This is a genomic window from Cognatundibacterium squillarum (assembly GCF_014652435.1).
Lineage (GTDB): Bacteria > Pseudomonadota > Gammaproteobacteria > Burkholderiales > Burkholderiaceae_D > Undibacterium > Undibacterium squillarum.
The window spans coordinates 57,672-115,342 of the sequence record NZ_BMYU01000010.1 but is presented as its reverse complement, the minus strand read 5'-3'; the positions used below and the strand labels follow the sequence as shown (position 1 = coordinate 115,342).

Below are 57,671 nucleotides of genomic sequence, written 5' to 3'. Positions count from 1 at the left end.
CCAGCCAGCGCCTGTGAAACCGCAGGCGGCAGATACCCAGCAAATGGACGTGGTCTGGCTGGTCAGAAATATGCTGCGTCAGATGCCGCCGCACAAAATGCCGGGCTCCGGCGTATTACCGCATGACTGGCTGGATGGTGATCTGGTTGCCAACGGCTTGCGTGCAATCAGCCGTCTGAATCAGAATCTGCTACTGCATTACGGAACCCAGCAAGGATTTTTGCCGTTGCGTCAGCAATTACAACTGAAGCTGGCAGAGCTGGAAATCGCGGCAGCACCGGAACAAATCCTGACCACCAGCGGCGTGACACAGGCACTGGATCTGGTGGCGCGCGAGTTCACGCATCCGGGCGATACGATTTTTGTGGATGATCCGGCATGGTTTCTGATGTTCGGTTCGTTTGCGATTTTCGGCACCAAAGTCATCGGCATTCCGCGTCTGCATGATGGTCCGGATGTCAACAAACTGGCAGAACTGGCAGCAATTCACAAACCCAAGCTGTACATTACCAATTCGGTATTACACAACCCGACCTCCACTTCCCTGTCGGCGGCAAAAGCTTTTCAGATTCTGAAAACTGCGGAGCAATTTAATTTTCTGGTGGTGGAAGACGATGTTTACTGCGATCTGCATCCGGGTTCTGCAGTACAGTCAGCCACCCGGATTGCCACGCTGGATCAGTTAAACCGTGTGATCTATCTGGGCGGTTTTTCCAAAACACTGGCAGCGAATCTGCGCGTCGGCTTTATCGCAACTTCACCGGAACTGGCGATCCGTCTGGCCGACCGCAAAATGCTGTCCACACTGACCACCACCGAAATCAGTGAACGGGTGGTGTATAAAATTTTATCGGAAGGCCATTACCGCAAACACGTAGACCGTATCCGTGTAAGGCTGGACAGCGTGCGTGACGGCATTTGCAAGCGCATAGAATCGCTGGGTATGAAAGTTGACTACCGCACACCGGCCGGTATGTTTTTATGGACAGAAACCGGCACCGATACCAATAAGCTGACCGAGCAGGCACTGGAACAGGGCTATCTGCTGTCGCCGGGCAGCCTGTTTTCGCCGAATCAGCTGCCATCCACCCGTATGCGTATCAATATTGCATCGATGTCCGATCCCGGCGTCTGGGACTTTCTGGAAAGGGCAATGCGCTGAAGCCTGGTACTCGTATCAGAGGCGGTATTGTTATGCGACAAGCCGCCTTTGCCTGCATATCCTTATGCTTTTTAGGAAAATCAGGCGTTCTGTGCTACATTTCTGCCTGACCTTCACGGTATTCAAGCATCCTTTCTGATTTCAGCCCGCTATGCGCCACATGACATTCAAACCAGCTACACACAGCCGCCACGCGGCCGGTAGTCTGCTGTCTGTGTGTTGCTGTTGTTGCTGCTGATCTCTGCCTGCTGCCAGCGTAGCTTCCTACCCTCTTTCCGTTTTAACTCTTTACGCCTCTGACTATGGAATTACAGCTCTACGATAACTGGGAACGCAGCCTGCGTCCGTTCAGCCCGCTTAACAAAGACTGGGTTGGTCTGTACTGCTGCGGTCCTACCGTATATGACTATGCACACATCGGTAATCTGCGTACCTATCTGTTTGAAGACTTGCTGCGCCGTGCGCTGGAATGGAATGGCTACAACGTACGTCACGTGATTAACATCACCGACGTCGGCCATCTGGTGTCTGACGGCGATGACGGCGAAGACAAAATGGAAAAAGGCAGCCGCAAAGCCGGTGAATCTGCGTGGCAGATCGCAGAACGCTTTACCACTGCCTTCAAAAACGATTTCCGCGCACTGAACATTCTGGAACCGGCGATCTGGTGCAAAGCAACCGACCATATCGCAGAGCAAATCGATTTCATCAGCTGCATCGAGAAAAACGGCTTCACCTACCGCACCAGCGACGGCATTTACTTTGATACCAGCAAGCAGGATGACTACGGTTATCTGGCACGTATCAAACGTGATGCGATCAAAGCCGGCAGCCGCGTGGAGCTGGGCGAAAAACGCAATGCCACCGATTTCGCGCTGTGGAAATTCAGCCCTGAAGACGAACAGCGCCAGATGGAATGGGATAGCCCGTGGGGTCGCGGTTTCCCGGGCTGGCATATTGAATGCTCGGCGATGTCGGCAAAATACCTGACACCGTGGTTTGATATTCACTGCGGCGGTGAAGATCATATTTCGATTCACCACAGCAATGAAATCGCGCAAAACATGGCGTGCCACGGCACCCGTCTGGCGAATTTCTGGATGCATGGTTATTTCCTGCAAATCGATTCCGGCAAAATGTCGAAATCCACCGGCGATTTCCTGCGCCTGCAAACGCTGATCGATCAGCATATCGATCCGCTGGCTTACCGCTATCTGTGCCTGACCGCGCATTACCGCAGCCAGATGCAATTCAGCTTTGAAGCGCTGCAATCCGCACAAACCGCCCTGCAGCGTTTGCGTGATGTGTATTTCAGCTGGCCTGCCGGTGGCAGCGTCAGTGAAGAATGGAAAAACCGCTTCAGCGCCTTCATCAACGATGATCTGAATGCGCCGCGCGCACTGGCACTGAGCTGGGAAATGCTGAAATCGGATCTCAGCGATGCGGATAAGAAAGCCACACTGACTGCCTTCGATCAGATTTTCGGTCTGGGTCTGGCGCAGTGGGAACCGAAAGCACTGGAAATTCCGGCAGAAATTCAGCAACTGGCAGACCAGCGTCAGGCAGCCCGTGCTGCCAAAGACTGGGCAGAAGCTGACCGCCTGCGTGCTGCGTTACAAGAGCAAGGCTGGGTAGTGGAAGATAAAGCGGGCAGCATCAATATCCGCCGTATCTGACTCGGCTTTCAGCTACACGAACAACGCCGCTGTGCAGACAGCGGCGTTTTTTATTGCCTGTCGTTCATGGTTTCGTACGGACACTCTTGAAAAGCGTTTTGCTGTCCCCATCTCCTGCCCACAAAACTTCTTCTACATATCGTTTTCATTCGAGGGAAAAGCATGTCAGAAAAACAAACAATGGGCTTTCAGGCCGAAGTCAAACAATTGCTGCAACTGATGATTCACTCCTTGTATTCCAACAAGGAAATCTTTTTGCGCGAACTGATTTCGAACGCCTCCGATGCATCCGACAAACTGCGTTTTGAAGCAATCAATCAACCGGAACTGTACGAAAACGACAGCGAACTGCAGATTACCGTCGATTTCGACAAAGCCGCACGCACCATCACCATCACCGATAACGGTATCGGTATGAGCAAAGAGGAAGCAATTGCGCATCTGGGTACGATTGCAAAATCCGGCACCAAAGAATTCTTCGGCAAACTGTCCGGCGACCAGCAAAAAGATGCGGCGCTGATTGGTCAGTTCGGTGTAGGTTTCTACTCCGGCTTTATCGTCGCTGACCGCATTACCGTGGAATCCCGCCGTGCCGGTCTGAGCGCTGCCGAAGGCGTGCGCTGGGAATCCGAAGGCACCGGTGACTTCAGCGTGGAAACCATTGCCAAAGCCAGCCGTGGCACCAGCATCACCCTGCATCTGCGCGAAGGCGAAGATGATTTCCTGTCCGCATGGAAACTGAAATCCACCATCCGCACTTACTCTGACCACATTGCATTGCCGATCAAAATGCATAAAGAAGAGTGGGATGAAGAGAAAAAAGAACTGGTACGCAAAGACGAACTGGAAACCATCAACCAGGCCAGCGCACTGTGGGCACGCAGCAAATCTGATGTGACCAAAGAGCAGTACGAAGAATTCTACAAACACGTTTCTCACGACTACAACGCACCGCTGACCTACACCCACAACCGTGTGGAAGGCCGCAGCGAATACACTCAGCTGCTGTACATTCCGGCGGCTGCACCGTTTGATCTGTGGGACCGCAACAAACGCGGCGGCATCAAGCTGTACGTCAAACGCGTGTTCATCATGGACGACGCGGAACAACTGATGCCGGTTTATCTGCGTTTCGTGAAAGGCGTGATTGATTCCGCAGATCTGCCGCTGAATGTTTCGCGTGAAATTCTGCAGGAAAGCCGCGATATCAAAGCGATCCGCGAAGGTTCGACCAAACGTGTTCTGTCGATGCTGGAAGAACTGGCGAATGCAGAGGGTGATGACGCTGCAGAGAAACACGAAAAATACGCAACCTTCTGGAAAGAATTCGGTCAGGTACTGAAAGAAGGTATCGGCGAAGATCACGCCAACAAAGACCGTATCGCCAAACTGCTGCGCTTTGCATCCACGCACAATGACAGCGATGCGCAAAACGTATCACTGGCAGATTACATCGGCCGCATGAAAGAAGGTCAGGACAAGATTTACTATGTCACCGCTGAAAGCTTTGACACAGCGAAGAACAGTCCGCATCTGGAAATCTTCCGCAAAAAAGGCGTGGAAGTCCTGCTGCTGACCGACCGCGTGGACGAATGGATGCTGTCTTTCCTGTCGGAATTTGAAGGCAAGGAACTGGCATCGGTGGCAAAAGGTGGTCTGGATCTGGGCAAACTGGAAGACGAAACCGAGAAGAAACAGCACGAAGAAACCGAAACCGAGTTCAAAGATCTGGTTGAGAAAATGAAAACCACGCTGGCCGACAAAGCCAAAGAAGTACGCGTGACTTTCCGTCTGACCGATTCTCCTGCCTGTCTGGTAGCGGATGAGCATGATATGTCCGGCAATCTGGCGCGTATGCTGAAAGCCGCTGGTCAGGCTGCACCGGCGTCCAAACCGATTCTGGAAATCAACCCGCATCACCCGCTGGTGCAGCGTCTGAAATACGAAGAAGCGCGTTTCGGCGACTGGTCGCATATCCTGTTTGATCAGGCATTGCTGGCAGAAGGCGGTCATCTGGAAGACCCGAGCAGTTTCGTGCGTCGTCTGAATGAAATGCTGCTGAGCAAATAAAGCACGGATGCATCTGCGCTGCTGTCAGTGCAGCGCACAACAAAAGCCGGTTCTGTGAACCGGCTTTTTGCGTTTACACCCCTTAAAGTTCGCAGCAAAATGCCACGTTACGCCAGACCAGCGAAGTGCGCTCCGCCTGCGCACTGATCCGGCAATCCCGTCGTGCGATCACCCTCATTGTGCAGAACTCCGCATCGGTGATTTTCGAAGGCCCGGACTTTCTGCCGACGACCGCCGGATCGCTGTGCAGAAGTCCGCATTTGCACCTGAAAACGGCGCTTCCGGACTCTTTCCATGCTGTTTCAGCAGGCCGCTCAGCGCCCTGCCCTGCGTCAGTGTTCAGTTCAATATCCGAAGTAGCATCCGGCGAAACCGGCGGGTGCGTCAGCCTGATATCGGTGTTGTCGCCACAACAAAATATCAAACAAACGTTTGATTTATCTGTTAGGATATGCGCCATCATTTCCGGATCAGCCAGCTGCCAGTCCGGCGCCACTGCGTCACAGGCAGCATTTTCAAAGCGATATTCCGCTGGCTGATTTCCTTCCCTGAATACGCGATAAAGAAACAGCAGGCAACACAATGAATGATCCCCGAATACTGCGGGCAGATGGTGTACAAGCGCGGCAACGCTTACTGGAAACCGCGTTACGGATGTTTGCCGAAAAAGGTTACGCCAAAACTTCCGTGCGCGAGCTGGCGAAAGCCGCGCAAGTGAATGTGTCGGCGGTCAGCTATTACTTCGGTGATAAAGCAGCGCTGTACCGCGCGGTGTTTAATGACCCGCAATTTAATCCGAGTATTGATCCGGCGTTTCTGGAGCAGGAAGACTTAACGCTGGAACAAGGATTAAAAGCCGTGATTTTTACGCTGGCCGGTTCGCTGCGTGACGGCGAAAAAGCGCGGGATGCCATGACTTTGCATTGCCGCGAAATGCTGGAACCTACCGGCTTATGGAATGAAGAAATTGAAACGGCGATCAAGCCAGAACATCTGGCAATCGCCGCGTTTCTGTGTCGTCATCTGGGTGTCAGAAAACCGGATGACGATATACACAGGCTGACGTTTGCGATTGTCGGATTGCCGGTGTCTCTGGTGATCAGCACGGATCTGGTGCAGGTGATCCGGCCGCAATTGCTGAAAAACGATGCGGCGATTGATCTGTTTATGCAACGCATGGTCGACTATGCTGTGGCGATGGTGGAAGCAGAGCGACTGCGGCGCAAACAATGAATTTTCAGACTCTGATGAGGTGATTGTTGATGAAAAAATGGATACCGGGCATCTCGCTCAGTGCCTGTACGCTGTTATCAGGTTGCCTGATGACACCCGTACCGAAAGCACCGCAGATTGCGCCTGATACGGCATGGCACAGTAGCTTGCCGGAACAGACGGCAGCAGCCAACCTGACAAACTGGTGGGAAGCGCAGCAAGATCCCTTGCTGATGCAGTTATTAAAGTCAGGACTGCAACTGAGTCCGGATCTGGCGGCGGCAAGAAGCCGGCAGGAAAATGCGCAGTCCACCTGGGTGGCTGCCGGTGCGCTGTTTTTACCGACTGTGGATGCCTCAGTCAGCGCCAGCCGTGGCCGCTCACAAGCCGGCACGCCAGTGGCGCAAATGCGTCAGGCTGGTCTGCAAACCAGCTGGGAACTGGATTTCTTCGGTGCTAATCAGGCTGCGCGCCGTTACGCTGTCAGCCAGAAAACCAGTGCAGACGCCGCGATGCGCGCCACGTATCTGAGTGTCAGTGCGGATATTGCGCAACGCTACTATGAAGCCCGTTACTGCAACGAAGCCGCACAATTGCTGGCAACGGAAGCCGCCGCATGGCAAAGCAGCCGCAGCATCACAGAGCGCATGCAGCAAGCCGGTGCCGTTTCCGCTGTGATGAGCGCCGCCATGCAGGCCAGCGCTGCCGATGGTCAGCGCCGCGCCAGCCAGCAGAATGCTGCCTGCGCTTTGCAGGAGCAAGCCTTATCCGCACTGACCGGCATGCCGGTGCCGGAATTACATCAGGCCTTACAGCAAGCGGGCAAGCTCAGTGATTTACGCGCTTTCAGCGTGCAGGAAATTCCCGCCAGCGTGCTGGCACGGCGTCCGGATATCGTGATTGCCGAGCAGGATTTCAGCGGCAGTATCGCGCAGGCCGATGCTGCCCGCGCCCAGCGTTTGCCGCGCATCAGCCTCAGCGGCAATATCGCGCGCCAGCAAATTCTGACCGGTGATGAGCGCATCAGCGGTTCGGTATTCTCTGTTGGTCCGGTGCAAATCAGTGTGCCGGTCTTCAATGGCGGCCAACGCGATGCGCAAGTGAAGGCAGCCGATGCCCGTGTCGATGAAGCGCGTATCGCCTACGCCGCACGTATCCGTCAGGCATTGTCGGAAGTGAATCAGGCGCTGATTCAGCTGAACAGCAGTCTGGATACCCTGCAACAGCTTCAGGTGCGCCAGCAGGCCGCCAGCCTGACAATGCAGTCCACGCTTGACCGTCAGCGTCAGGGCATGGCCAGCCAGCTGGAAATCGAAGAAGCACGGCGGCAGCTGGCGCTGAGCCAGCTGGAACAGATACAAGCCAGACTGGAGCGCAACCGCGCATGGCTGGGACTGTACCGCGCCATCGGCGGCGGCATCAGCGATCCATCCGGCGACAGTCAACACCGCAGCGAACAGCTCTCCTCACAGACATCCTGAGACGAACGGAATACGTCCATCATGAAAAAAACATTTTCTCTTTTACCTGTGCCGGCAATGCTGGCAGTGCTGCTCAACTGCGCAGTACAACCTGTGCTGGCTGCAGACGCGTCTGCCAGCGCCAGCGCAAAAACAGCGGCCCGGCCGGTGCTGACAGTGACCACCGCAAAACCGCAGCAGCAAAGCGCTGCACTTAAAATCGCTGCCAACGGCAATGTACAGGCATGGCAGGAAGCGGTGATCGGCGCGGAAGCGAATGGCTTGCGCGTGGCTGAAATTCTGGTGAATGTCGGTGATCAGGTCAAAAAAGGTCAGCTGCTGGCGACCCTGAGTGCTTCTATGATTCAGGCCGAACTGGCGCAGGCACAGGCATCTCAGGCTGAAGCGCAGGCAGCATGGCAGGATGCGCATGCGAATGCCGACCGCGCCCGTGCACTCAGCAATTCCGGCGCCTACAGCCAGCAGCAGACGGAACAATTCCTGACACAGGAACTGGCTGCCAAAGCGCGCCTGCAGGCCGCAACTGCTGCTGTGCAGTTACAGCAAACCCGCCTGAACCAGACCCGTATCGTCGCACCGGATAACGGTGTGATCAGCGCACGCATGAGCAGCGTCGGTGCCGTGGTCGGTGCCGGTTCCGATTTATTCAAACTGGTACGTCAGGGACGGCTGGAGTGGCGCGCAGAGCTGACCGGACAAGAACTGACACGTGTACAGCCCGGCATGGAAGTGCAGATCAGCGCACCGTCCGGTGAACTGGTGAAAGCAAAAGTCCGCAGCGTGGCACCGACGGTCGATCTGCAAACCCGTAACGGTCTGGCTTATGTGGATATTCCGTCCGGCAACGCCGGTGGCCTGAAAGCCGGTATGTTTGCCCGCGGCGAACTGATACTGGGACAAAGCAACGCGCTCAGCGTGCCGCAACTGGCCGTGGTACTGCGCGATGGTTACAGCTATGTGTTCCGCCTGAATGCCGATCAGCGCGTGACGCTGATCAAAGTACAGACCGGACGCCGCTTCAAAACCACCGCCGGTGATCAGGTGGAAATCCTCAGCGGTCTGGCGGCGGATGCCACCGTCGTCACACAGGGCGCAGGTTTTCTGAATGACGGTGATCTGGTGAAAGTGGCTGCATCACCGGCACCGGCCACACCTGCCGCTGCTCCGGCAGCCCGCTGAAACAGGAGAGTCTTGTGAACTTTTCCGCGCTCTCTATACGTAATCCGATACCTGCGATTATGTTGTTTACGCTGCTGACGCTGGCAGGTTTGCTGGCGTTCAAAGGCAATATCGTGCAGGACTTTCCGGATATTGAATTACCAATCGTCACCATCTCTGCTTCCTTACCCGGCGCAGCACCGGCACAGCTGGAAACCGAAGTGTCGCGCAAAATTGAAGATGCCGCAGCCACACTGCAGGGTGTCAAAAACATTTACAGCACAGTGCTGGACGGCGTTTCCACGACCACGATTGAGTTCGTACTGGAAAAACCGATTTCTGATGCAGTGAATGAAGCCAGAGATGCGGTCAGCGCCATTCGTGCTGATCTGCCGTCTGAAATGCGTGATCCGGTCATCAGCAAAAATCCGACCGCTGGTCGTCCGGTGCTGATTTACAGCGTCAGCGCTGCTGCGCCTGCAAAACAAGGGGCGCAATTGCATCAGATGGATGCAGCCGAACTCAGCTGGTTCGTGGATAACACGGTAGCGCGTCGCTTACGCAGCATCACCGGCGTCGGTGCCGTCAAACGCAGCGGCGGTGTGTATCGTGAGATTCAGGTTGAACTGCTGCCGGAAGCGATGGCAGCGCTGAACGTCAGTGCCGCTGATGTGTCACGCCGTCTGAAAACCATACAGCTGGATGCCCCTGGCGGACGTGGTGATATCAGCGGCGCTGAACAAGCGGTACGTACGCTGGGCAGCCTGAAAACCGCCGAGGAAATCGCCGCAATGGATCTTTCCTTACCGGACGGACGTCAGGTCAGAATGGCGCAGATTGCCCGTGTCAGCGACAGCATCGCTGAACCGCGCTCGCTGGCAACACTGGACGGCAAACCGGTGGTTGGCTTCGAAATCCTGCGCAGTAAAGGTGCCAGCGAAACGGATGTGGCGAATGCTTCACGCAAACTGATTGCCGAATTACAGCAGGCGCATCCGAATGTGCAGTTTGAAACAGCGGTCAACAATGCTGATCCGGTACAGGAAAACTTTGAAGGTTCGATGGACCTGCTGTACGAAGGTGCGTTACTGGCGGTGCTGGTCGTCTGGTGGTTCCTGCGCGACTGGCGCGCCACGCTGGTTTCCGCAGCGGCGCTGCCACTGTCAGTGATTCCGACCTTTCTGGGTCTGAAGTATTTCGGATACACGCTGAACACGGTGTCACTGTTATCACTGGCACTGGTGGTCGGGGTACTGGTCGATGATGCGATTGTGGAAATCGAAAATATCGAGCGCCATCTGCACATGGGCAAGACACCGTTTCAGGCAGCCATGGAAGCTGCCGACGAAATCGGTATGGCGGTGATAGCCACGACATTTGCACTGGTTGCGGTATTCTTGCCGACGGCCTTTATGGGCGGTATTCCGGGACTGTTTTTCAAACAATTCGGCTGGACTGCGGTGATTGCGATTCTGGCCTCGCTGGTGGTGGCACGTTTGCTGACGCCAATGATGGCAGCCTACATCCTGAAGCCCAAAAAAGGGGATGCAAAACATCCGGATGGCGAGGATGGTGCGCCGGATGGTGCTGTGATGCGTGCTTATATGCGTGCGATGCAATGGTGCCTGCGTCATCGTCTTACCACCATACTGGCTGCGCTGGCTTTCTTTGTCGGTTCTATCAGTCTGGTGGGCTTGCTGCCGACCGGCTTTGTGCCACCGGCAGACCGCGCGCAGACGCAGGTCACGATTGAATTGCCGCCGGGCAGTACGCTGGCGCAGACTGCTGCAATTACCGAACAGGTGCGCAATGCTGTGATGGCAGAAAAAGAAGTGCGCAGCGTGTATGCGTCTGTCGGTGGCGGTTCCAGTGGCGACGCATTTGCACCGGGTGCAGCGGCCGAAGCACGTCGCGCAGTGATGACCATTACCACATCGCACCACAGTGAGCGCAAGATCGGCATTGCGGCGATTGACCAGTCGATACGTGACAAAATCAGCACGATTCCGGGTGCCCGCTTTACCGTCGGCCCGCCGGATACCGGCGTCAAAATGCAGCTGGTTTTGCAGAGTGAAGATCCGGTAGCATTGTCTGCTGCTGCAAAACAGCTGGAACGCGAACTGCGTACCCTGAAAGGCATCGGCAACGTCAGTTCAAATGCCAATCTGGTGCGTCCGGAAATCATTATCCAGCCGGATATGGCCAAAGCAGCTGACCTCGGTGTCACCGCCAGCGCGATTGCCGATACAGTGCGTATCGCCACCGCCGGTGACTACGATATGTCGCTGTCCAAGCTGAATCTGGCGCAGCGTCAGGTGCCTATCCGCGTGAAGCTGCCGGACAGTGTGCGTGCCGATCTGGCGCAGATTGAACGCTTGCAGGTACCGGGTAAAAACGGCAATGTGATGCTGGCTCAGGTTGCCAGCGTCAGCATGGATTCCGGCCCGGCTGAGATCAACCGTTTAAACCGCATGCGCAATGTCATTCTGGACGTGGAACTGGCAAGTCGTCAGCTCGGCGAACTGAATGAAGAAGCCCGTGCACTGCCGGCATTGCAGAATCTTCCGGCCGGTGTGCGCATGGTGGAGCTGGGCGATGCGCAGGAAATGCAGGCACTGTTTGCCAGCTTCGGCATTGCAATGCTGATCGGTGTGCTGTGTATTTACGGCGTGCTGGTGCTGCTGTTTAAAGACTTCCTGCAACCGGTGACGATTCTGGCGGCGCTGCCACTCAGTATCGGCGGTGCGTTCGTGGCGCTGCTGGCGACCCGTAACGCCCTGTCGATGCCATCGATGATTGGCCTGATCATGCTGATGGGGATTGTGACCAAGAACTCGATCCTGCTGGTGGATTACGCGATTCTGGCACGTGAACGCGGTATCGCCCGCTTTGAAGCGCTGGTTGATGCCTGCCATAAACGCAGCCGTCCGATTGTGATGACCACGATTGCGATGGGTGCAGGGATGATGCCGCTGGCACTGGGCATGGGTGCAGACCCGAGCTTCCGCGCACCGATGGCGATTGCGGTGATCGGTGGCCTGATCACCTCCACGCTGCTCAGTCTGCTGGTCGTGCCTGCCGTGTTCACCTACATCGACGACCTGCAGAAAGCGCTGGCGCGTCTGCTAGGCAAGCGCCGCAGCGAAAGCTGATCTTCTGCCAGCCAGTACGCTGACTGCCACAGTCCACCCCGATTCTGACGGGGCGGACTGTGCAGTTCTCCGCATTTCCCCTTTTTACCCCCCTGCCCGCTCAGCCAGCAAATTCGCGGACGACGCTCAAAAACCGCCTTTTTTCTGTGCTGAACACCGCATTTCGGGCAAAAACCGGCTTTTTCGGGCTTACGCACCACCTCACGGATCACATCCGGCCTCCCGCTTGTCATCAGTGCATTGGAAAAACACGGGTCATACACTAAGCTGAACAGGCTGATTCCGGGATTTTTTTGCCATGCAACTGGGTGCCATCGTTACGCCAATCTCCGATATGGGACGTTATCAGCCTGACAGCATTGCTGCCGGGACGGGGAAAGTGTCGTCTGCAAAATCTGCTGGTTCCGGAAATGATGGCGGTACGGTGAGCGGCACGACGGGCAGCGCACAAGCTAACGGCAGTCAGAACAGCGGATCGGCCTCGGTACAATTAAGCCAGGAAGCACTGGCGCTGGTCAGCAAACTGCAAACCATCGACAGCCATGTGCGGGCACACGAAATGGCACATCTGATTGCAGCGGATGGTTTAGCCACCGGCGGCCCCAGTTTTCAGTATCAGCGCGGGCCGGACGGGCAGAATTACGCGGTCGGTGGCGAAGTCGGGATTGATACTTCTGCCGGACGCACACCGCAGGAAACCCTGCGTCGTGCCGACATCATCGCAGCAGCAGCACTCGCGCCGTCAGATCCTTCCGGTCAGGATTATGCCGTCGCCGCCAAAGCGCGACAGATGGCCATCGAAGCGCAGATCGCCATACAGGCAGAGCAGGCGCAGAAACTCAGTGATGCCGCCAAAGCCTATAAAGATGACAAACCAACAGCGGATGCACCGGGTAATGCCGGTGATCAGATCAACAGCGATGCTGCGCGGATTGATACCTATGCCTGAAAATAAAACAGCCAGTCCGCAGACTGGCTGTGATCACTGTCTGAGCCTGCGCGCCGCAGCGCGTGGCATCAGGAAGGCAGCTTAGGAAAAACGCCGCTGCGCTGTTTGTTGCGGAACCAGTCATCCAGCATTTTCTCTTCATAAAACAGGCTGGTATTGCCGGTCGGGATATGCGAAGCCATCAGGAAATTCATATCCTTGATTTCTTCTTTGGTCGCTTCCGATAACACTTTGCCCGAGGCATCTTTCAGCACATAGTTAATCGTCATACGCGGCCAGTAGATATCTTTGACGATACGAATGTCGTTATTACCATGCATCATCGGACGCACATCACCGGCCAGATCCAGATCCAGCACCGTGATTTCCAGCTTCACGCCATCCGGCAACTTCTTGCCATAGCCTTCAAAAACTTTGCCCAGCTCTTTACAAACACGGTCGCGAAAACCATCGCGGCTTTCATTGGTCGGGCGGATATCGGTGTAGTCATCCGGTTTTTCCCAGCGCACGCTGACATCGCCAGCCCATGCCAGACTGGAAGCCATCATCGCCCCCAGCAACAGCCATTTCCGTTTATCCATCTGATTCTCCTTTCCAAAGACAACAGGCCGCTGTCAGAACAGCAGCCCTGAAACTGACACAGTGTCAAACTCAGTGTGTCACGCGGGTGGTGCGGCCGTTCGACAACAGACGCACACGTTCACCGGGACGGAACATTTCATCGGCTTCCTGCACAATCGCTTTCATTTCGCCGTTATCCAGACGCACGGTGATTTCCAGACCCTTGGTCTGATTCATATTACCTTCAATTTTCTGACCAACCAGACCACCGGCAATCGCACCGACGATACCGGCTGCCACTGCACCGTTACCACCACCGATATTCGAACCGGCAGCAATACCACCGAGCGCTGCACCAGCCGCCGTACCTACGCCGCTGCGGCCTTTTTCAATCGTCACTTCACGTACAGACTCCACCACACCCATACGCACACTCTGCTCATTCATGGTCTGTCCGGCACGATACACACTGCCGGAATTCGACTGGGTGGCGCAGGCGCTCAGTGCAGCAATACTCATTACAATAATCGTTGCTCGTTTCCACATGATGTTCTCCCTTCAAGGATAATGAGATTCAGACAGCACATCATCAGGTACACTGCCGAACGCCGGACGACCCATTCGCCGGGGATGTGCTATGTGACTGTAACGCTGATTTTGACCCGGGGTTGACGGCCAGGTTCATACCATCTGCATAAGTCGCGGCAGACAGGACGCAGCAGCCCGGCAGCCGGAACTGCCGTTGTCCGCGAACGCAGCAAAGATGTCCGGCCGACAATACCACCATACACCATGACGACGATTTCATCCGATCCGCGCTCACAGGGTTTTCCGCCAGTGATCAACGCGCAAACCCACACGCTGATACTGGGCAGTTTTCCCGGCGTCGCTTCACTGGAGGCGCAGCAATATTACGCGTTTCCCGCCAATCAGTTCTGGCGTTTGTTATCGGCTGTACTGGAAACGGATCTGGTTGACCTGCCCTACCCGGGACGCTTACAGCATTTGCTGTCTGCTGGTATCGGCCTGTGGGATCTTTACCGGGCATGTGAACGTGAAGGCAGCCTCGACAGTGCTATCCGCAAACCGGAATGCAATGACTTCGTCAGCCTGCGCCAGCAATTCCCGTATCTGCAGCGGGTCGCTTTTAACGGCAAAGTTGCAGCGCGTCTGCAACAGCAATTCAGCGCATGGGGACTGGAAACCATCAGCCTGCCGTCATCATCACCCGCCAATGCAAGCTGGTCGTTCGCACAAAAATTGGCGGTGTGGCAACAGCTGGCAAAACATCCGTCCCCGCGCTGAGCAGCTTTCACCACCCGCAGCGCACCGGAATACCATATCCGGTTTTACAACATCCTGACGGATGCCGTATCCTTGCGGGTAACGCGGCAGCCATGCGTAATACCAGTGCTGCCTGTCACCTGATAACCCGAATCCCGGCGGTCAGCGATGTCCGCCACCCTGCTATGCTGATCAAACGCAAATCCATCGAAGCTGAATCCAACCTGCGCGGCGGCCCGAAAGCCGCTGCCACCCGTCCTGTGCGCCGCAAGCCGCGCTTTGCCCCGATTACTTTGTCCGAATCGGACGGCATCCGCTATCTGCATTTCGGTACCGAATGGGTACAGGGCGCAATGCGCGTTCGCAAACCAGACTGGCTGGAGCTCGAATACTCACAACAAATGATGGCCTGGATGCTGTTCCAGGAAGCCCCTGCCCGCATCGCCCAGCTGGGTCTTGGCAGCGCAGCGATCACCAAATTCTGCTATCGCCAGTTTCCCGAAGCATCGGTGCAGGCGGTGGAACTGAATCCGGAAGTGATCAGTGTCGCGCGTGCCATGTTCAAACTGCCGCAGGATGATGAACGGCTGGAAGTGATGGAAATGGATGCGATGGATTTTGTTTCTGACCGTAAAAATCATAAGAAACTGGATATCCTGCAGGTAGACTTATACGATGCCACCGCACGCGGACCCGTACTGGACAGCCCGGAATTTTATAAAGCCTGTGCAGATTGTCTGAAGCTGCGCGGCATCATGACCGTCAACCTGTTCGGCGGCGGCCACCGCAGTTTTCTGATTAACCGCGTGGCGCTGGATGCAGCCTTTGAGCAAGTCATTTACCTGCCTGAAATTCATGATGGCAACGTGATTGCCATCGCCTTCAAAAAAGCACCGCGTCTGAACTGGAAAACTTTGCATGAAAGAGCGGCAGCGATTCGCGCCGCAACCAAGTTACCGGCTGAGAGCTGGGTCAGCGCCCTGCAGGAAGCCATTTCAGAGGAAGAATCCAACACACCATGAGTGCACAAACAGCGGAACGCAGCCTCGGCCTGCAACAGATATTTTCCTGGCTGGTCTCTGACGGTATTCTGAGCAAAGACGAAGCCCGTCAGAAATATCAGGAAGCTCAGGGCATCCTGAGGAGCGCCGTCAACATGCATCCGCTGACCGCTGCTGCACAGTGCAAGCTGATTTCCGGCAAACCGCCGCATACCCTGCTGACGCTGGACTGGCTGACCGAATGGGCGGCGCGTCATGTGCGTTTACCGTTTTACCGTATCGATCCGCTGAAAATTGATTTCACGACAGTCGCTGACATCATGTCCTCAAGTTACGCGACCCGTTTCAATATTCTGCCGGTAGAACTGCAGGGCGACGCGGTCGTGGTGGCAACGACCGATCCGTTTAACACCGAATGGCAGGGCGAAATTGCGCGTATCAGCCGCAAACAGGTCAGGCTGGTATTTGCCAATCCGCTGGAAATTGCGCAGTACATCACGCAGTTTTTCTCGCTGGCAAAATCGATTAAGAATGCGCGTAAAGCCAACACCCACGATCTGAACCTGCGTCAGAATCTGGAGCAACTGGTCGAACTGGGCAACCAGAAACAAGTCGATGCGAATGACCAGCACATCATCAATATCGTTGACTGGCTGTGGCAGTTCGCGTTTGAACAGCGCGCATCGGATATCCATCTGGAACCCAAACGCGATATGGCGGTGATACGTTTCCGTATCGACGGCGTACTGCATCAGGTGTATCAGGTGCCGGCTGTAGTCATGATTGCGATGATTGCGCGTATCAAGCTGCTGGGTCGTATCGACGTAATTGAAAAACGGCGGCCGCAGGATGGCCGTATCAAAACCCGTACCAATGACGGCCAGGAAGTGGAGTTACGCTTATCCACGCTACCGACGGCGTTCGGCGAAAAAATGGTGATGCGTATTTTCGATCCGGAAGTGGTGGTTAAAACGCTGCCGGAACTGGGTTTCCCGCCTGCCGATGCATTGCGCTGGCAACAACTGACCAACAAACCGCATGGCATTATTCTGGTCACCGGCCCGACCGGTTCCGGTAAAACCACCACGCTGTACACCACACTGAAGGCGCTGGCCACATCCGACGTTAACGTCTGTACGGTGGAAGATCCGATTGAAATGGTCGAAGCCAGTTTCAACCAGATGCAGGTACAGCATTCGATTGATCTGGATTTTTCTGACGGTATCCGTGCCCTGATGCGTCAGGATCCTGACATCATTATGGTCGGTGAGATCCGTGATCTGAAAACGGCGGAAATGGCGGTGCAGGCAGCACTGACCGGTCACCTTGTGCTGTCCACACTGCACACGAATGATGCGCCGTCCGCAATTATGCGTTTGCTGGATCTCGGCGTACCGCACTACCTGCTGGATGCCACCATCATCGGCATTATGGCGCAGCGTCTGGTACGTACCTTGTGTCCGCATTGCAAGAAACCGGACGGCGAGATGCCGGACCTGATCTGGCAAAGTCTTACCGAGCAATGGAATTTGCCAAAGCCAGCGCAAATTTACCGCCCCGTCGGTTGCCCTGAGTGTCGCCAAACCGGCTATCTGGGACGTACCGGGCTGTATGAATTGTTGACAGTGACACCAGCCTTCAGCAAACTGATCCATGCAGAAACCGATTTACCGGCATTACGGCGTCAGAGTGTCGCAGACGGGATGAAACCGCTGCGCATTGCCGGCGCAGAGAAAATTTCAGAAGGTTTAACCACCGCGGAAGAAGTCCTGAAAGCGACGTCCGCACTGAATTGAAAACGGGCCATGAACTACCGGCAACTGCTCTCATCAGGCGTATTCCGATTTTGTGCCGTGGCGCTCTGCTACTTTCTGGCGGGGCGCTTCTCCCTGTTGCTGTCCATGCCGCCCGGCTATGCCACTGCTTTCTATCCGGCCGCAGGTCTGGCGCTGGGTGCCATGCTCACTTACGGTCTGCATGCCATACCGGGCGTGTTTGTCGGAGCGCTCGCGTTCTGTCTCTCGGTTTCTTTTGAGCGTGCATTACCGTTCAACATGGCGACATTGTCCGTCGCGATGGTGCTGTCCATGGTTGCCGTACTGCAAGCCGGTCTCGCTGGCTGGCTGATACAGTCACGGCAAAAGCAGGCTGTCACGCTCGACAGCAACAAAGAGATCGCCGTTTTCTTTCTGTTCTCCGCCCTTGCAGCTGCCGCCGGCACCACTGCCGATATCGGTATATTGCGTGTGCTGGGGCAACTGACACGGATACAGGCCGATACCAACTGGCTGGTGTGGTGGGTTGGCGATTCGCTGGGCACGATGATCGCTGCGCCGGCGTGGCTGCTGTTTGCCGGGCAGCCTCATAAATTGTGGAGATCACGGCGCTATAAAGTGCTGATTCCGCTCGGTGCCTGCATCCTGATCGTGGTGATTGCTTTTGTGTTTATCCGTGACCGCGAGCGCGACAAACAGGCGCTGGAATTCCGTCTGGAAGCCCAGCGTATGAGCCAGAATGTGCAGAGTCGCCTGAATCATCATGCGATGGTACTGGATTATCTTGAACGCCTGTTCGCCAGCTCAAACCGCGTCAACCAGCATGAATTCGCTGTGTTTTCCGAACATGCACTGCGCGACTTTCCCGGCATCAGTTATCTGGCCTGGGTACCGTATGTCGCTCCCGGCGCTGCCAGTGCATTTGAACAAACACTGAACAAAGATGAGTTTCCCGGCTGGCGTATCCTGTCACCGGCTGCCAACGCTGATACAGCGGAACTGCAGCGCGGCAATGGCAGAGCCATGTATCCGGTTTTATATCTGACGCCGCTGAATCATCACCCCGACCTGCCAGGTCGCAATCTGGCATTGCAACCTTCCAGCCTGCATGCAATTGAAAGCGCGCGTGACAGTGGCGAAACCAAAACCACGCCGCCAGCCATCAGCGGTGCAGGAAAGCAGGCAGACAGCGTCAGCCTGTTCGCGCCGGTATACCAGAATGGCCGCAGTCTGATGAATACTGAAGAGCGCCGCGCGGCATTTACGGGTGTTGTTACTGCCTCATTCCGGCTTGCGGATATCCTGCATGAAACGCTGACGGAAACGGAAGAAAAAGAATTTCACCTGCGTTTTTTCGACAAGGATTTTCCTGACGGACAATCTGTATTTATGGATTACACCAGCGGATTAAAGGAAGCGCCGCTGTTTCAGTCCGCCATACTTTTCGGCAGCCATCAGTACGTGTTGCAGGCCCAGCCCTCTGCCGAATACTGGCGTACCCACATTTCATGGGTGACATGGGCAGCCATTATCGGGGGGCTGTCTTTCACTGCACTGTTTGGTGCCCATTTACTGATGACCAGCGCGCATACGCACAATGTCGAAAATCTGGTGCGTCAGCGTACCGCGCAGTTACATGACAGCGAAAACCGCCTGAGTACTATCCTCAATTATGCGGCGGAAGCCATTCTGACCTGTAATGCGAATGGCCTGATTCAGTCTGCCAATCCGTCCGCAGAAAATTTATTCGGGCTTGCGCCGGGCGGGATGCGCGGGCGTCAGCTACTGAGTTTTTTTCCGGATCAGAAAGCTCAAAACCTGTTGAGGCAGCAACTGTCACAGGTATTGCCAGCGGAATTGCAGTTACATCATGTGAATCCTGAGCGCATCGAAATTCAGTCGCAGCGCCAGGATGGCGAAATCCTGCCGCTGGAACTGGCGGTCACCAAAGTCCGGCTGGGTCAGCAAACCATGCTGATTATCATGCTGCATGATCTGAGCAAGACCAAGCGTGCGGAGCGCCTGAAAAGTGAGTTTGTCTCTGCAGTCTCGCATGAATTACGTACACCGCTGACATCCATCCGCGGTGTACTGGGCTTACTGGTTGGCGGGGTCGGAGAAGTCATCCCGCCCAAAACGCGCGGCTTGCTGAGTATGGCAAATGAAAATGCGATTCGGCTGACCAAACTGATCAATGACTTACTGGATTTCGACAAACTGGAATACGGCGGCATGCAGTTCGATATGCAGACGTATGCTGTTCGCACTCTGGTGGAAAAAGCCATCACTGCGAATCAGGGTTACGCCGAAAATTTCCGTGTACATCTGCATTTACTGCCGGACGACACGCCGGGCCTGTCCGTTGTGGTTGATGAGGGAAGGTTTATTCAGGTGCTGAGCAACTTAATTTCGAATGCGATTAAATTTTCATCTGAACATCAGGATGTCGAGATTGCGATTCTGCAACGCACTGACTGGGTACGGATCGAAGTCCGCGACCGTGGCATCGGTATTCCGGATGACTTTAAAGACCGCATCTTCCATAAATTTTCTCAGGCGGAAGCCACTGCCGCCCGCAAATATGCGGGCACCGGCCTCGGCTTATCGCTGAGTAAAACGCTGATTGAAAAAATGCACGGCGGCATCGGCTTCCAGAGCGAAATCGGTGTGGGCAGTGTGTTCTATCTGCTGTTACCGGCAGTACGCGCAGATGAAGCTGCAGCGGAGTAAAGTGGCTCCACATCTGAAACCAGCATCTGAACGGCATTGCTGAATTGCCTGGTACCGCTGCAATTCAGCAAGCATGCCTGTCAGCGCACGGCTGCAGAATGATCATCAATGCCCGCATGCCGTTCTGCCACCGCGGCAGCCAGCCCGGCTGCAACATCAGGATACTGAAAACGGAAACCGAGCTCATCCGTAATACGCTGATTCAGCAAGCGGCGTGACTCAGACATAAATGACAGCATGACCGGTGTCACCTGCTGCGCCAGTTCTGCGCGGGATACGCGCGGTGGTGGCATCAGACCAAAGGCATTTGCGACCTGTTCGAAATAATCTCCCATGCGGCAATCGCTGTTATCCACGGCGTGATACACACGCTGCGGACGCCCGTACCACAATGCCCTTAACACCAGACGCGCCAGATCATCCGCATGGATATGATTGGTGTACACATCTTCTTCCGGCAGCAGCGCCGGTGTACCGCGTTGTAAGCGTTCCAGCGGCAGGCGGTCTGCTGCATAAATGCCGGGGACACGCAAAATCGATAAGCGGCCATGACGCCGTTTCGCCCATCCGCGTAATGTACGTTCTGCATCGACACGGCGCACGGCGCGTGCATTTCGCGGCGCCACCGGACGGGTTTCATCAAATTTCGCGCCGGCACAATCACCGTACACACCGGTCGTACTGACGTAAACAAGGCGCACATTGTCAGGTAAAATGGCGCCCAGATGACGGGTACGGCGGTCTGTCTGACCGTCCGCCGGAGGCGGTGCCAGATGCACCACATACTCTGCCATGCCGCTCAGACGCGCCAGTGTATGGCGACAGTCCAGATCGGCCACCACAGGCATCGCACCTGCCGCCCGTAATTCGGCGCAGCGTTGCGGCTGACTGGTGACGGCAATCACCCGGAAACGCTGCCGCACCAGCGGCAGCAAACGCATACCGACATCTCCGCAACCAAGAATCAGTAAGCGGGGACGCCGCGTTTTATTAAATTGTTTTTTCATATTCACTACATTATGACTTTTCAGGTTAGTCTGACCCAGAGTGGTCGTCAGTTCAGCTGCGATGCCGATGAAACCGTTCTCAATGCAGCACTCCGTCAGGGCATAGGCTTGCCTTACGGCTGCAAAAACGGTGCCTGCGGTTCCTGCAAAGGCAAGCTGAGCAATGGTCAGGTTGAACACGGCCAGCATCAGCAACGCGCCCTCAGCGAAGCCGAAGCGGCGGAAGGTTTCACCCTGCTGTGCTGCGCAAAACCGGTATCGGATATCGCTGTCGATGTGCGCGAAATCGCTGCCAGCAGTGATTATCCCATCAAAAAACTGCCGACCCGCGTACACAAGCTGGAAAAACTGTCCGACGACGTGATGCTGGTCTCGCTGCAATTGCCTGCCACTGAAAAATTTGCTTACCGCGCCGGTCAGTATATTGAATTCCTGCTGCGTGATAACAAACGCCGCAGCTACAGCATGGCGAATGCCTCGCACAACGGTGAACACCTGACGCTGCATATCCGTCACATGCCGGGTGGTCTGTTCACTGATCAGGTGTTTTCCACCATGAAAGAGCGCGACATTCTGCGCTTTGAAGGCCCGCACGGCAGTTTCTTCCTGCGTGAAGACAGCGACAAACCAATCATCCTGCTGGCTTCCGGCACGGGTTTCGCACCGATCAAAGCGCTGATGGAACAACTGATTCATTTGAAATCTGAACGTCAGGTCGTGCTGTACTGGGGCGGTCGCCGTCCTTCGGATCTGTACATGAGCGCACTGTGCGAAGAATGGGCAGCCAGCCTGCCGAACTTCCGCTATGTACCGGTGATTTCCGATGCACAAGCCGAAGATCAGTGGCAAGGCCGTACCGGCTTCGTACATCAGGCTGTCATGGCAGATATCGCCGATATGTCCGGCTATCAGGTCTATGCCTGCGGTGCACCGGTGGTGGTGGAATCGGCTAAACGCGATTTCAGCGCGCAATGCCAGTTACCGGCAGATGAGTTCTATGCGGATTCATTCACTTCCGAAGCAGATCTGGCTGCGGGTTAATCCTGTCACAGCGACACACGCTGCGCTGTAAAGTAAGAAGAACGGGAAGCCACCGCTTCCCGTTTTTTATATCTGAGCACCCGTACACGGCGCAGTATGCTTAATCACATGCCAACACTGTGCCGCATCTGAAAAATTTTCAGCAAAATACCGCAAAAATTGCTTTGACGCAGTGCGAAAAAAGTCCTACCATCCGCACTATGAAAATGCTGCCTGACATGTCTTCACCGAATATCATCCGACGTCGCCGCTCACATCGTGAGCCTGGGCCGATGTGTCAGTGCACGCGCGCATTCTGAATGCGCAGCACAGTACCCAAAAGCCACAGGCCGCACCTGTGGCTTTTTTTACGCCCTTTCGTTTTTGTTTGTCCCTCACCCTAGCTTGCTTTGACCTCTGAAGGAGTCTGTAGAAATGGAATTCAGCCAGTACAACGTGAATGCCCTGATGTATATCACCCCACGCCCTGACATCGTATTTACCGAAGGCAGCGGTATGTGGCTGACCGATCACAAAGGCAAGCGCTATCTGGACTTTTTGCAAGGCTGGGCAGTTAACTGCCTGGGCCACAGCCCTGCCTGCATCCACGAAGCACTGGTTGCGCAGTCTAAAAAACTGCTGAACCCGTCACCGGCGTTTTACAACGAAGGCATGATTGCACTGGCTGACGCACTGACCAAAAACTCCTGCTTCGACCGCGTATTCTTCACCAACAGCGGTGCCGAAGCGAATGAAGGCGCGATCAAACTGGCGCGTAAATGGGGACAATTAAACAAAAACGGCGCGTTTGAAATCATCACCTTCGACCACGGCTTCCACGGCCGTACACTGGCGACGATGTCCGCTTCCGGCAAACCAGGCTGGGATACCCTGTTTGCGCCGCAAGTGACCGGCTTCCCGAAAGCAGATCTGAACGATATCGCTTCGGTTGAAAAACTGATCACCGACAAAACCGTTGCCGTGATGCTGGAACCGGTACAGGGTGAAGGCGGCGTGATCCCTGCGACACGTGAATTCATGCAGGCACTGCGTGAACTGACCACACGTCACAACATTCTGCTGATCGTGGATGAAGTGCAGACTGGCATGGGCCGTACCGGTGAACTGTTCGGCTATCAGTTATCCGGCATCACTCCGGACATCATGACACTGGCCAAAGGCATTGGCGGTGGCGTTCCGCTGGGTGCGTTGCTGTGCCGCGAAGCAGTCGCCTGCTTCGTGCCTGGCGATCAGGGCGGCACTTACAACGGTGCACCGCTGATGACGGCTGTAGGTCTGGCTGTGCTGAAAGAATTGCTGAAACCGGGCTTCATGGAACAAGTGCGTGAAAACGCGGCTTACCTGAGCGCAGAACTGATCAAACTGTCCGAAGAATTCGGTCTGGAAGGCGAACGCGGCGAAGGCTTGCTGCGCGCGCTGAAACTGGGCAGCAACATCGGTGCCGAAATCGTGGAGAAAGCACGCAATCTGGAACCTGCCGGCCTGCTGCTGAACTCCCCGCGCCCTGACCTGCTGCGCTTCATGCCTGCCCTGAACGTGACCCGCGAAGAGCTGGATCTGATGCTGAACGGACTGAGAGGCATCCTGCGCGAAATCAAAGGCTGATCACGCTGATTTGCCGCAAACCGGCGATGCAGTGCGGTATCCCTAAGCTACCCGCCCTGCCCGCCGCATTGAAAAAGCCATGCAATCCGGTCATTGCATGGCTTTTTTGTTTTCCTGTCCGGTCTTACAGATAGGACACCCGCTCCTGACAACGTCCGTCCGAATGCAGGTTCACCGCCTGCGCATTGTGCAAATATCGTCATTTACCATTTCCGGAGAGCCGGACTTTCTGCCGACGACCGCCGGATCGCTGTGCTGAACACCGCATTTGAGGCATTTTCGGGCCATTTTCAGTGCTCAGCGGACGCCATCCACGTTTGACACCCCGCGCTGACAGGGTGACTGGTTGTCGCCACAAACAGGCCGGTAAAAAAACAAAACCGCCCGCCGTTGCCGGTGAGCGGTTTGCCGGTGCGGACACGGGGGATGTCCGGCCGGAATTCCCGGGGGAAGGAATCAGGGTTTCAGTACAAAGTGCATCACGGAATACGGTGGCAGCGCAGTGCTGAATTTATTCGCGTTCAGCGTGGTTTGCACCTGACGTGCGCTGACGTTCGGGCTGCTGCTGTCCACGCCCCATGCCTGCACGTAGTTCAGTGCCACCGGATGGGTGATTTGCACGCTGGCATTCAGCGCGGTCGGCAAGCGGTTAATCGTGATCAGGTGAACGGTATTCGGATCCGCAGCGCTGACTGCAGCGTACACCGTGCCATTCGCATTATTGGTCGATACCGCACGTACCGAGATTTCCGGAAACACTGATTTATTGCCATCGTAGTTGCGGAACAGGCGGAAAGCCGATGCGATATAACCTTCTACGTCACCAAAATAGGTCGCCAGATACACGCCGTTTTTACCGAAAGCGCCCAGTGCATCAGCTTGTGCAATCGCACCGGTTGCATCGTACATGCCACCGAAGTCATATTCTGTGACCGCCAGTTTGGTGCCCGGATAAAAATCTGCAATCGCACGGTTCAGCTTCGGCAGCATTTGCAAGCCATTACCATCGGTAAAGCCGTAGCCCGGCTGGGTGATCCAGGTTGGCTCTACATATTGCGGGTCCCACAGACTGCGAGAGGCTTGAGAGCGTGTCGCCTGATCATACGAAGCCTGCGGATAGTAATGGAAAGAGAAAACGTCGAGCAAACGCTTACCGGCCGTGGTCGATGCCTGCTTCATGGTATCTAAATACACATTGGCAAACGTCATATTGTTATAGCGATAGCGGTCGCCGGTGCTTTTCGTGGTGTACGGTTCTTTGTTGTACTGCCCCCAGTCAGATGGCTGATGTGCTGCACTGCCATCCCACGCAGACCACAGACTGAACAAACCCAGGTAACCGCTGAGTGCAGGACCAAAGGTTTTGGCCGATGCATCCATACGTTTGACGGTTTGTGCCAGCGACACATTTTTCTGCAGTACTTCAGCAACCGTGGTCAGATCCGGATGCAGATTTTCATGCGTCCCTGCTCCCAGATACGTTGGCCACAGATGCCACAAATCCGGCTCATTATCCAGCTCGTAGCCTTTTACGCCTTTGGCAGCGGAGGCTTTACCGTATTTCTTAATCAGGAAATTCAGTTCTTCGTCGATATACACCACGTTATCATTCAGCGACGGATTCAGCGATAAAGCACCGGCAGCGGCAGGTTTGTCATTCACGATATTCAGCCAGCGCGCGGTGTCCACATTCGAAGCACCGGCAGTGGATTGCCACAGTTGCTGACCATTGCAATTGCCGGGCGGATTCAGGAACTGAATATCTTTCGGCAGTTTTCCGGCGGCTGGTAATTGCAGCAAAGAGAAGGTATTCAGCGCCAGCGACTGATCATGAAAACTGACCAGCCCTGCACCCGGTGTGTAATACGCCAGACCATTTTGCTGATTCGGCCAGCCAGCGCCGGTAGAGTAAGTCACACCAAAGTTTGAAGAATGGCAAAAGTCTGCACCGGAATTACTGACGCCGTTTTCCCAGTTATAGCTGGTCATATTGTTGCCACCGAGACGGCGCGAGGTCAGGTTCAGGCTTTCCAGACTGGCACGGCCACCATGTGCATCCCAGCCAGCGCGTCCGCTGCCGTCGGCATAGGCGTTAAAACCGTAAATCAGCGGACTGATATTTTTGCGTTCGGTCTGGGTATTCACGGTAAAGGTTACGTTTTGGGCCAGCGCCAGTGGAATTTGTGTCAGCAAGCCTGCGGTCAGCAGAACTTTTGCCAGTGTGGTCGGTCTCATACAGCTCTCCCTGAATTTAGAATATTTCTTCGTGGAAATTTTTATCGTCGGGAGTCGTTATAAACAGAGAGTTTCCCTGCATCAACTTTGCTTACACGCCAGTAACATTTTTTACGTTTGCAGGGAATCCACTGCCGGTTTGTTGCATTTTTCTGATCTTTTTATCAAGAAAATAAATTATGAAATTAACAATGAAGAAAATGGTGTTGTCACTCGCGCTGGGGGGCGTTCTGGGCAGCGCGTGGGCGGCACCGGCGTATTTGCGCTTTCCATCTGTGCGAGGCGACCAGCTTGTGTTCACTGCAGAAGGTGATTTGTGGAAAACCAGTCTGCAAGGCGGTCAGGCGCAACGTCTGACCACGCATCCGGCAGCGGAAACGCAATCTGCGATTTCTTTTGATAAAAAGTGGGTGGCCTTCGTCGCCGCCTATGAAGGCAGCAGCGAAGCCTATGTGATGCCGGCACAGGGTGGCGTACCGAAGCGCATTACCTTTGAAAATGAAGTGGTGAATGTACTGGGCTGGACACCGGAAGGCGAAGTGCTGGTCAGCACCCTGAACAGCACCGGCCCGAATGCGCACCGCATTATCGCGGCAGTCAATCCGCAAACCATGAAGCGCCGTGTATTCCCAGTCGCGGATGCGAATGAAGCAGTACTGGATGACAGTGGCCGTTACCTGTATTTCACCCGCTTCGGTCTGCAAATGACCAATGACAATGTGCGTGAATACCGTGGCGGTGCCATGGCCAGCATCTGGCGTTTTGACCTGAAAGCCAAAGAAGAAGCGAAGCGCTTGTTCAGCGGCGAAGAATGGAACCACCGCCGCCCGATGTTCTACAACGGCAAACTGTATTTCACAGCGGATAAAGACGGCGTATTTAATCTGTGGGTTGCTGAAGCCGATGGCACACAGGCAAAAGCCCTGACTAGCCACAAAGACTGGGAAGTACGCAATGCTGCGCAGGGTGACGGCAAGATTGTGTATCAGCTCGGCGCTGATCTCCATGTGTATGACATTGCCACCGGCAACGACACAACGCCGTCTGTGGAACTGGTATCCGATTTCGATCAGCAACGCGGTCAGCTGATCCGCAATCCGCTGGAATTTTTAACGGATTCTGAAATCGCGTCCCGCAGCGATAAAATCGTGATCACCGCACATGGTCATATCGCGATTGCCGGCCCGGGTTCTCAGCGTCGTATCAATATCCCGCTGCCTGCCGGTTCCCGTGCACGCAGCGCTATCTTCTCTGCTGATGACAAATGGGTTTTCGCTTTTGTCGATACCAGCGGCGAAAATGAAATCTGGCGCTTCCCGGCGAACGGTATCGGCAAAGCTGAAATGCTGACCAGCGATGGCCAGTTCCACCGCGAAAATATGTTCCCGTCGCCGGACGGCAAGCATCTGGCGCACACTGACAAACTGGGCCGTCTGTGGCTGCTGGATCTGCAAACCCGCCAGAACAAAGTCATCGATGATGCAGGCAAACTGGGCCAGCGCGGCCACAATGGCATCGTCTGGTCTGCAGACAGCAAAACGCTGGCGATAGTCCGCAGTGATAACGCAATGCAGCGCAGCCAGATCGGCCTGTACAGTCTGGACAGCCACAAGCTGCAATTTATTACCAGCGACCGTTTTGATTCTCACGGACCGGCATTCTCTGCCGATGGTCAGTGGCTGTACTTCCTGTCTGAACGCAATTTCCAGGTTTCGAATGGCTCGCCTTGGGGCGACCGCAACATGGGCCCTGCTTTCGGCAAACGCACCGGTGTATTCGCGATTGCACTGAAAGCCGGCGCACGCTTCCCGTTCAAAGCAGATGATGAACTGAGCAAAGCACCAGCCAAACCGGAAGAAAAGCCAGCCGAAAAACCGGCAGACAAACCGGCTTCCGGTGCTGATCTGGGTAATGACAAACCTTCTGATAAACCAGCCGATAAGCCTGCGGACAAATCTGCCGACAAACCGGCAGAAAAAACCGCCGCAAAAACTGACGACAAAGCTGCGGCACCTGCCGCTGCGCCGCGTGCACCGGCAATCGACTGGGCAGGTATCGAACAGCGCCTGTATCAGGTGCCGGTACCGGCTGGCAATTACCGCAGTCTGAGCACCGACGATAAGCGTTTGTATCTGGTCGATTTCGACAATGTACCGATGGTAAAAACCGTAGCATTCAGCCGTACCGGTGCGACCGTCGAAGTTTTTGCCGGCAACGTTCAGTCATTTGATTTGTCGCTGGACCGCAAACGTGTCGTGTTCCGTACTGTTTCCAGCACTGGCCCCGGTGACTTCTACGTTGTCGATGCCGGAGCCAAAGCACCGCCGGACACTGCCAAAGCCAAAGTCGCGCTGAATGACTGGTCTTTCCGTGTTGATCCGAAATCGGAATGGAAGCAAATGTTCAACGATGCATGGCGTATGCACCGCGATTATCTGTTCGATGCCAATATGCGCGGCATGGACTGGAAAAAAATCCGCAGCAAATACGAACCGCTGGTAGACCGTATCACTGACCGCCATGAGCTGAATGATTTACTGAGCATGATGATGGCGGAAGTCAGCACCCTGCACTCGCAATTCCGTCCGGGCGAAACCCGCCGTGCTGCCAGCGAAGGCACACCGGCAACACTGGGCGCGGTGCTGAGCCGTGTACAGGGTGGCGTGCGTGTTGATCATATCTACCGCAGTGAACCGGATCTGCCGAATGAACGTGCGCCACTGGCACAGCCTGACGTAGACGTGAAAGAAGGCGACGTAATCCTTGCAGTGAATGGTCAGCCGGTCAGTGAAGCACGTGATATTTCTGATCTGCTGCTGAATCAGGCTGACAAGCAAGTATTGCTGCACGTACGCCGCGGCAACCGCGCGCCGCATGCGGTAATCGTGCATCCGATCAGCATGCCGAAAAATGCCGATCTGCGCTACGCAGACTGGGAACAAACCATGGCAGCCAAAGTAAATCAGGCATCCGGTGGCAAAATCGGTTACCTGCATTTACGTGCAATGGGTGCGCAGGATATCAATGCATTTGCGCGTGAGTTCTATGCGAACTACAACCGCGAAGGTCTGATTATCGACGTGCGTCGTAATCGCGGAGGTAATATCGACAGCTGGATCATTGAAAAACTGTTACGTAAAACCTGGGCTTTCTGGTCTAAAAAAGGTGTCGCACCTTACACCAATATGCAGCAGACTTTCCGTGGTCATCTGATCGTGCTGGTGGATGAGCTGACATACTCCGACGGTGAAACCTTCGCTGCCGGTATCAAAGCACTCAAGCTCGCACCGCTGGTTGGTAAGCGTACTGCCGGTGCCGGTGTCTGGCTGTCTGACGGCAACCGCCTGACCGATGGCGGCCAGATCCGCGCTGCCGAAACTGCGCAGTTTGGTATGGATGGCCAGTGGCTGGTAGAGGGTGTCGGCGTTGCACCGGATGTGGAAGTGGAAAACATGCCGAACGCAACGTTCGAAGGCCGTGATCAGCAGCTGGAAACGGCGATCCGTATGCTGATGGAAAAAATGAAGGAACAGCCGGTCAAACCGCTGATCCCTCAGCCAATTCCTCCACGTTCCGCTGCACAGAAGTAATTCTGTTCTCAGCAAAAAAGCCGCGCATCTGTGATGGATGCGCGGCTTTTTTTGTTGAATGTAACTTTACGACTCTACTTAGATTGCGTCCGTACAGTTAATAACATTCATTGATATTAACTAAGAGCATCATTTGCTAATAAGCTTCGTGCTTTTTTAGCTAGCACGCGGAAATATTTATCGCTAAGCAAATTTTTGTTTTGCATTTGAAACAACGGTTACATAAGTAAACAGTGTTCGCATTCAATTCGAGAATTTCCATAATGGCAATGCATTATTCATGCCGCATAACTGGTGATGCATACATTGCGGTTTTTCCTATATTTTTTTCCGAATGCTTACCAATGAAATCTTTTCTGCTTAAAACTCCGCTGCAATTCGCGATTGTACTCACCTGCGCAGGGATCTCCATGAACGCTTTTTCGGCCGAATACAGCCTTTACCCAAAACCGGGTGTGTATGACGGCAGCGATGCACACTTCGACCGGGAGTTAATCATCACTGCGGATGGTAAATTCACGCTGGAAGTCACTGAGAAAAGCAAAAATGGCTCAGCACGCAGCGGGAGTGGCAGTGGAAAGCTCAGCGACGCACCGGGTGGCTGGGATTTCAGTCAGGGGCGCTGCTCAATGACGCTGAAACGCGCAATGGGCGGCATGCAAATGCGCGTAGAAGGGTGCAGCAGCAATTGGGGAGATGTCAGCTTTGACGGGAAATACAAACTGGCAGGTGACATTACTTCCAAGCCTGCCAACACAAACAGCAACGTTGCGACAGCAAAGCCGGCAAGTACTGTTTCGACTCCTGCCACACCAGCACCTGCAGTGACGGCTGCCAGTACGGCTACCACTGCGACTCCCTCTCTGCCCAGCCGGAAAGAGCTGCTGTTATCATGGTCAAACATTATGATCGATGGCATTGCAGGAAAACATATCGCAGTGTTTGCAAAATCCGGTGGTTCAGTATCACCCGATATCCCGCTGGAACGTTTTACGCAGGCTGCATTTTTTATTGACAGTGTTGAAATCGCACGCGAACTGCCGCCTGCACAGCAAGCAAAAACGCCATTGCAAATGTTTCCTTTGCCTTTACCGCCAATGGCCAAAGATGAAGGTATTTCCTTCAGGGGTGACTGTATCTATGGTAAATACGACAAAACACTGGTGATATTTCTGGACAGTTATCACAAAACAAAAGGCAGCAAATCCAAACCCGTCAGCGCCTGGATGATCGACAGCAAATTACAATTGCAGGAAATTAAACCCGTCAGCAAGGTGAAATGCCCTGCGTCGTCAGAATATTAAGCGCCGAATTTCGATGCAGGCTGATGATCAGCCTGCATGACTCTGTTCAATCGCTTGCTCTGTGGAGGCAGACTGATAACGCGGCATCTGCGCCCTGTCTTCCTCTGTTCCCACCACGTTTTTATAGGCATGCCAGGTCGCATGGCCTATCCACGGCATCAGGACTATCATGCCGACATTCCATGTCATGAATCCGGCAATCACAAACAGCACGACAATACCCGCCCACAACATCGCTGCAGGAAAGTTAATAAATAATGAGACGCAACTGATGATCATAGATGTGATGGCATCTGTATCACGGTCCAGCATCAGGGCAATCGATACCCAGCTGATCGCAAAGACAATGCTGGCGAAGACCAGACCGACGCACATATACACAAATACGAATTCCAGATTATCGACAGAAAACAATTGCGCCAGAAAGCGCTCCATCGTCGGCATACCCTTGTTATAAAACAGTGCAAAGATCACCAGCGATGCGCGCGCCCACACCATCATAATCACGGCAAGTACCAGCGCCAGCACACCGATGTTGCCCCAACGTCCGCGCATAGAAAACACACTGCCCAGCAAACCGGAGCGTGCATTTTCAAGACGGCGGCTGATGTCATACACACCCAGTGCCAGCAATGGCCCCAGCAGTAAAAAACCGCAGGTCAGTGCCGATAAAAACTGTGGTGCGTTACTGAGCACGATACGTATCAGCGTTGCCATCAGCGCAAAACAGACACCGTAAAACAAACTGCTGCCGCCGGATTCACGCAAGTCACGCCAGCCGGCTGCCAGCCAGCGGAAAGGCGCTGCCACCGTCACCCGCCGGATCGGCGGAAATGCGGTGTTTTTATCGATCATTGTGGTGATATCGGGATGAGCGCTGTCACCCTGTGCGTCATGCGTCATATCCTCTCCTGCCAGAAAGAACTGCTGAAAGCTGTGACCTTGCACCGGGCTTCTCTGTTATCGGTGCGATGCGTTCAGTCTAGTGCAGAAAAAGGTAGCAGGACAATGCGCAGCAAACGCTGCACTGCAATACAAGTGACCGGGATTTAAGCTGTACGACGAGAGAAATACATTCGGCTCAGGGGAGCAGGCGGATAAAGTCCAGCACCTGCGGCATTAAAGCAGATGCCAGCGGCAGGGACGGATCACCGTAACTGCTGATTTGTACTGCCGGTGCTGCAGCGGTGGTTTTGAGTACATGATTCATGCCGTCAATCACGACCAGTCTGACACCATCATGCGAAGCCGCGAGTTTTCTGACCTGTTCATCCGTGACCTGAATATCATGCGTGCCACCAACGGTCAGCACCGGAACACGCAGTTTCCGGATTTCGTCAGACGGTGTGTAAGCCATTGCAGAACGTAAAAAGCCCCGCACGGATGGAGGATAAATCCGTGCGACAGTCGCAGGAGGTTCAGCACCGGCTTTGCCGTTTTTTAAATCTTCAAGAAAGCGCTGATGCGCTGCGCTGCCTTCGCGGTCCAGTGCGCGGGAAACCTGCCACTGCAGAATATCTGCGATATTATCGGCCGGGCCGCATAATGAAATCACAGCATTCGCCTTTGTTCGCTGTGCTGCCAGCATTGCAATCAGTGAGCCTTCGCTATGACCGAGCACAATGATGCGCGAGAACTTTCCGCTTTGTTGCAGCCAGTCGATCCAGGCCGCTGCATCACCGACATAATCATCAAACTGCAGATCCCGGCCTGCCTGCAATTGCAGGCTCGCACCGACACCGCGTTTATCGTAGCGCAGTGATGCAATACCCGCTGCGGATAAGGCCTCTGCCACCATACGCAGGCTGTTATTTTTGCCCGGAATCATGCGCGAATTGCCATCCCGGTCGGTGGGGCCGGAGCCTGCAATGATCAGTACCACCGGTGGTTTCTCCACCCCTTCCGGCGTTTCCAGTGAGCCCATCAGCGTCATCTGACCGGACTGAACGCTGGCACCGGTTTCACTCGCCTGTACTGCCTGCAGCCACGCAAAGCAACATACCAACAACATGATCAGCCTGTTCGTCCGCATCTTTTGCCTCCGCTTACTGTGTGTTACGCACCTTACGCCGGTTTGCGCACTGCATCAAGCACAGCCGGTACACAATACCTCTTTGTTGCTTTTTTCTCATAGCATTACCAAGAAACAAAATCATCACCGTGCATCAGGGGCCCGCTGCGACGGTATTTTTATGTAGCCTTTGTCAACTACAATGGCGGGATCACGTTATGAAGGTTCATCACTGAAAGGGAATCTGTATGCGCAAACATTTCGGCTTACTGGTCGCCGGCATCTTGCCGCTGCTGGTACAGGCACAAACAACGCCTGCCAAAATCACGCAGGTGACGGTATATCCGGGCATGGCGAAAGTAGAACGGCAGTTACATGTGGGTGCAGGTGAAAAGGAACTCATCATTCCCTGCCTGAGTGCCTTGTTTGATGCTGACAGCCTGCGGATACAAACAGATAACGGTATCCGCTTCGGCGATATCCGGATTCAGAATGTGCCAGTGGAACGCGCACCGGAATGCGCTGACTCTCCGCAAAATAAGCGTATCCGTGAACTGGAAGAGCAAATTGCGGCCGCCAATGCGGAAATACAGGCGGGCAATATTGCGCTCGATTACTTAAGGCGTTTTCCCGGCGATAAAAATGCCGCAGCTCCACTGACGGCAGTTGAGCCTTTACGCCGCCAGAGTCAGGACTTGCTGAACAAGCAGGCGCAAACCGAGCGCCGCATGGGTTTACTGAATAAAGAACTGGCGAATCTGACGGCTGAGCGCGACGAGCAATCCGGCAATGTGCGGGAAGTACGCAGCGTCAGCATCCGCGTTGCCGCAGCACAGGAAGGTAATCTGCAATTACAGTACATGGTGCCGGGTGCTGGCTGGGCGCCGGTGTATCGTGCCACCCTGGATACCCGCAGCGGCAATCTGCGCATTGACAAACATGCGCAGGTCAGCCAGCGCAGCGGTGAAGAATGGCAGCAAGTGAGTCTGGTGTTATCGACCACACAGCCAAACCAGTTCAACCGTCTGCCGTTTGCCAGCGCGTGGCAACTGGATTTACGCCAGCCGGAACCGGTGTATGCCATGCCCAAGCTTGCCCCTGTCCCCTCGCCCGCGATGGCAGCGAAGGCTGTTTCTGTCACAGGCTCACGTCGTACTGCGGAAGCCGATTTTGATATCAGCGTATTTCAGGGAGCATTCAGCGCTGAATACAAAATACCGGGTAAAGTCAGCCTGCCTTCCGATGGCCGCAAACTCAGTTATGCGCTGGAACAGGTACAGCAAACAGCAGAAGTGCTGACACGCATCCTGCCTGCGCAAAATAACAGTGCATGGTTACTGGCACGATTCGACCGCCCTGCCGGCAGCTGGCCGCAAGGACAGTTACAACTGTACCGCGATCAGGAATACATTTCGCAAATGCCGCTGAATTTTGGCACGGAAGAGAAAGTCGAACTGCCGTTCGGTAAAGATGAAAAAATTCTGGTCAGCGTGACGCCGACACGTAAAGATGCGGAAGACAAAGGCTTCACCGGCAGCCGCCAGCAGCAAACGCTGAAGCATGCTTACCGCATCACGAATCAGCATCAGCAGCCCCGCGTGATTCAGGTGCTGGAAGCAACGCCGGTGGCATTGCATCAGGAAATTAAAGTCGAGAAGCAAATTACGCCGGCATTCACGGAAACTGACTGGAATAAGCAGGCGGGTGTCAGCGTCTGGAAATTCACGCTGGCACCGGGGCAAAGCAGCGATTTGTCAGCAACGTATCAAATCAGCTTTCCGAAAGAACCGGGCATTAGCGGACTGCGCTGAACCCGGTATTGATAAAAACGGGGCTTGTTGCGGCCCCGTTTTTTATTGTTTCAAAGACTGCCGCATGTGTTGTACGGACAAAAAATTCAGGCCGAGCGCAACACCATATTCCGTACAACTTCATTAAATGCCCCGACAATATGCGGATCAAACTGCGTATGAATATTCGCATTAATTTCTGAAATTGCGCTGAGCAGACTCTTCTTATAGCTGCGATCGGAGCGTTCCGTCGTCACTGAACAAAATGCATCGATGACTGCCAGCATTCTGGCCCCGGCATGAATTTGCTCGCCTTTTTTCCTGTTCGGATACCCTGATCCGTCATAATATTCATGATGATCCAGCACCATCGCCGCAGCGTCGTCCCAGCCACCAAAACGCAGGAGCATCTGGCTTCCGATTTGCACATGCTCCTGCAAAATACGTAATTCTTCACGCGACAAATTCGTTTCTTTATTGAATATCGCATGTGGCACAAACGCCATGCCGACATCATGCATCAGCACTGCCACTTCCAGCTGTTGCGCATCAACCGGTTTACCCAGCGCCGTATTCAGTTCCAGCGCAAGTTCCACGCTGGTGGTATTGCGGTTTTTACGAAATACCGTCAGCGCATCAATTTTATCCGCCCAGTAACGCATCAGACTGATGTCATCCTGCAACTGCAGATTGACGCGGTTGCCACGTCCTCCGGGACTTTTTTCTTTCGTTTTGCCCCCCAGCATCGCAATTGCATCGCGAAAGCTGGCAGCTTGCAAAGCTCCCTGATTTTGCTGTCTGAGGTTATCGCATACAGTGGCCAGTAAAGCGCGCCGGTTTTCATCTGCATGGCCCTGCTTTAATAATTCATACAGCAAATCCACAATCTGATCCGTGGCCATCAGCAGAAACTCACCCAGCTCCGGAAAATACTGCTCCGGATGCGCACGTAAATGCGCAAAAATTTCTTCCACTCTGTGCATCAGATCTTTGAAAGGCGTCAGCCCCACCATCTGGCAATTGCCTTTCAGCGAGTGCATGGAGCGGAACATACGATGGATGTATTCGGGACCGCCGTGCTGATTCAGCGCTCTGACGCAGGCTTCCACTTCGGTATGACATTCCGTGGTGCAATCCAGGAATTCATCGATGATTGCCCTTTCCATATTCAGAAATTCCGGGCAGGTAAAGCTGGGATGGGAGTCTGGAGTTTGCATCGGTTCCGCTTTCATAGTCATACAATGACGAATACAGGCAGGCCAGCCGGATAAGATCAGGGCATCAAAGGGCGTTCGCTAATCTGCTTTCTGATTGACGCTATTGATGCAGGATACAGCTTATTAGGATTAATATAGTGCATAAATCCCACTTTTCCTCAGTTTTTACTTGCTATGGCGCAAAACCCATTTTCCCGCAATACACTTGTCTGCAAGCTGGCACTCGGCCTGCTGTTTTCACTCAGTTCGTTGAGTGCCTGTCAGAAAGCCGTTACTCCGCCTGAAAAACACCATTATGAGATTACCGGCAATCAGAACAGCCCATTATGGCCGCAGGCCGTGGAAGACATCAGCGAGGAAGTCCGTATTACGCTGAATCATGGCGCAGCAACGCCGGACATGGTGGTGATTGAGGAAGATGGCAGGCAGGCTACCTTCACCGGTGAGCGTCACGGTGACTACCTGCTGGTGCCGCGTAAATTCCGCCATTTGCGGCTGTTAAACGGTGAACAAACTGTCGCGGATATCGTGCTGGAAAAAGGCTGAGCAAAGCGCTGCGAAGCCCTAATAAAAAATCCCCTGTTGTGCAGGGGATTTTTCGTTAACCGGTGGTAACCGGTTGCCCGTGTCAGTCTGAGGATGTTCAGACTGCGCGCAAAGCCTGTTCAATGTCAGCCCAGATATCGGCCACATCTTCCAGACCCACAGACAAGCGCACCAGACCGTCGCTGATGCCATGGGCTGCCCGTTGTTCAGGTGTGTAAGTGGCGTGCGTCATACTGGCCGGATGTTGTGCCAGCGATTCTGCATCGCCAAGACTGACCGCGCGGCTGATCAGTTTCAGCGCATTCATAAAGCGGATACCGGCTTCCAGCCCGCCTTTCAGTTCAAATGCGATCATGCCGCCGAAACGCTTCATCTGACGTTTTGCCAGTTCATGCTGCGGGAAGCTCTTCAGACCCGGGTAATACACAACTTCTGTCAGCGTGTGTTTCTGCAGTTTTTCAGCGATGATTTCTGCGCTGTCGCAATGGCGTTCCAGACGCAGCGACAGGGTTTTCATGCCGCGCATAATCAGCTGCGCATCGTGCGGTGACAAGGCTGCGCCGGTCATATCTTTTAAGCCGTAGACGCGCACATTCAGCGCCAGTTCGGGATCTTTGAATACCGCAACACCGGCAATCAGATCACCGTGGCCGCCCAGATACTTGGTGGCAGAGTGCAGCACCACATCCGCGCCCATAGTCAGCGGACGCTGCAGATACGGTGTGCAGTAAGTGTTATCGACCACGGTTTTTGCACCGTACTGCGTTGCCAGCGCGCAGACCGCAGGAATATCCACCATACGCATATTCGGATTGGCCGGTGTTTCAAAATACACGACCTTACGCGCTGCCTTGCTGGCCGCCAGCGCTTTTTGCAGCGCGGCGTGATCGTTCATATCGACATAGGTCAGGTTGATACCGAATTTCGCCAGACCGGCGTTGAAGAAAGCAAAGGTGCAGCCATACAGCGTGATATCGGCGATCAGATCATCGCCCGGTTCCAGCATGGTCCACAAAGTTGCTGTCACTGCGCCCATACCGGAACCAAAAGCAACTGCACCGCCGCCCTGCTCCAGACTGGCCATACGGCCTTCAAACAATGCCAGCGTCGGATTGGAAATACGGGTGTAGAAATGGCCTTTTTCTTCGCCGGCGAAACACTTCGCGCCGTATTCGATATTCGGAAAAGAAAACGTAGATGTCTGAAACAGTGGCGGCACCAGTGCGCCCTGATGCGCCTGTGCGTCGTAACCAAAGTGAATGGCGCGGGTATCAAAACCGGCTTCGGTTTCGTGGCTGTGTGCAGCCTGAGATTCGTTTTGCATATTGTCTCCGTTATGGTGTTTGCCTGTTCCGGCAATGATGTGCGGGGTAATCCCTACCTGCCTATTCTGCGCTTGTAACGAAACAAAGTTCTGGCAAATCCTGCGCGTATGTTTTAGCATCGCAGAAGATTCATCCCCTAAACCAGCCAATGAAACAAGATTCTTGCCATGAAAACGATAGACACAACGGATAAAAAAATTCTTACAGAATTACAGCGTGATGGCCGCCAGAGTATTGCCGAGCTGGCAGACAAGGTGAATTTATCGCAATCGCCATGCTGGCGACGGGTGCGTCAGCTGGAACAGCAAGGCGTGGTGCAAAGCTATGGCGCAAGGCTGGACCGCAACCGCATGGGCTTTGGTGTGACCGGCTTTGTGCATTTGCAGCTGGAAGGGCATTCACCGGAAATTACCAATGCGTTTGAACGCGAAGTGGTGGCGCTGCAGCAAGTGGTGGCCTGCCACAATTTATCCGGTAAATACGATTACATGCTGGAAGTGATTGCAGCAGATTTGGAAGAGTTTTCGAATTTGCTGCGCAATCAGATACGCAGCATTCCGGGCGTGAAAGAAATTTCCACCAGCTTTTCGCTGAAAGAAGTGAAGCGCACCGACGTGGTGCCGGTGCTGTAAAACAAACAATCAGCGACGGGAACTGCTCCGGGTTTCCGTCGTTTTTTCCGGCTGGTATTTCAGTTTGTATTCGATACGCTGACGCTCGTCCGGCTGGATTTTGGATGCGAAATTCTGATTCAGAAATTTCCAGGTATCGCTTTCCAGCTCTTCACAACGCAGCACCGCACGGCTCTTCGGTGCGTGGCGCTGATGGTATTCAATCGTGTCCAGCTCTTCTTCGCGCTGTTTTGCGACGTACTGTGCCTGACGACGATTACTGTACAACGCTGCTTCCTGATTTTTGACGAAGCGACGCTGCGGGATTTCACACTGATCACGGAAAATCATGCGGATATCTTCCTGTATCCGCGCATAGCACTGCCCCATGCGGTAATTGATAGTCCAGCAGGCTTTGTCCAGATCATTCTGACCATTCATTTCCGACAAACGCTTGGCAACGCCGGGATCGGCCACTTCCTTGCTTTTTTCCGGCGTTGCCGCTTCGCAGGGTTTGTCGGTATAGATGGACTGACCGGAAGCCGTCACGCATTTACGAATCTGTGCGCTGGCTGCAGTACAGCACAGCAAACCAACAGCGCACACGATCAAACGAAGAGAAGGAGAAGTCGACATACCGGATCAACAAAATTATACGGAATGCATGATTCTACCTGCCGAGGAAACAAGTGACATGTAAAAACGCATCGCCGCGAAGCATTTTTTGCGGATTGCGGCAATTTACGCACAGGGTCTTATTCCTCCACCAACCCGCCGCCGAAAAAGCGGCTATTTGCCGGACGAACTTTGTTTGCTCGTTGGCAATCCCAAGGCTGAACGACGCCCGTACTATGCAAGGATCGTCATCACGCATTTCCGGAGGCCCGGACTTTCTGCCGACGACCGCCGGATCGCTATGCCAGAATCCGCATTTGAGGCAATTTCCGGCACTTTCCTGCACTTTCAGGCGGTTCAGAACACTTACTGACACAACTGAAGATTATCCTCAGGCGTACGGACAAACTCAGCCCACAGCAGCCGTTATCTAGACTGCAGTGGTGTTAGATGCCATACCGCTTCCGTTGCCGCCACCTTGCCCTTCAGGCCGCCTTCTACATGCACCCTGTTCAGCAATTGCAGATGATGGCTGGCGGCGTAATGCTGCGCGACTTCTTCCGGCAAAATCGCAAACGGTGGCCCGTCTGCCGCCAGTTGATCGTATTCGTAGGCAATCAGCAATTGCGGTGCATCACCGGACAATGTTCGCAGATGCTGTGTGTAAGCGGAACGCATGTCCGGCGGCAAGGCAACCAGCGCGGCGCGGTCGTACACTGCATCCACCGCACCCAGCACCTCCGACTGCAGACTGAAAAAATCGCCGCAGTAAATCACAATGTTTTCCGCCTGATAGCAAGTCAGCGCACCGCAGTCCGACACTTCCGGCGTGACGCCCAGTTCAGCAAAAAACGCTTCCGCCGCCAGCTGACTGAGTTCCGCACCGCGTACCTGATATCCCTGTTCCAGCAGCCACACCATATCGCGGGTTTTGCCGCACAAAGGCAGCAATACCGTTTGCCCGCGCTGCAAACCCAGAGCGCTGAAATGCTGTACCAGCAGCGGATTGGCTTCACTCAGATGAAATCCTAATTCGCCGCGCTCCCATTTCTGATGCCAGAAATCTGCTTCCATGCCGTACTCCTTATGCAAAATGTATTCTGATTGCGCCTAGAATATCAGTTCAAGTCAACTTGAAGTCAAGCGGGGAAAATATGCTCGATATCAGCGAAGTCAGTCAGGCCAGCGGCGTACCCGCCTCCGCCTTGCGCTATTACGAAGAACTGGGATTAATACAGTCAGCCGGCAGAAAAGGCTTGCGCCGTCAGTACGCGCCGGCCGTGCTGTCCAGACTGGCGCTGATCAGCCTCGGCCAGCAAGCCGGATTCTCACTACAGGAAATCGCCGCGATGCTGGGCGACGACGGGCAGATTGCGCGTGCACCGCTGCATGAAAAAATCGCCGAACTCGATCAGCAAATCCGCCAGCTGAAAGCGGTACGCGACGCCCTGTCCCACGCCGCCGTCTGTCCTCACCCGCAGCATCTGGACTGCGCTAAATTTCAGCAACTGTTGCAGATTGCGCAGAAGCGCAAGCAAAGGAAATTACGGGGTGGCAGGAACGCAGAGCAGCGCTGAGTCTGTGGTGTGTATGCGAAGAACTGTGAAAACCGGCTGACACGGGCTTTTCAGCCTCAAATGCGGGGTTCTGCACAGCGATCTGGCGGGCGTCGGCAGAAAGTCCGGGCTTCCAGAAACGGGGAATGAGGATTTCTGCACAAATGCATCCTCTGTTTTGATGGCAACAGAAAATCTGCGGGCAAATAAAAAGCCCGTGAACATTGCTGCTCACGGGCTTCTGACTACCGGATTTGTTGCTGCAGGATGGCTCCCGCAGCACAGCGCAATTACTTCTTACGCTGCGGTGGCATGTCGGTACAAACGCCTTTGTACACTTCTGCTGCCATACCGATGGATTCACCGAGGGTTGGATGCGGGTGGATGGTTTTGCCGATGTCGATCGCATCTGCACCCATTTCGATTGCCAGTGCCACTTCACCGATCATGTCGCCGGCGTGGGTACCCACGATACCGCCGCCGATGATGCGTTTGCTTTCCGCATCAAAAATCAGTTTGGTGAAACCTTCATCGCGACCATTGGCCACCGCACGACCGGAAGCCATCCACGGGAACACACCTTTTTCGACTTTCAGGCCTTTGGCTTTGGCTTCATCTTCGGTCACACCTACCCATGCCACTTCAGGATCGGTGTAAGCAACGGATGGAATCACCTGTGCATCAAAGTAAGCTTTTTCGCCGTGTGCCGCTTCTGCTGCCACATGCGCTTCATGCACTGCTTTGTGTGCCAGCATAGGCTGACCAACCAGATCACCGATCGCGAAGATATGCGGCACATTGGTACGCATTTGCTTATCAACCGGAATAAAGCCGCGCTCATTCACAATCACACCGGCTTTATCTGCTGCCAGTTTTTTACCGTTCGGGCTGCGACCAACAGCAACCAGTACCAGATCGTACAGTTGCGGTTCCGGCGCTTTTTCGCCTTCCACAGCAGCAGCAAAACTGACTTTGATCCCTTCCGGCAGCGCTTCTACTGCAACGGTTTTGGTTTTCACCATGATGTTGTCGAAGCGGTGTTCATTGTGTTTCTGCCAGACTTTAACCATGTCGCGGTCTGCGCCCTGCATCAGGCCATCCATCATTTCGACGACGTCGATGCGTGCGCCGAGTGTGGAATACACGGTTGCCATTTCCAGACCGATAATGCCGCCGCCGATCACCAGCATACGCTTAGGAATCTGACGCAGTTCCAGCGCGCCGGTGCTGTCCACGATACGCGGATCTTCCGGTACGAAAGGCAGTTTCACCACAGAAGAACCGGCCGCAATAATGGCTTGTTTGAACTGCACCACTTTCTTGCTGCCATCTGCTGCGGTTACTTCGATATGGTTTGCGCTGAGGAACTGGCCGACACCCTGCACCACATTCACTTTGCGCGCTTTCGCCATACCAGCCAGACCGCCGGTCATTTTCTTGATCACGCCGTCTTTGTAAGCACGCAGTTTGTCCAGATCGACTTCCGGCTTGGCGAAGGTCACACCGTTCGCGGCCATGTGCGAGGTTTCATCGATCACCGCAGCCACGTGCAGCAATGCTTTAGAAGGAATACAGCCAACGTTCAGGCAAACCCCGCCCAGCGTTGCGTATTTTTCGATCAGCACCGTTTGCATGCCCAGATCAGCAGCGCGGAACGCAGCGGAATAACCACCGGGGCCACCGCCAAGTACCATCATTTCGCAGTCCACATCGACCGGGCCCTGATAGCTGGAACCGGCCGGTGCCTGTGCTGCCGGTGCTGCCGGTGCCGCAGGTGCAGATTGCGCAGGCGCTGCAGTTGCAGCAGCCGGAGCAGCCGCGACGCCGCCTTCGCTGGTTTCCAGCACCAGAACGATACTGCCTTCCGCTACTTTATCGCCCAGCTTGATTTTCATTTCCTTCACCACGCCACTGTGGCTGGAAGGAATTTCCATACTGGCTTTGTCAGACTCAACCGTAATCAGCGACTGGTCTTTCTTGACGCTGTCACCGGCTTTGACCAGCACTTCGATGACTTCCACTTCTTTGAAGTCGCCGATGTCCGGCACTTTGACTTCAACGATGGCGCTGACCGCCGCAGTCACTGTTGAAGCCGGAGCCGCTGCAGGCGCAGAAACTGGCGCTGCTGCGGCCGCCGGTGCAGGAGCTGCAGCAGGTGCGGCTGTGCTTGCAGCGCCTTCCGCTTCCACGATCAGCACGATACTGCCTTCAGCAACTTTGTCGCCCAGCTTGACCTTCATTTCTTTCACCACGCCAGCATGGCTGGCAGGGATTTCCATACTGGCTTTGTCGGATTCCACGGTGATCAGGGACTGATCTTTCTTAATCGTGTCACCGGCTTTGACCAGTACTTCGATAATTTCGACTTCTTTAAAGTCACCGATATCCGGTACTTTTACTTCGATCAGGCTCATGCGTCTCTCCTATCAGAGCAAAGTCTTACGCATATCGGCCAGAATATCGGCCAGATAAGCAGCAAATTTGGCAGCCATCGCACCGTCGATCACGCGGTGATCATAAGACAGCGACAGCGGCAGCATCAGACGTGGCTGGAATTGTTTGCCATCCCAGACCGGTTTGATCGCCGATTTGGACAGACCCAGAATCGCAACTTCCGGCGCATTGATGATCGGGGTGAATGCTGTGCCACCGATACCACCGAGCGAAGAAATCGTGAAGGTTGCGCCCTGCATATCTGCAGGTTTCAGTTTGCCGTCACGTGCCTGTGCCGACAGTTCGCCCATTTCTTTCGCGATTTCAGAAACGCTCTTCTTATCTGCGTTTTTAACAACCGGTACGACCAGACCATTTGGCGTATCTGCAGCGAAACCGATGTTATAGAACTGCTTCAGAATCAGGTTTTCACCGTTTGCATCCAGCGATGCATTGAATGCCGGGAATTTTTTCAGCGCTGCAACGGAGGCTTTGATCACGAATGCCAGCATTGTCAGTTTTACGCCGGATTTCGCCAGTGCTTCATTAGAAGACTTACGGAATTCTTCCAGCTCGGTAATGTCAGCTTCTTCAAACTGCGTGACGTGCGGAATCATGACCCAGTTACGGTGCAGATTCGGGCCACTCAGTTTCTTAATACGGGACAGAGGCTGCAGTGTGGTTTCGCCGAATTTGGAGAAATCCAGCGATGGCCAAGGCAACAGGTTCAGACCTGCGCCGCTGCCATTCACCGGCGCTGCCGGTGCAATCGCTGCAACCGCAGTGCTGCCGGCCATAATGCCTTTGACGAAGTTTTGTACGTCTTCCTGTGTGATACGGCCCTTTGCACCGGAACCGGCAACGCGGGTCAGGTCCACACCCAGTTCACGCGCAAACTTGCGTACGGATGGAGAAGCGTGGGATTTGCCAGCCGGTGCAGTGGCGACCGGCGCAACAGCAGGTGCGGCAGCAACCGGCGCTGCAACTGGCGCAGGTGCCGGTGCAGCAACTACCGGAGCTGGCGCGGCAACCGGTGCCGCAGCAGGTGCAGCTGCCGGTGCGGCAACAGCAGCGCCTTCCGCAGCTTCCACCACCAGCAATACCGTGCCTTCAGCCACTTTATCGCCCAGCTTCACTTTCAATTCTTTGACCACACCAGCATGGCTGGATGGGATTTCCATACTGGCTTTGTCGGATTCGACGGTGATCAGCGACTGATCGACTTTGATGGTATCGCCGACTTTGACCATGACTTCAATGACTTCGACTTCTTTGAAATCACCGATATCCGGTACTTTGACTTCCATTGTGCTCATTCTTTTCGCTCCATAGTGCTGAGAGTTCTGTCAGTGCTGCTGATGCAGCACTGACGCGGACGAACCACTGATCAGACAGTGACCGGATTTGGTTTATTCGGATCGATACCGTATTTCGCAATCGCCTGTGCTACAACAGAAGCGGACAGCGTGCCTTCATCTGCCAGCGATTTCAGAGCAGCAACCACGACGAAGTAGCGGTTAACTTCAAAGAATTCACGCAGTTTTGCACGGGTGTCAGAACGGCCGTAACCGTCAGTGCCCAGTACTTTATAGCTGCGGTCACGCGGTACAAATGCACGTACCTGTTCGGCGTAAGTACGCATGTAGTCGGTCGATACCACGATCGGGCCTTGTGTATCTTTCAGGCATTCAGTGAAGTACGGCAGACGTGCAGTTTCAGTCGGGTGCAGCATGTTATAACGTTCCGCATCCTGACCATCACGGGCCAGCAGAGTGAACGACGGTGCAGACCAGACGTCAGCAGCGATACCCCAGTCGTTTTTCAGCAGATCCGCTGCAGCGATGACTTCGCGCAGGATCGTGCCGGAACCCATCAGTTGTACACGGTGCTTGGTGTTGTCTTCCGCTTTCTGGAACAGGTACAGACCTTTGATGATGCCTTCTTCCTGACCGGCTTTCATACCCGGATGCGCGTAGTTCTCGTTCATCACGGTGATGTAGTAGAACACGTCTTCCTGATTCGCAACCATGCGGCGCAGACCATCCTGAATAATCACGGCAACTTCGTGCGCGAAGGTCGGATCGTAAGGGACGCAGTTCGGAATGGTGGACGCCAGCAGATGGCTGTGACCGTCTTCATGCTGCAGACCTTCACCGTTCAGTGTGGTACGACCGGCAGTACCACCGATCAGGAAACCACGTGCGCGCATATCACCGGCAGCCCATGCCAGATCGCCGATACGCTGCAGACCGAACATCGAGTAGTAAGTGTAGAACGGGATCATCACGCGGTTATTGGTCGAATACGAAGTCGCCGCAGCGATCCAGGAACTCATACCACCGGCTTCGTTAATACCTTCCTGCAGAATCTGACCGGCTTTGTCTTCGCGGTAGTACATCACCTGATCTTTATCGACCGGTTCGTACAGCTGACCCAGCTGGCTGAAAATACCGATCTGACGGAACAGACCTTCCATACCGAAAGTACGGGATTCATCCACCATAATCGGCACAATACGCTGACCGATGCTGCTGTCACGCAGCAATACATTCAGTACACGCACGTAAGCTGCAGTTGTGGAGATTTCACGGCCTTCTGCGGTAGGTTCCAGCATTGCCTGGAATGCGTTCAGCTCAGGCACCACCAGTTGCTCATCGGCTTTCTGACGACGTTGCGGCAGATAGCCACCCAGCGCGCGGCGACGTTCCTGCAGGTATTGCATTTCCGGAGAGTCATCGGCTGGTTTGAAGAATGGAATCGCTGGCAGTTGCTCATCAGAGATAGGCAACTGGAAGCGGTCACGCATAGCGCGGATCGCTTCATCATCGAGTTTTTTGGTGTTGTGTGCGGTGTTACGTGCTTCACCTGCTTTACCGAAGCCGTAGCCTTTAATACTTTTCGCCAGAATAACGGTTGGCGAACCTTTGTTTTCCTGCGCAGCTTTAAATGCAGCGTAGATTTTGTGCGGATCATGGCCGCCGCGGGTCAGACGCCAGATGTCGTCATCGGACATTTTGCTGACCATTTCCAGCAGTTTAGGATGTTTGCCGAAGAAGTGCTGACGAACGTATGCACCGTCTTTGGCTTTGTAGTTCTGATATTCACCGTCTACGGTTTCCATCATCACTTTTTGCAGAATGCCGTCTTTATCTTTTGCCAGCAGCTCATCCCAGCCACTGCCCCAGATGACTTTTACAACATTCCAGCCTGCGCCACGGAAATCGGATTCCAGTTCCTGAATGATTTTGCCGTTGCCGCGTACCGGACCATCCAGACGCTGCAGGTTACAGTTAACCACGATGACCAGATTGTCCAGCTGTTCACGGCCAGCCATACCGATTGCACCCATGGATTCCGGTTCGTCCATCTCACCGTCACCGCAGAATGCCCATACTTTACGTTTTGCTGTGTCAGCAATACCGCGTGCATGCAGGTATTTCAGGAAACGTGCCTGATAAATCGCCATCAGCGGGCCCAGACCCATCGATACGGTAGGGAATTGCCAGAAGTCCGGCATCAGTTTCGGATGCGGATAAGAAGACAGACCTTTGCCGTCTACTTCGCGACGGAAGTGCAGCAACTGCTCTTCAGAGATACGGCCTTCGAGGAAAGCACGTGCATAAATGCCCGGTGCGGAGTGACCCTGAATATACAGCAGGTCGCCACCGTGTTCTTCGGTCGGCGCGTGCCAGAAATGGTTAAAGCCAATGCCCAGCATATTCGCCAGCGAAGCGAAAGAAGACAAGTGACCACCGAGATCGCCGTCAAAACGGTTGGCTTTCACCACCATTGCCATCGCATTCCAGCGCATGTAAGAACGCAGACGTTCTTCGATTTCCAGATTGCCCGGGCAGTGCTCGCCTTTATCAGCAGGAATCGTGTTGATGTACGCTGTATTCATCGAAAACGGAATATCCACACCACGACGACGCGCCAGATCAGACATACGCTCCATCAGATAGTGGGCGCGTTCAGGACCCTCAACATCAATCACGGATTCGAGCGCATCCAGCCACTCCTGGGTTTCCATCACATCGGGATCATTCTCGGCTTGCGCCAGCACTTTATCAATTTGGGGTGACATGTTTCAGGTCTCCGGTTGATGCGCTTCGTGAAAGTTGCGCGTTTTGGGATTCAGATTTCTGGACTAATTACAGAACGGAAGAATTCTAACAGGGCTTTTTTCATTTTCCAAATAGCGATATACGATTTCATAATGCGGAATTTTATTTGCACCGCAACAAAACACCCCGATTTTTCACGATAAGAAACAGGGAGTGTTTTTTTGCTGTTTTCTGGTGCAAAAACATAAAAAAACAGGGCGATGATTGCTCATCGCCCTGTTTCACCGGACATCTGTCCATTCCGGAAGTGTTATGCGCTGTTGTTACACAGTCACATCATCCATTATTTGAATGTGTACTTCGCACCAACTTTGAAGTAACGGCCAATCGCGCCGCTTGCATCCATCGGGTTGTAGCTCATGCCACCGTAGGTCAGCGGATCCAGTGGCGCAACTTTATCAAACACGTTTTGCACGGAACCGAAGATTTCCAGGTTTTTCATGGCCTTCCAGCGGAAAGACAAGTCCAGTGTTGTGAAGGATGCCAGTGTGCAGTCTGCGTTCGGTGCAGGGCTGCCGTTCGCCAGCTGCGATGCACACAGATCGCCTTCAAAATACACATTCTTCATCTTGCCACGGTAGTTAACGTTACCGGTAACGTTCCAGTCACCACGGTCCCAACCCAGTACAAAGTTCACTTTATCGGCAGGCGTACCAGCGCAGTTAGATGTGTCGCAGTTACCATGCGTACCGGCATATTCATAAGATACGCCGGATTTTTCCACGCGTTTCCAGGAAATAACATGTGTCCAGCGCAGGTCTGCTGTCAGCTTGCCATATTCACCCAGTGCAAAACGCTGTTTCGCATCCAGATCCAGACCGCGGACTTCCGTGAAGCTGGAGTTGCGGTATGGCGCTTTGGAAATCAGCAGTGTACCGGTGTTCGGTACAACCACGCCATTGATGGTCAGATTGTTATCCTGACGAATCGCGGTTGGCAGTGCGGCTGCTTCTGCATATGCCAGCGGATTGATTTCGTTAGAGCGTTTGATTTTCCATGCATCCAGCGCAATCGATGTGTTTGGCAGCGGATCAAACACCATGCCGAGCGTGTAGCCTTTGGATTTTTCCGGTTGCAGCGACGGATCACCGACTTTTACCGCAGCAACAGTCAGGGAACAATCGGTTGCAGTTGCACCCGGCAGCGGTGTGCCATTCGGGCAGCGAACAGGGTCACGCACAGTGGCGGAACCTGTACTCTGGCTGGTCGAACCGGACTCAGCTGCACCCGGCGCACGGAAACCTTCAGAATAAGTACCGCGCAACGCCAGTTCTTTCATCGGCGTCCATTTCAATCCCAGTTTTGGTGTTGTGGAATTGAAGTTGGTATATTTGTCGTAACGTACTGCAGCAGATGCTTCCAGCGATTTAACGATCGGCGCCAGCACCTCTGCGTACAGCGCGTAAACTTTTTCATCACCTTTCGCTGCAACATAACTTGCATTGATAGAACCGTCTTCAGTGCCACTCAGTGCCGGACTGTCATAGGTTTCTTTACGGTATTCAGCACCAACCGCCAGCCCCATAGAACCACCAGGCAGTTTCATCAGCTCACGGGATGCCTTGAAGTCGATGATATCCATACTGGTTTTACCATCGGCGATCGCAGTACGGCGTAAGGCGTTATACAGCGCTGCAGAATTTTTGTTTGCCTGTGCACCAATGTAGTACGGGAAATACTGACTGGTCGGATCACCCAGAGCTGCTTTCAGTACGGACATGTTCAGCATGTTTTCGTATGTCAGTTTCAGCTTGGATTCGGAGTGCAGAATCGCTGTATCGAAATCCCAGCCGGCATATGCCCCCTTCAGACCGACTACCAGACGGCTGAAATCATTGTCTGCATTACGGCGTTGCGCACCGACATCAAATGCTGCGTAACGTACACGTACAGGTACGCCGTATGGATTTTGCGGATGTGTGGCTGCCAGCAGAATGCTTGTACCGTAGTTGATCACACCAGATGCATTACCTGCGTTTGGCGGGAATGCTACGGTTGGCGTGATGCTCGGTGGCGTCAGGCTGAAACCGGTTTTGCGTGAAGAGTAACCAAATTCCGCATACGCCTGCAGGTCTTCACTGATTTTGAAGGTACCACGGCTGGCGATATTCACACCTTCGATTTGCGGCTGCATGGAACGGAACTGATCCTGATACCACAAGCAACCACCACCTGGATCCTGATTTGTTGTTGTCGACAACGTGCCGCAACCCGGCAGAGAAACATAGTTCAGTGTTTTCGGATCACGGATAGAACCTGCCGGGCTGGCCGCAGCCGAGTTATTACCGGAAATATAGCCGGATGCAAACTGCGTTGCCATCGGATAACCCCATGGACGCAAATCACCTGCGCCGATCCAGTCACGACCTGCACGGTCTTTGTTATAGATCTCGTTGGATTTATAAACTTCGAAGTTTGCCATCACGTTATAACGATCGGTGTCATAGTCACCGAAACCGGCAGTCAGTGCTGCTTTTGTCTGATTATTATCGTGATATTTAGAAGTACCTGCGCTCGCAGTTGCAACGATGCCCTGATAATTTTGCTTCAGGATAATGTTGACGACGCCGGCAATCGCATCTGCACCATACACAGCCGAGGAGCCGTCTTTCAGAATTTCAATGCGCTCCACCAGCTCCATAGGAATGGTGCTCAGGTCTGTAAATGTTTTCTGACCGTCGTCAGCGCGACCGAACGATGCCATACGACGACCGTTCAACAATACCAGTGTCGATGTCGCACCCAGACCGCGCAGGGAAATGGCAGTCGAACCAGCAGCAAAACCGTTACCAAAACCGGTAGGCAGAGAACCCGCACCGTCAGCAGACAGACTTTGCAGGTATTCAGCGACAGTCGCTTTACCGGATTTATCAATATCCGCGCGGCTGATCAGTTGAATCGGGGAAGCTGTTTCAGCTTCAGCACGCTTAATGTTTGTGCCTGTCACTTCAACACGCTGGACTTTTTCCTGCGCCATCGCCGGCAGTGCTGCCAGACCCGCGCCCAGAACCAGGCTGCCTGAGAACAAAATCCGTAAGGATTTAGCAATCGTTTTTTCGCTATACATCGTCACACTCCATAGTTTTAGATATTTTGATGCTGACCTGCGAGCAGAAAATTTTTTCATCAAATTCCGGAATTTATCCGGATCAGTGAAAATTGATTTTCAGAATCAACATGAAGCCACGGCAGTGATTTAAGTGTCAATTAATACGATTTGCTTCGTCACACAAATGCAACAGATTTCTTCTTGAGTTATCAATAAATCAGCACAAAACAATTGAGCCCAACCTGTAGGTTGGCGCGCAAACGATTGCGCATCACTAAGACCGAGGCTTTACCCTGTTTTTGCCCCGCACTCTCCGGCAAGCCTGTACTGATCACTTATAATCTCGCCTGACGAAAATTTTTTACCATCCTCTTTCAGCACATCATGACTGCTCAAATCATTAACGGAAACGAACTCTCCCAGCAAATTCGCGCAGAAGTAAAAAACCGCGCGGCTGCCCTGACTGCAAACGGCAAGCAACCAGGCCTCGCAGTTATTCTGGTGGGTGACAATCCTGCTTCTCAGGTCTATGTCCGCAATAAAGTGAAAGCCTGTGAAGATTGCGGTTTCTATTCCATTCTGGAGAAGTACGACGCTGAACTCAGTGAAGAGGCGCTGCTGAGCCACATCGACCGTCTGAATCAGGATCCGAAAATTCACGGCATCCTGGTCCAATTACCGCTGCCAGCGCATATCAATGCAAATAAAGTCATTGAAGCAATCGCAGCGGAAAAAGATGTGGATGGTTTCCATATCAGCAACGCAGGTGCCCTGATGACAGGCCAGCCTTTATTCCGCCCATGCACACCATACGGCGTGATGAAAATGCTGGAATCGATCAACTATCCGGTACGCGGCGCCAATGCTGTCGTCGTTGGTGCATCCAACATCGTCGGCAAGCCACAGGCGATGTTGCTCTTGCAAGCAGGCGCTACCGTCACCATCTGTAACTCCAAGACCCGCGACCTCGGTGCACACACACGCAATGCAGATATTCTGGTTGTGGCAACCGGTAAACGTAATCTGGTCACCGCTGACATGGTAAAACCCGGCGCTGTTGTGATCGACGTCGGTATGAACCGGGATGACGAAGGCAAGTTGTGTGGTGATGTCGATTACGCCGCAACAAAAGAAGTTGCTGGCTACATCACACCTGTACCGGGCGGCGTCGGACCAATGACCATCACCATGCTGCTGGTCAATACGATTGAAGCTGCTGAAAGAAACTGAGAATGAACGATAATCCTTTGCTGGACTTTTCCGGGTTACCAAGATTTGCGGATATCCGCGCCGAGCATGTTGCACCGGCAATTACTGAGCTGCTGGCAAAAGCGAATGCTGCGCTGGATCAGGCGTCGGCTGACACAACTCCGGCTGAATGGGATCAGGTTGTGGTACCGCTGGACGATGCCTCTGAACGCCTGAGCCGCGCCTGGGGCGTGATTTCTCACCTGAATGCCGTGGCAGATACACCCGAGCTGCGCGCTGCATATAACGAGATGCAACCGGCCGTCACCGAGTTCGGCACCCGGGTTGGGCAAAGTCTGGCGCTTTTTGAAAAATACAAAGCGCTGGCAGCAGCAAAGGATTACGCGCAGTTACCTCAGGCACGCAAAACCATTATCAGCCACGCGCTGCGGGATTTCCGTCTCGGGGGCGCGGAACTGAATGATGCTGACAAATCCCGCTTCGCCAGCATTCAGGACAAACAGGCAGCGTCTGCCATCCGCTTTTCCGAAAATGTTCTGGATGCCACCAATGACTTTGCGCTGTTTGTCGAAGATATCAGGGAACTGAGCGGCTTGCCGGAAGATGTGATTGCAGCTGCACGTGCGGCAGCTGAACAGGATGCCAAATCAGGCTATAAATTCACGCTGCACTTCCCCTCATATTTCCCGGTACTGCAATATGCGGATCAGCGTTCACTGCGCGAAGCAATTTACCGTGCAAACGCAACAAAAGCATCCGAGCTTGGTGCGAAGCCTGAGTGGGATAACAGTCAGGTCATGACCGAGTTACTGCAATTGCGCAAGGAAGAAGCACAGTTGCTGGGTTATCCGGCTTACGCAGATGTATCTCTGGCTGCCAAAATGGCGGAATCGCCGGCGCAAGTCACAGCGTTTCTTGAAGATCTGGCGCAGCGCGCCCGGCCATTTGCCGAGAAAGATCTGGAAGAATTGCGTGCGTTTGCAGCCAGTGAACTGAATTTGCCTGACCTTCAGGCGTGGGATGTCACTTATGCCTCCGAGAAACTGCGCCAGCAGCGTTACGCCTTTTCGGAGCAGGAGGTAAAAGAATACTTTCCTGAAAACAAGGTACTGGCAGGACTGTTTGATGTGATTCAGCGTTTGTTCGGCGTCAGCATTCAGGCCGAACAGACTGCAACCTGGCATCCTGACGTGAAATTTTTCCGCATTGAACGGAACGGCCAGTTGCTGGGACAGTTTTATCTGGACTTATATGCGCGCGCTGGCAAGCGCGGTGGAGCGTGGATGGATGATGCACGCGGCCGGCGCGCATTAAAAGACGGCATTCAAACGCCGGTTGCCTATCTCGTCTGTAATTTCTCAGCACCTGTCACACTGAACGGCGTACAACGTCCCGCACTGTTCACCCATGATGATGTCATTACCCTGTTCCACGAATTCGGACACGGTCTCCATCATTTGCTGACGCAAGTGGATGAACTGGCTGTATCCGGCATCTCAGGCGTCGAATGGGATGCTGTTGAGCTTCCTTCTCAGTTTATGGAGAATTTCTGCTGGGAATGGGATGTACTGCAATCAATGACCGCCCATGTTGAAAACGGGCAACCATTGCCACGCAGCCTGTACGACAAAATGATCGCTGCGAAGAACTTCCAGGCTGGTTTGCAAACCCTTCGTCAGGTCGAATTTGCCTTGCTGGATATGAGACTGCATCATCAGGCGGAAATCAGCGATGCTGCTTCTGTGCAATCCGTCATTGACGATGTCAGAAAGCAATTTGCTGTCCTGATTCCTCCGGCTTTTAACCGCATGCAACATTCGTTCAGCCATATTTTTGCGGGCGGTTATGCAGCCGGCTACTATAGTTATAAATGGGCGGAAGTACTTTCCGCAGATGCGTATGCCGCGTTCGAAGAATCCCGCTCCGCTGACGGCAGTACTTTATCGGCTGAAACCGGACAACGGTTTTTGCGTGAAGTGCTCGAGGCTGGCGGTTCGCGTCCGGCACTGGATTCCTTTACCGCTTTCCGCGGCAGAGCACCGGATATCAGCGCACTGCTGCGGCACAGTGGCATGACCGCCTGATACAGCGGAGTTTTCTATGCGGTATTTACATCAGTTTTTCAGTCTTGGGCTGGCAATTGCATGCCTGTCCTGTACAGGCGAAGCATTTGCGCAATTGTATAAATCTGTCGGCCCTGATGGCCGGTGGGTATATTCAGACACGCCACCGCCTCCCGGACAAAAACTGGTGGAAACCCGCAGTCTCAGCAAACCGGCAAACACTGCCAGCCTGCCATATGAACTGGCGCTGGCGGTGCAAAATGCGCCTGTGACGGTGTACACAGGCAATAACTGTGCTCCTTGTCAGGATGCGAAGAACCTGTTGCGATCACAAGGTGTTCCTTATACCGAAAAAACTGTGACGACGGATCAGGACATTGAAAAATTCCAGCAGATATCCGGCGATACTCAACTGCCGTTTTTACAAATCGGCGGACAGCGTTTGCGTGGATTCACACCAGAAGAAATCCGCCAGGCGCTGCAAAACTCCGGATATCCGACGTCCAGCCGCTTGCCCTCAGATTATAAAAATCCTCCGGCAGAAGCACTTGTGCCAGTAGCAGCCACTGCCTCCCCTGCGACCGGCGAACAAAAAAATTCCCGTAAAAAAGCGCAGAACATTCCTAAACCGGCAAAACAGGAGCAGAATACCGGTTTTCAGTTTTGAACGCGGTATGCGCATTGACTTTCACAGCAACGTTGCTGACAGATTAAGCTATTGTTGTCGTCTGATACGAAAGGCGTATCAGACCAATTGTCATGTCACAGTATTTCATCCGGACAGCCGCCAGCTGCGCGTTCTCGACGAAGCCCTCTGGACCATTTCCGAACAGGAATTCATTGCACATGCTGGCGCTGAAAGTCCACAGGCGAAGCATTCCTCTGTGTTGCTGACAGCTGCTGAACCTTTTCCGGTGCAGACAGATAAAACCCGGATTCTGCTGAACTTGTCCCAGCATACACCGCAGCAGTTTGCGCTATTTGAGCGCATGATTGAAATCGTCAGTCGTACCGAAGATGATATTCAGGCAGGTCGTCAGCGTTATCGCAGCTACCAGCAATCCGGCCACGAGCTTCATCATTTCCAGGCAAACGCATGACTTCTGTGAACGACGCCAACATTCCTGTATTAACAGAAATAATCGAACCGGTCGCTGAGACCGTTACCACAACCATTGCTGTAAGCGAGCCTGTATCTGTTGTTGTACCTGACGATATTCCGGTGCTGGATACTCCGCTTATGCAATCCGAAAAGTTAGCAGCAGAAGCGCTGACAACGACACCCTCCACACCGGAGCTGGACTGGGATGCAATGGAACTGACTGTCAGAGAAGCAGTTCTGAAACAGGTACTTACCCGTGTTGATTTTGTACTTGAACACCGGGTACGTGACGGACTGGCTGACGTACTGCAAACCGCAGTCGATAAACTTGCCGATGAAATCCGGACTGGTCTTGCCAACTCATTAAATGAACTGGTTACACGCTCGGTGCAACAGGAATTACTGAAAATTCGCTCAGGAAAACAGTAACTGATTCAAACTAAGGTCTCGTTTGCAGTTGCAGCAATCGGGACCATACTACCTCTCCCCTTCGCCTACCAAGCAGTAATACCGCCAGTATTTTTCTGTTTGTATGGCAATATTCACTTTTCCAATATACTAGCAACATATTTAGCATGATAAGCTAAAACTTTATTGTGCGGCATCAACACGTCAAAACTGTTCCGAACTAGCCAATCTGGATCATTTCGCGCGTATTTCCCACACTTCCTTTACTTTTAAAATAACAAGGTCAGAACATGAACTGGTTTCGCAATCTCAGTATCGGCGGAAAACTTATTGCCGCCTTTAGCATACTTATCGTTTTAAATGTCTTTCTGGGACTATTTTCACTGTCATCTCTGATCAAACTGAACCATGCATCCTCATTTATCGCAACCGATTCCCTGCCCAGTGTTGAAGCTGTGGCTAAGCTGCAGCTATCCACCGCACGCTTTCGCATTTCAGAAGCCAGCCACATTGCAGCTGCCAGCGAAGCTGATATGCAAAACAATGAAAAGGCAATGACAACACGTCTGGAAACACTGAGAAAGCAGCAGACAGAATATGAAAAAGTGCCGGCAGCAGACGATGAACGAAAACAGTATGCTGAGTGGAAAGACTTGTTGAATCAGTACCTGAAAGTCAATCAGGCCATGCTGCAACTGTCACGTGATGGTAGTAAAGAAGATGCCCGCAATCTTTTCAAAGGCGATTCAAACAAGCTGTTTCGTGCTATGAATGAAAAGATTGAATCGATCTCTAACCAGAACGAGAAAGCCGCAGACGACGCCAGCGAACAAGCGAACGCTGTATATGAGAATTCGCGGAATGGTGTCATTGCAGTAATTTTACTGATTGTGGTTGCGGCGATTGCGCTCGCCGTATTTTTTGCCCGCTGGATTGCGGGGCATCTTGAACACGCTGTCTCGGTTGCGGAATCCGTGTCCAAAGGTGATCTGACGCGTCACATTGAAGTACGCTCCACCGATGAAATCGGCCGTTTGCTGAACGCAATTTCCATCATGAGTAACAGTCTGCAAAAACTGGTCGGCGAAGTCCGGCATGGCGCGGATGCGATTTCAATCGCTTCCTCAGAAATTGCTCAGGGAAATCAGGATTTATCGAACCGTACTGAACAACAGGCTGGCTCGCTGGAGGAAACCGCCTCTGCGATGGAAGAGCTGACTTCAACCGTCAGACAAAATGCCGCCAGTGCCCTCGCTGCGCAGAAGTTGTCGCAGAACGCAGCTGCCACTGCCAATGAGAGCGGAAACTCAATTGCAGCACTGACTGCAACGATGCAGGAAATCAGCGAGTCATCAGGAAAAGTCACCGATATTATCGGTGTTATCGACGGTATCGCGTTTCAAACCAATATTCTGGCGCTGAACGCGGCTGTGGAAGCTGCGAGAGCCGGTGAACAGGGTCGTGGATTTGCTGTGGTGGCATCGGAAGTACGTACACTGGCGCAACGCAGTGCCGCAGCAGCCCGCGAAATCAAAGGCTTGATCGATGATTCGGTCAGTAAAGTTGAATCAGGTAAGCAACAAGTCAACCGCACCGACAGTACAATGCGCCAACTGGTATCCGATGTTAACAAAGTCAGTGAAATGATCAGTGAAATCTCCTTAGCCAGTCAGGAGCAAAGCAGCGGCATTGAAGAAGTCAATCAGGCCATCATTCAAATGGACGAGGCGACTCAGCAAAATGCAGCCCTGGTTGAACAGGCTGCTGCTGCCTCCAAAGCACTGGAAGATCAGTCCGCACATCTCGCCAGACTGACCAGCGTGTTCCGTTTAAACCGCTGATCTGCATAAAACACGGGCATGCCGGCAGCTTGCCGGCATGCATTTGCAGTAGCTAAAGGCGATCAGTGAGACTGCAGATAGCACTTCAGCTTTTCTCGGTAACGCTGCTCCGCACTTAAAACTGTTGCATTCCTTCCACAAAACCGTTGGTGCAACTGCGTCCCACAGCTTATTTTATGCCTGTCAAAAGCTGCGCATTCTGCGCACTGAACGTGCGAATACTTCGATTGTGCATCGCAATAAAACTCTCTGAATAATATTCCCCTTCAGCAACAGAATGCCCGCAAGCTGTGCAGGAAAACTGCCAATTCGGCGACTACCGGCGGGAGAAACGAAATCACCGTCTCCGAAGCGCAAGATTGTAAGATCAGCCACTACGCTGTATTGGCACAAATCCGCACAGCCGGATTGCCAGCTTTTTTCAGCTTCGCAGAGGCTGCGCCGGCGCACAAAAAAAGTGCGCGGCACAGCGCAGCATTGCGCTTTTTTGTGACGTACAAAAATTGTCCTTTTCAGTAAAAAACCGCACAAAATCGCTTTGCTAAACAATTTTTCTGATGTACCTTTTATTTTATTCAGTTGTCTGAATAAGTTGGTTAAGCAATTACCTTGTCCTACTTGATAAACCTTAGGAGTACATACATGTCGTTCAAAACTAAAATGATTCCACTGGCTGGCGCAATTGCCTTCGCTTTCGCCGGTACTGCAGCGGCTCAGGAGATGGTGGTTAAAATTGGTCACGTTGGTCCTGTTTCCGGCGCGATTGCTCACCTGGGTA

General features: G+C 53.7%; 42 protein-coding genes (2 of these 42 cut by a window edge). 27 read left to right on the top strand and 15 right to left on the bottom strand.

The window, feature by feature from the left end; genetic code table 11:
* From IE092_RS16715 to IE092_RS16680, 8 genes are all read left to right on the top strand, one after another.
* Nucleotides 1-1,162 carry the 3' portion of an aminotransferase-like domain-containing protein gene (locus IE092_RS16715; protein WP_229793229.1) on the top strand. Its footprint begins 260 nt before the window's first position, so only the last 1,162 of its 1,422 coding nucleotides appear in the window; the start codon falls outside the window, past its left edge; the stop codon is at nt 1,160-1,162.
* 302 nt (nt 1,163-1,464) lie between these two features.
* Complete coding sequence (gene cysS / locus IE092_RS16710) at nt 1,465-2,838, top strand: cysteine--tRNA ligase (protein ID WP_189358484.1); 1,374 nt, start codon at nt 1,465-1,467, stop codon at nt 2,836-2,838.
* Between the two features lie 162 nt (nt 2,839-3,000).
* Entirely contained in the window at nt 3,001-4,908 is a 1,908-nt protein-coding gene (gene htpG, locus IE092_RS16705) for a molecular chaperone HtpG (RefSeq protein ID WP_189358482.1), read from the top strand.
* A gap of 582 nt (nt 4,909-5,490) precedes the next feature.
* Nucleotides 5,491-6,141 carry a TetR/AcrR family transcriptional regulator gene (locus IE092_RS16700; RefSeq protein WP_189358480.1) on the top strand — a complete coding sequence of 217 codons (651 nt, stop codon included), beginning with the start codon at nt 5,491-5,493 and terminating at the stop codon, nt 6,139-6,141.
* Between the two features lie 29 nt (nt 6,142-6,170).
* On the top strand, nt 6,171-7,601 hold the full coding sequence (locus tag IE092_RS16695; RefSeq protein WP_189358478.1) for an efflux transporter outer membrane subunit: 1,431 nt from the start codon (nt 6,171-6,173) through the stop codon (nt 7,599-7,601).
* A gap of 21 nt (nt 7,602-7,622) precedes the next feature.
* On the top strand, nt 7,623-8,780 hold the full coding sequence (locus IE092_RS16690) for an efflux RND transporter periplasmic adaptor subunit (RefSeq protein WP_189358475.1): 1,158 nt from the start codon (nt 7,623-7,625) through the stop codon (nt 8,778-8,780).
* A 14-nt stretch (nt 8,781-8,794) separates the two neighbouring features.
* Nucleotides 8,795-11,911, top strand: a complete 3,117-nt coding sequence (locus IE092_RS16685) for an efflux RND transporter permease subunit (RefSeq protein ID WP_189358473.1) — start codon at nt 8,795-8,797, stop codon at nt 11,909-11,911.
* A 298-nt stretch (nt 11,912-12,209) separates the two neighbouring features.
* The gene (locus IE092_RS16680) at nt 12,210-12,860 is read left to right on the top strand and encodes a putative metalloprotease CJM1_0395 family protein (protein ID WP_229793228.1); all 651 of its coding nucleotides are present in this window, start codon (nt 12,210-12,212) and stop codon (nt 12,858-12,860) included.
* A 68-nt stretch (nt 12,861-12,928) separates the two neighbouring features.
* Here the strand turns inward: IE092_RS16680 and IE092_RS16675 are convergent, their stop codons facing one another.
* Both IE092_RS16675 and IE092_RS16670 read right to left on the bottom strand, forming a co-directional pair.
* Complete coding sequence (locus tag IE092_RS16675; protein ID WP_189358471.1) at nt 12,929-13,441, bottom strand: DUF3016 domain-containing protein; 513 nt, start codon at nt 13,439-13,441, stop codon at nt 12,929-12,931.
* Nucleotides 13,442-13,511: 70 nt separating this feature from the next.
* Nucleotides 13,512-13,967 carry an outer membrane lipoprotein gene (locus tag IE092_RS16670; protein WP_189358469.1) on the bottom strand — a complete coding sequence of 152 codons (456 nt, stop codon included), beginning with the start codon at nt 13,965-13,967 and terminating at the stop codon, nt 13,512-13,514.
* A 246-nt stretch (nt 13,968-14,213) separates the two neighbouring features.
* Here IE092_RS16670 and IE092_RS16665 point away from each other — a divergent pair, with 246 nt between their 5' ends.
* The 4 genes from IE092_RS16665 to IE092_RS16650 all read left to right on the top strand — a co-directional run bounded on the left by IE092_RS16665 (nt 14,214) and on the right by IE092_RS16650 (nt 20,211).
* Nucleotides 14,214-14,726, top strand: a complete 513-nt coding sequence (locus tag IE092_RS16665) for a DNA-deoxyinosine glycosylase (protein WP_189358467.1) — start codon at nt 14,214-14,216, stop codon at nt 14,724-14,726.
* 164 nt (nt 14,727-14,890) lie between these two features.
* Entirely contained in the window at nt 14,891-15,727 is an 837-nt protein-coding gene (locus tag IE092_RS16660) for a spermine/spermidine synthase domain-containing protein (RefSeq protein WP_189358523.1), read from the top strand.
* Entirely contained in the window at nt 15,724-17,502 is a 1,779-nt protein-coding gene (gene tfpB / locus IE092_RS16655; RefSeq protein WP_189358465.1) for a type IV pilus assembly ATPase TfpB, read from the top strand. Before IE092_RS16660 ends, tfpB begins: the two co-directional genes overlap by 4 nt.
* Nucleotides 17,503-17,511: 9 nt before the next feature.
* A complete protein-coding gene (locus IE092_RS16650) occupies nt 17,512-20,211 on the top strand; it encodes a CHASE domain-containing protein (RefSeq protein WP_189358464.1) in 2,700 nt (899 codons plus the stop codon).
* Between the two features lie 80 nt (nt 20,212-20,291).
* Here the strand turns inward: IE092_RS16650 and IE092_RS16645 are convergent, their stop codons facing one another.
* On the bottom strand, nt 20,292-21,218 hold the full coding sequence (locus IE092_RS16645; RefSeq protein ID WP_229793227.1) for an NAD-dependent epimerase/dehydratase family protein: 927 nt from the start codon (nt 21,216-21,218) through the stop codon (nt 20,292-20,294).
* 12 nt (nt 21,219-21,230) lie between these two features.
* Here IE092_RS16645 and IE092_RS16640 point away from each other — a divergent pair, with 12 nt between their 5' ends.
* On the top strand, nt 21,231-22,259 hold the full coding sequence (locus IE092_RS16640) for a CDP-6-deoxy-delta-3,4-glucoseen reductase (protein WP_229793226.1): 1,029 nt from the start codon (nt 21,231-21,233) through the stop codon (nt 22,257-22,259).
* A gap of 414 nt (nt 22,260-22,673) precedes the next feature.
* On the top strand, nt 22,674-23,864 hold the full coding sequence (locus IE092_RS16635; RefSeq protein WP_189358458.1) for an acetylornithine transaminase: 1,191 nt from the start codon (nt 22,674-22,676) through the stop codon (nt 23,862-23,864).
* Nucleotides 23,865-24,320: 456 nt separating this feature from the next.
* On the opposite strand, the gene IE092_RS16630 is transcribed toward IE092_RS16635, so the two are convergent.
* Nucleotides 24,321-26,099 (bottom strand): glycoside hydrolase family 44 protein, encoded by a 1,779-nt coding sequence (locus tag IE092_RS16630; RefSeq protein ID WP_189358456.1) that lies wholly within the window; start codon nt 26,097-26,099, stop codon nt 24,321-24,323.
* 179 nt (nt 26,100-26,278) lie between these two features.
* Between IE092_RS16630 and IE092_RS16625 the strand changes: the two genes are divergently transcribed.
* Nucleotides 26,279-29,689: a S41 family peptidase gene (locus IE092_RS16625; RefSeq protein ID WP_189358454.1), complete on the top strand. Its 3,411-nt coding sequence runs from the start codon at nt 26,279-26,281 to the stop codon at nt 29,687-29,689.
* A gap of 410 nt (nt 29,690-30,099) precedes the next feature.
* Nucleotides 30,100-30,993 (top strand): hypothetical protein, encoded by an 894-nt coding sequence (locus tag IE092_RS16620; RefSeq protein WP_189358452.1) that lies wholly within the window; start codon nt 30,100-30,102, stop codon nt 30,991-30,993.
* Between the two features lie 27 nt (nt 30,994-31,020).
* Here IE092_RS16620 and IE092_RS16615 read toward each other — a convergent pair whose 3' ends face one another.
* Nucleotides 31,021-31,896: a DUF2189 domain-containing protein gene (locus tag IE092_RS16615; protein WP_229793225.1), complete on the bottom strand. Its 876-nt coding sequence runs from the start codon at nt 31,894-31,896 to the stop codon at nt 31,021-31,023.
* 178 nt (nt 31,897-32,074) lie between these two features.
* A complete protein-coding gene (locus IE092_RS16610) occupies nt 32,075-33,004 on the bottom strand; it encodes an alpha/beta hydrolase (RefSeq protein WP_189358450.1) in 930 nt (309 codons plus the stop codon).
* Nucleotides 33,005-33,252: 248 nt separating this feature from the next.
* Between IE092_RS16610 and IE092_RS16605 the strand changes: the two genes are divergently transcribed.
* Nucleotides 33,253-34,815: a DUF4139 domain-containing protein gene (locus IE092_RS16605; protein WP_189358448.1), complete on the top strand. Its 1,563-nt coding sequence runs from the start codon at nt 33,253-33,255 to the stop codon at nt 34,813-34,815.
* An 86-nt stretch (nt 34,816-34,901) separates the two neighbouring features.
* Here the strand turns inward: IE092_RS16605 and IE092_RS16600 are convergent, their stop codons facing one another.
* Nucleotides 34,902-36,011, bottom strand: a complete 1,110-nt coding sequence (locus IE092_RS16600) for an HD-GYP domain-containing protein (protein WP_189358446.1) — start codon at nt 36,009-36,011, stop codon at nt 34,902-34,904.
* 174 nt (nt 36,012-36,185) lie between these two features.
* On the opposite strand from IE092_RS16600, the gene IE092_RS16595 reads away from it, so the two are divergent.
* Nucleotides 36,186-36,557, top strand: coding sequence for a hypothetical protein (locus IE092_RS16595; protein WP_189358444.1), 372 nt, complete (start codon nt 36,186-36,188; stop codon nt 36,555-36,557).
* A gap of 97 nt (nt 36,558-36,654) precedes the next feature.
* Here the strand turns inward: IE092_RS16595 and IE092_RS16590 are convergent, their stop codons facing one another.
* On the bottom strand, nt 36,655-37,881 hold the full coding sequence (locus tag IE092_RS16590) for a methionine gamma-lyase (RefSeq protein ID WP_189358442.1): 1,227 nt from the start codon (nt 37,879-37,881) through the stop codon (nt 36,655-36,657).
* A gap of 168 nt (nt 37,882-38,049) precedes the next feature.
* Between IE092_RS16590 and IE092_RS16585 the strand changes: the two genes are divergently transcribed.
* Nucleotides 38,050-38,514, top strand: coding sequence for an Lrp/AsnC family transcriptional regulator (locus tag IE092_RS16585; protein ID WP_189358440.1), 465 nt, complete (start codon nt 38,050-38,052; stop codon nt 38,512-38,514).
* 9 nt (nt 38,515-38,523) lie between these two features.
* Here IE092_RS16585 and IE092_RS16580 read toward each other — a convergent pair whose 3' ends face one another.
* Together IE092_RS16580 and tmpT are read right to left on the bottom strand one after the other, a co-directional pair.
* On the bottom strand, nt 38,524-39,129 hold the full coding sequence (locus IE092_RS16580) for a DUF4124 domain-containing protein (protein ID WP_189358439.1): 606 nt from the start codon (nt 39,127-39,129) through the stop codon (nt 38,524-38,526).
* Between the two features lie 405 nt (nt 39,130-39,534).
* Nucleotides 39,535-40,182 carry a thiopurine S-methyltransferase gene (gene tmpT / locus IE092_RS16575; RefSeq protein ID WP_189358437.1) on the bottom strand — a complete coding sequence of 216 codons (648 nt, stop codon included), beginning with the start codon at nt 40,180-40,182 and terminating at the stop codon, nt 39,535-39,537.
* 80 nt (nt 40,183-40,262) lie between these two features.
* Between tmpT and IE092_RS16570 the strand changes: the two genes are divergently transcribed.
* The gene (locus tag IE092_RS16570) at nt 40,263-40,685 is read left to right on the top strand and encodes a helix-turn-helix domain-containing protein (protein WP_189358435.1); all 423 of its coding nucleotides are present in this window, start codon (nt 40,263-40,265) and stop codon (nt 40,683-40,685) included.
* A gap of 269 nt (nt 40,686-40,954) precedes the next feature.
* On the opposite strand, the gene lpdA is transcribed toward IE092_RS16570, so the two are convergent.
* The 4 genes from lpdA to IE092_RS16550 form a co-directional block, all read right to left on the bottom strand.
* The gene (lpdA, locus tag IE092_RS16565; RefSeq protein ID WP_189358434.1) at nt 40,955-43,078 is read right to left on the bottom strand and encodes a dihydrolipoyl dehydrogenase; all 2,124 of its coding nucleotides are present in this window, start codon (nt 43,076-43,078) and stop codon (nt 40,955-40,957) included.
* Between the two features lie 12 nt (nt 43,079-43,090).
* Nucleotides 43,091-44,413, bottom strand: a complete 1,323-nt coding sequence (aceF, locus tag IE092_RS16560) for a dihydrolipoyllysine-residue acetyltransferase (RefSeq protein WP_189358432.1) — start codon at nt 44,411-44,413, stop codon at nt 43,091-43,093.
* 71 nt (nt 44,414-44,484) lie between these two features.
* Entirely contained in the window at nt 44,485-47,181 is a 2,697-nt protein-coding gene (gene aceE, locus IE092_RS16555; protein WP_189358430.1) for a pyruvate dehydrogenase (acetyl-transferring), homodimeric type, read from the bottom strand.
* Between the two features lie 323 nt (nt 47,182-47,504).
* A complete protein-coding gene (locus IE092_RS16550; RefSeq protein WP_229793224.1) occupies nt 47,505-50,288 on the bottom strand; it encodes a TonB-dependent receptor in 2,784 nt (927 codons plus the stop codon).
* Nucleotides 50,289-50,654: 366 nt separating this feature from the next.
* On the opposite strand from IE092_RS16550, the gene folD reads away from it, so the two are divergent.
* The 6 genes from folD to IE092_RS16520 all read left to right on the top strand — a co-directional run bounded on the left by folD (nt 50,655) and on the right by IE092_RS16520 (nt 56,893).
* Nucleotides 50,655-51,500, top strand: coding sequence for a bifunctional methylenetetrahydrofolate dehydrogenase/methenyltetrahydrofolate cyclohydrolase FolD (folD, locus tag IE092_RS16545; protein ID WP_189358428.1), 846 nt, complete (start codon nt 50,655-50,657; stop codon nt 51,498-51,500).
* A 2-nt stretch (nt 51,501-51,502) separates the two neighbouring features.
* On the top strand, nt 51,503-53,563 hold the full coding sequence (locus tag IE092_RS16540; RefSeq protein ID WP_189358426.1) for a M3 family metallopeptidase: 2,061 nt from the start codon (nt 51,503-51,505) through the stop codon (nt 53,561-53,563).
* 16 nt (nt 53,564-53,579) lie between these two features.
* The gene (locus IE092_RS16535; RefSeq protein ID WP_189358424.1) at nt 53,580-54,209 is read left to right on the top strand and encodes a glutaredoxin family protein; all 630 of its coding nucleotides are present in this window, start codon (nt 53,580-53,582) and stop codon (nt 54,207-54,209) included.
* 7 nt (nt 54,210-54,216) lie between these two features.
* On the top strand, nt 54,217-54,642 hold the full coding sequence (locus IE092_RS16530; RefSeq protein WP_189358422.1) for a DNA polymerase III subunit chi: 426 nt from the start codon (nt 54,217-54,219) through the stop codon (nt 54,640-54,642).
* Entirely contained in the window at nt 54,639-55,073 is a 435-nt protein-coding gene (locus IE092_RS16525) for a hypothetical protein (RefSeq protein ID WP_189358420.1), read from the top strand. The genes IE092_RS16530 and IE092_RS16525 overlap by 4 nt, the downstream gene beginning before the upstream one ends.
* A gap of 269 nt (nt 55,074-55,342) precedes the next feature.
* The gene (locus IE092_RS16520; protein ID WP_189358418.1) at nt 55,343-56,893 is read left to right on the top strand and encodes a methyl-accepting chemotaxis protein; all 1,551 of its coding nucleotides are present in this window, start codon (nt 55,343-55,345) and stop codon (nt 56,891-56,893) included.
* A 183-nt stretch (nt 56,894-57,076) separates the two neighbouring features.
* On the opposite strand, the gene IE092_RS16515 is transcribed toward IE092_RS16520, so the two are convergent.
* On the bottom strand, nt 57,077-57,634 hold the full coding sequence (locus IE092_RS16515; RefSeq protein ID WP_189358531.1) for a hypothetical protein: 558 nt from the start codon (nt 57,632-57,634) through the stop codon (nt 57,077-57,079).
* Between IE092_RS16515 and IE092_RS16510 the strand changes: the two genes are divergently transcribed.
* Nucleotides 57,536-57,671 carry the 5' portion of a branched-chain amino acid ABC transporter substrate-binding protein gene (locus IE092_RS16510; protein WP_189358415.1) on the top strand. It continues 1,010 nt past the right edge of the window, so 136 of the gene's 1,146 nt are visible here — the first part of the coding sequence; the start codon lies at nt 57,536-57,538; its stop codon lies off the right edge, out of view. The genes IE092_RS16515 and IE092_RS16510 overlap by 99 nt on opposite strands.

Excerpts from the sequence above, each read along its gene's own strand:
- IE092_RS16530 (WP_189358422.1), top strand. The coding sequence starts at position 54,217 with ATGCGCATTGACTTTCACAGCAACGTTGCTGACAGATTAAGCTATTGT.
- IE092_RS16695 (WP_189358478.1), top strand. The coding sequence starts at position 6,171 with ATGAAAAAATGGATACCGGGCATCTCGCTCAGTGCCTGTACGCTGTTA.
- IE092_RS16550 (WP_229793224.1), bottom strand. The coding sequence starts at position 50,288 with ATGTATAGCGAAAAAACGATTGCTAAATCCTTACGGATTTTGTTCTCA.
- aceE (WP_189358430.1), bottom strand. The coding sequence starts at position 47,181 with ATGTCACCCCAAATTGATAAAGTGCTGGCGCAAGCCGAGAATGATCCC.
- IE092_RS16580 (WP_189358439.1), bottom strand. The coding sequence starts at position 39,129 with ATGTCGACTTCTCCTTCTCTTCGTTTGATCGTGTGCGCTGTTGGTTTG.
- IE092_RS16680 (WP_229793228.1), top strand. The coding sequence starts at position 12,210 with ATGCAACTGGGTGCCATCGTTACGCCAATCTCCGATATGGGACGTTAT.
- IE092_RS16625 (WP_189358454.1), top strand. The coding sequence starts at position 26,279 with ATGAAATTAACAATGAAGAAAATGGTGTTGTCACTCGCGCTGGGGGGC.
- aceF (WP_189358432.1), bottom strand. The coding sequence starts at position 44,413 with ATGAGCACAATGGAAGTCAAAGTACCGGATATCGGTGATTTCAAAGAA.
- IE092_RS16540 (WP_189358426.1), top strand. The coding sequence starts at position 51,503 with ATGAACGATAATCCTTTGCTGGACTTTTCCGGGTTACCAAGATTTGCG.
- folD (WP_189358428.1), top strand. The coding sequence starts at position 50,655 with ATGACTGCTCAAATCATTAACGGAAACGAACTCTCCCAGCAAATTCGC.
- IE092_RS16600 (WP_189358446.1), bottom strand. The coding sequence starts at position 36,011 with ATGCAAACTCCAGACTCCCATCCCAGCTTTACCTGCCCGGAATTTCTG.
- IE092_RS16570 (WP_189358435.1), top strand. The coding sequence starts at position 40,263 with ATGCTCGATATCAGCGAAGTCAGTCAGGCCAGCGGCGTACCCGCCTCC.
- IE092_RS16650 (WP_189358464.1), top strand. The coding sequence starts at position 17,512 with ATGAACTACCGGCAACTGCTCTCATCAGGCGTATTCCGATTTTGTGCC.
- cysS (WP_189358484.1), top strand. The coding sequence starts at position 1,465 with ATGGAATTACAGCTCTACGATAACTGGGAACGCAGCCTGCGTCCGTTC.
- IE092_RS16590 (WP_189358442.1), bottom strand. The coding sequence starts at position 37,881 with ATGCAAAACGAATCTCAGGCTGCACACAGCCACGAAACCGAAGCCGGT.
- lpdA (WP_189358434.1), bottom strand. The coding sequence starts at position 43,078 with ATGAGCCTGATCGAAGTAAAAGTACCGGATATCGGTGACTTTAAAGAA.
- tfpB (WP_189358465.1), top strand. The coding sequence starts at position 15,724 with ATGAGTGCACAAACAGCGGAACGCAGCCTCGGCCTGCAACAGATATTT.
- IE092_RS16610 (WP_189358450.1), bottom strand. The coding sequence starts at position 33,004 with ATGTTGTTGGTATGTTGCTTTGCGTGGCTGCAGGCAGTACAGGCGAGT.
- IE092_RS16670 (WP_189358469.1), bottom strand. The coding sequence starts at position 13,967 with ATGTGGAAACGAGCAACGATTATTGTAATGAGTATTGCTGCACTGAGC.
- IE092_RS16660 (WP_189358523.1), top strand. The coding sequence starts at position 14,891 with ATGCTGATCAAACGCAAATCCATCGAAGCTGAATCCAACCTGCGCGGC.
- tmpT (WP_189358437.1), bottom strand. The coding sequence starts at position 40,182 with ATGGAAGCAGATTTCTGGCATCAGAAATGGGAGCGCGGCGAATTAGGA.
- IE092_RS16620 (WP_189358452.1), top strand. The coding sequence starts at position 30,100 with ATGAACGCTTTTTCGGCCGAATACAGCCTTTACCCAAAACCGGGTGTG.
- htpG (WP_189358482.1), top strand. The coding sequence starts at position 3,001 with ATGTCAGAAAAACAAACAATGGGCTTTCAGGCCGAAGTCAAACAATTG.
- IE092_RS16665 (WP_189358467.1), top strand. The coding sequence starts at position 14,214 with ATGACGACGATTTCATCCGATCCGCGCTCACAGGGTTTTCCGCCAGTG.
- IE092_RS16690 (WP_189358475.1), top strand. The coding sequence starts at position 7,623 with ATGAAAAAAACATTTTCTCTTTTACCTGTGCCGGCAATGCTGGCAGTG.
- IE092_RS16535 (WP_189358424.1), top strand. The coding sequence starts at position 53,580 with ATGCGGTATTTACATCAGTTTTTCAGTCTTGGGCTGGCAATTGCATGC.
- IE092_RS16595 (WP_189358444.1), top strand. The coding sequence starts at position 36,186 with ATGGCGCAAAACCCATTTTCCCGCAATACACTTGTCTGCAAGCTGGCA.
- IE092_RS16645 (WP_229793227.1), bottom strand. The coding sequence starts at position 21,218 with ATGAAAAAACAATTTAATAAAACGCGGCGTCCCCGCTTACTGATTCTT.
- IE092_RS16630 (WP_189358456.1), bottom strand. The coding sequence starts at position 26,099 with ATGAGACCGACCACACTGGCAAAAGTTCTGCTGACCGCAGGCTTGCTG.
- IE092_RS16675 (WP_189358471.1), bottom strand. The coding sequence starts at position 13,441 with ATGGATAAACGGAAATGGCTGTTGCTGGGGGCGATGATGGCTTCCAGT.
- IE092_RS16640 (WP_229793226.1), top strand. The coding sequence starts at position 21,231 with ATGACTTTTCAGGTTAGTCTGACCCAGAGTGGTCGTCAGTTCAGCTGC.
- IE092_RS16700 (WP_189358480.1), top strand. The coding sequence starts at position 5,491 with ATGAATGATCCCCGAATACTGCGGGCAGATGGTGTACAAGCGCGGCAA.
- IE092_RS16605 (WP_189358448.1), top strand. The coding sequence starts at position 33,253 with ATGCGCAAACATTTCGGCTTACTGGTCGCCGGCATCTTGCCGCTGCTG.
- IE092_RS16635 (WP_189358458.1), top strand. The coding sequence starts at position 22,674 with ATGGAATTCAGCCAGTACAACGTGAATGCCCTGATGTATATCACCCCA.
- IE092_RS16525 (WP_189358420.1), top strand. The coding sequence starts at position 54,639 with ATGACTTCTGTGAACGACGCCAACATTCCTGTATTAACAGAAATAATC.
- IE092_RS16520 (WP_189358418.1), top strand. The coding sequence starts at position 55,343 with ATGAACTGGTTTCGCAATCTCAGTATCGGCGGAAAACTTATTGCCGCC.
- IE092_RS16585 (WP_189358440.1), top strand. The coding sequence starts at position 38,050 with ATGAAAACGATAGACACAACGGATAAAAAAATTCTTACAGAATTACAG.
- IE092_RS16615 (WP_229793225.1), bottom strand. The coding sequence starts at position 31,896 with ATGACGCATGACGCACAGGGTGACAGCGCTCATCCCGATATCACCACA.